Annotated in this window: 41 protein-coding genes and 1 pseudogene (2 of these 42 cut by a window edge); 16 read left to right on the forward strand and 26 right to left on the reverse strand. The window is 57.5% G+C overall.

What is annotated here, in order from left to right; genetic code table 11:
* Both mtnN and MRK42_RS08055 read right to left on the reverse strand, forming a co-directional pair.
* Positions 1-466 carry the 5' portion of a 5'-methylthioadenosine/S-adenosylhomocysteine nucleosidase gene (gene mtnN, locus MRK42_RS08050; RefSeq protein WP_338612139.1) on the reverse strand. 227 nt of this gene lie to the left of the window's left edge, so the window shows 466 of its 693 coding nt (coding positions 1-466); its start codon is at positions 464-466; its stop codon lies off the left edge, out of view.
* Positions 467-626: 160 nt separating this feature from the next.
* Positions 627-1,559 carry a ZIP family metal transporter gene (locus MRK42_RS08055; protein WP_042028824.1) on the reverse strand — a complete coding sequence of 311 codons (933 nt, stop codon included), beginning with the start codon at positions 1,557-1,559 and terminating at the stop codon, positions 627-629.
* A 337-nt stretch (positions 1,560-1,896) separates the two neighbouring features.
* Here MRK42_RS08055 and MRK42_RS08060 point away from each other — a divergent pair, with 337 nt between their 5' ends.
* Complete coding sequence (locus tag MRK42_RS08060; protein WP_338612140.1) at positions 1,897-3,528, forward strand: methyl-accepting chemotaxis protein; 1,632 nt, start codon at positions 1,897-1,899, stop codon at positions 3,526-3,528.
* A 301-nt stretch (positions 3,529-3,829) separates the two neighbouring features.
* On the opposite strand, the gene suhB is transcribed toward MRK42_RS08060, so the two are convergent.
* Complete coding sequence (gene suhB / locus MRK42_RS08065; protein ID WP_026458137.1) at positions 3,830-4,633, reverse strand: inositol-1-monophosphatase; 804 nt, start codon at positions 4,631-4,633, stop codon at positions 3,830-3,832.
* Positions 4,634-4,830: 197 nt separating this feature from the next.
* Here suhB and MRK42_RS08070 point away from each other — a divergent pair, with 197 nt between their 5' ends.
* The 3 genes from MRK42_RS08070 (at position 4,831) to emrD (ending at position 7,558) form a co-directional block, all read left to right on the forward strand.
* Positions 4,831-5,286 (forward strand): hypothetical protein, encoded by a 456-nt coding sequence (locus tag MRK42_RS08070; RefSeq protein ID WP_338612141.1) that lies wholly within the window; start codon positions 4,831-4,833, stop codon positions 5,284-5,286.
* Between the two features lie 147 nt (positions 5,287-5,433).
* On the forward strand, positions 5,434-6,096 hold the full coding sequence (locus MRK42_RS08075) for a glutathione S-transferase N-terminal domain-containing protein (RefSeq protein WP_338612142.1): 663 nt from the start codon (positions 5,434-5,436) through the stop codon (positions 6,094-6,096).
* A 262-nt stretch (positions 6,097-6,358) separates the two neighbouring features.
* The gene (emrD, locus tag MRK42_RS08080; RefSeq protein WP_338612143.1) at positions 6,359-7,558 is read left to right on the forward strand and encodes a multidrug efflux MFS transporter EmrD; all 1,200 of its coding nucleotides are present in this window, start codon (positions 6,359-6,361) and stop codon (positions 7,556-7,558) included.
* A 126-nt stretch (positions 7,559-7,684) separates the two neighbouring features.
* Here the strand turns inward: emrD and MRK42_RS08085 are convergent, their stop codons facing one another.
* From MRK42_RS08085 to MRK42_RS08095, 3 genes are read right to left on the reverse strand one after another with little or no spacing between them, the layout of a single operon-like run.
* Positions 7,685-8,434, reverse strand: coding sequence for a UDP-2,3-diacylglucosamine diphosphatase (locus tag MRK42_RS08085; protein ID WP_338612144.1), 750 nt, complete (start codon positions 8,432-8,434; stop codon positions 7,685-7,687).
* Positions 8,431-9,168, reverse strand: coding sequence for a DUF4269 domain-containing protein (locus MRK42_RS08090; protein WP_338612145.1), 738 nt, complete (start codon positions 9,166-9,168; stop codon positions 8,431-8,433). The genes MRK42_RS08085 and MRK42_RS08090 overlap by 4 nt, the downstream gene beginning before the upstream one ends.
* The gene (locus tag MRK42_RS08095; protein ID WP_026457729.1) at positions 9,158-9,655 is read right to left on the reverse strand and encodes a peptidylprolyl isomerase; all 498 of its coding nucleotides are present in this window, start codon (positions 9,653-9,655) and stop codon (positions 9,158-9,160) included. The genes MRK42_RS08090 and MRK42_RS08095 overlap by 11 nt, the downstream gene beginning before the upstream one ends.
* A 200-nt stretch (positions 9,656-9,855) precedes the next feature.
* Here MRK42_RS08095 and cysS point away from each other — a divergent pair, with 200 nt between their 5' ends.
* A complete protein-coding gene (gene cysS / locus MRK42_RS08100) occupies positions 9,856-11,232 on the forward strand; it encodes a cysteine--tRNA ligase (protein ID WP_042028812.1) in 1,377 nt (458 codons plus the stop codon).
* A gap of 536 nt (positions 11,233-11,768) precedes the next feature.
* On the opposite strand, the gene MRK42_RS08105 is transcribed toward cysS, so the two are convergent.
* The 3 genes from MRK42_RS08105 to MRK42_RS08115 all read right to left on the reverse strand — a co-directional run bounded on the left by MRK42_RS08105 (position 11,769) and on the right by MRK42_RS08115 (position 15,126).
* On the reverse strand, positions 11,769-12,110 hold the full coding sequence (locus tag MRK42_RS08105) for a hypothetical protein (RefSeq protein WP_354689009.1): 342 nt from the start codon (positions 12,108-12,110) through the stop codon (positions 11,769-11,771).
* Positions 12,111-12,114: 4 nt separating this feature from the next.
* Positions 12,115-13,062 (reverse strand): IS30-like element ISAs2 family transposase, encoded by a 948-nt coding sequence (locus tag MRK42_RS08110; protein WP_019706001.1) that lies wholly within the window; start codon positions 13,060-13,062, stop codon positions 12,115-12,117.
* A gap of 366 nt (positions 13,063-13,428) precedes the next feature.
* Positions 13,429-15,126: an AAA family ATPase gene (locus tag MRK42_RS08115; RefSeq protein WP_354689010.1), complete on the reverse strand. Its 1,698-nt coding sequence runs from the start codon at positions 15,124-15,126 to the stop codon at positions 13,429-13,431.
* Positions 15,127-15,256: 130 nt separating this feature from the next.
* Here MRK42_RS08115 and MRK42_RS08120 point away from each other — a divergent pair, with 130 nt between their 5' ends.
* A complete protein-coding gene (locus MRK42_RS08120) occupies positions 15,257-16,393 on the forward strand; it encodes an ISAs1 family transposase (protein ID WP_024943479.1) in 1,137 nt (378 codons plus the stop codon).
* Positions 16,394-16,401: 8 nt separating this feature from the next.
* Here MRK42_RS08120 and MRK42_RS08125 read toward each other — a convergent pair whose 3' ends face one another.
* The 13 genes and pseudogenes from MRK42_RS08125 to MRK42_RS08185 all read right to left on the reverse strand — a co-directional run bounded on the left by MRK42_RS08125 (position 16,402) and on the right by MRK42_RS08185 (position 29,013).
* Positions 16,402-16,629, reverse strand: a complete 228-nt coding sequence (locus MRK42_RS08125) for an AAA family ATPase (RefSeq protein WP_354689048.1) — start codon at positions 16,627-16,629, stop codon at positions 16,402-16,404.
* 198 nt (positions 16,630-16,827) lie between these two features.
* On the reverse strand, positions 16,828-17,478 hold the full coding sequence (locus MRK42_RS08130) for a hypothetical protein (protein WP_338612147.1): 651 nt from the start codon (positions 17,476-17,478) through the stop codon (positions 16,828-16,830).
* Positions 17,479-18,259: 781 nt separating this feature from the next.
* A protein-coding gene (locus MRK42_RS08135; RefSeq protein WP_124813808.1) for an IS3-like element ISAs17 family transposase occupies positions 18,260-19,464 on the reverse strand; the annotation gives its coding sequence in 2 pieces (ribosomal slippage) (positions 18,260-19,146 and positions 19,146-19,464; 1,206 coding nt in all).
* Between the two features lie 591 nt (positions 19,465-20,055).
* The gene (locus tag MRK42_RS08140; protein WP_019706001.1) at positions 20,056-21,003 is read right to left on the reverse strand and encodes an IS30-like element ISAs2 family transposase; all 948 of its coding nucleotides are present in this window, start codon (positions 21,001-21,003) and stop codon (positions 20,056-20,058) included.
* A gap of 90 nt (positions 21,004-21,093) precedes the next feature.
* Positions 21,094-21,702: a hypothetical protein gene (locus MRK42_RS08145; RefSeq protein ID WP_354689011.1), complete on the reverse strand. Its 609-nt coding sequence runs from the start codon at positions 21,700-21,702 to the stop codon at positions 21,094-21,096.
* Positions 21,703-22,608: 906 nt separating this feature from the next.
* Positions 22,609-23,355: a transporter substrate-binding domain-containing protein gene (locus MRK42_RS08150; protein WP_338612149.1), complete on the reverse strand. Its 747-nt coding sequence runs from the start codon at positions 23,353-23,355 to the stop codon at positions 22,609-22,611.
* A 167-nt stretch (positions 23,356-23,522) separates the two neighbouring features.
* Positions 23,523-24,248, reverse strand: a pseudogene (locus MRK42_RS08155) (transporter substrate-binding domain-containing protein).
* A 106-nt stretch (positions 24,249-24,354) separates the two neighbouring features.
* Positions 24,355-25,101: a transporter substrate-binding domain-containing protein gene (locus MRK42_RS08160; RefSeq protein WP_338612150.1), complete on the reverse strand. Its 747-nt coding sequence runs from the start codon at positions 25,099-25,101 to the stop codon at positions 24,355-24,357.
* Positions 25,102-25,171: 70 nt separating this feature from the next.
* The gene (locus MRK42_RS08165; RefSeq protein ID WP_338612151.1) at positions 25,172-25,675 is read right to left on the reverse strand and encodes a GDYXXLXY domain-containing protein; all 504 of its coding nucleotides are present in this window, start codon (positions 25,673-25,675) and stop codon (positions 25,172-25,174) included.
* Complete coding sequence (locus MRK42_RS08170) at positions 25,672-26,676, reverse strand: DUF4401 domain-containing protein (RefSeq protein WP_338612152.1); 1,005 nt, start codon at positions 26,674-26,676, stop codon at positions 25,672-25,674. Before MRK42_RS08170 ends, MRK42_RS08165 begins: the two co-directional genes overlap by 4 nt.
* A gap of 101 nt (positions 26,677-26,777) precedes the next feature.
* Positions 26,778-27,719 carry a DUF2157 domain-containing protein gene (locus tag MRK42_RS08175; protein WP_338612153.1) on the reverse strand — a complete coding sequence of 314 codons (942 nt, stop codon included), beginning with the start codon at positions 27,717-27,719 and terminating at the stop codon, positions 26,778-26,780.
* A gap of 148 nt (positions 27,720-27,867) precedes the next feature.
* Positions 27,868-28,425: a TMEM165/GDT1 family protein gene (locus tag MRK42_RS08180; RefSeq protein WP_338612154.1), complete on the reverse strand. Its 558-nt coding sequence runs from the start codon at positions 28,423-28,425 to the stop codon at positions 27,868-27,870.
* Between the two features lie 258 nt (positions 28,426-28,683).
* Positions 28,684-29,013: a stress response translation initiation inhibitor YciH gene (locus MRK42_RS08185; RefSeq protein WP_338612155.1), complete on the reverse strand. Its 330-nt coding sequence runs from the start codon at positions 29,011-29,013 to the stop codon at positions 28,684-28,686.
* A gap of 120 nt (positions 29,014-29,133) precedes the next feature.
* Between MRK42_RS08185 and MRK42_RS08190 the strand changes: the two genes are divergently transcribed.
* Genes MRK42_RS08190 through MRK42_RS08200 form a run of 3 tightly spaced genes read left to right on the forward strand, consistent with a single transcriptional unit; the run spans position 29,134 to position 31,926 of the window.
* Entirely contained in the window at positions 29,134-29,361 is a 228-nt protein-coding gene (locus MRK42_RS08190; protein ID WP_026458432.1) for a FeoA family protein, read from the forward strand.
* A 55-nt stretch (positions 29,362-29,416) separates the two neighbouring features.
* Positions 29,417-31,690: a Fe(2+) transporter permease subunit FeoB gene (feoB, locus tag MRK42_RS08195; protein ID WP_216992099.1), complete on the forward strand. Its 2,274-nt coding sequence runs from the start codon at positions 29,417-29,419 to the stop codon at positions 31,688-31,690.
* Positions 31,687-31,926 carry a FeoC-like transcriptional regulator gene (locus tag MRK42_RS08200; RefSeq protein WP_026458231.1) on the forward strand — a complete coding sequence of 80 codons (240 nt, stop codon included), beginning with the start codon at positions 31,687-31,689 and terminating at the stop codon, positions 31,924-31,926. Before feoB ends, MRK42_RS08200 begins: the two co-directional genes overlap by 4 nt.
* Positions 31,927-32,002: 76 nt before the next feature.
* Here the strand turns inward: MRK42_RS08200 and MRK42_RS08205 are convergent, their stop codons facing one another.
* The 4 genes from MRK42_RS08205 to gltB form a co-directional block, all read right to left on the reverse strand.
* Positions 32,003-32,671 (reverse strand): DUF2913 family protein, encoded by a 669-nt coding sequence (locus MRK42_RS08205; protein WP_216992100.1) that lies wholly within the window; start codon positions 32,669-32,671, stop codon positions 32,003-32,005.
* A 126-nt stretch (positions 32,672-32,797) separates the two neighbouring features.
* The gene (locus MRK42_RS08210; protein WP_216992101.1) at positions 32,798-34,093 is read right to left on the reverse strand and encodes a DEAD/DEAH box helicase; all 1,296 of its coding nucleotides are present in this window, start codon (positions 34,091-34,093) and stop codon (positions 32,798-32,800) included.
* 272 nt (positions 34,094-34,365) lie between these two features.
* Positions 34,366-35,781 carry an FAD-dependent oxidoreductase gene (locus MRK42_RS08215; protein ID WP_338612156.1) on the reverse strand — a complete coding sequence of 472 codons (1,416 nt, stop codon included), beginning with the start codon at positions 35,779-35,781 and terminating at the stop codon, positions 34,366-34,368.
* A gap of 12 nt (positions 35,782-35,793) precedes the next feature.
* Positions 35,794-40,251, reverse strand: a complete 4,458-nt coding sequence (gene gltB, locus MRK42_RS08220) for a glutamate synthase large subunit (protein ID WP_338612157.1) — start codon at positions 40,249-40,251, stop codon at positions 35,794-35,796.
* 613 nt (positions 40,252-40,864) lie between these two features.
* Between gltB and MRK42_RS08225 the strand changes: the two genes are divergently transcribed.
* The 7 genes from MRK42_RS08225 to MRK42_RS08255 form a co-directional block, all read left to right on the forward strand.
* A complete protein-coding gene (locus MRK42_RS08225) occupies positions 40,865-41,794 on the forward strand; it encodes a TIGR01212 family radical SAM protein (RefSeq protein ID WP_042028790.1) in 930 nt (309 codons plus the stop codon).
* Between the two features lie 387 nt (positions 41,795-42,181).
* Positions 42,182-44,326: a type I secretion system permease/ATPase gene (locus MRK42_RS08230; RefSeq protein ID WP_216992104.1), complete on the forward strand. Its 2,145-nt coding sequence runs from the start codon at positions 42,182-42,184 to the stop codon at positions 44,324-44,326.
* Positions 44,319-45,752 carry an HlyD family type I secretion periplasmic adaptor subunit gene (locus tag MRK42_RS08235; protein WP_197064494.1) on the forward strand — a complete coding sequence of 478 codons (1,434 nt, stop codon included), beginning with the start codon at positions 44,319-44,321 and terminating at the stop codon, positions 45,750-45,752. The genes MRK42_RS08230 and MRK42_RS08235 overlap by 8 nt, the downstream gene beginning before the upstream one ends.
* A gap of 37 nt (positions 45,753-45,789) precedes the next feature.
* Complete coding sequence (locus tag MRK42_RS08240; RefSeq protein WP_042071778.1) at positions 45,790-47,109, forward strand: TolC family outer membrane protein; 1,320 nt, start codon at positions 45,790-45,792, stop codon at positions 47,107-47,109.
* A 122-nt stretch (positions 47,110-47,231) separates the two neighbouring features.
* Positions 47,232-47,990 (forward strand): transglutaminase-like cysteine peptidase, encoded by a 759-nt coding sequence (locus MRK42_RS08245; protein WP_061475693.1) that lies wholly within the window; start codon positions 47,232-47,234, stop codon positions 47,988-47,990.
* A 3-nt stretch (positions 47,991-47,993) separates the two neighbouring features.
* Positions 47,994-49,919 carry a LapD/MoxY N-terminal periplasmic domain-containing protein gene (locus MRK42_RS08250; RefSeq protein WP_061475439.1) on the forward strand — a complete coding sequence of 642 codons (1,926 nt, stop codon included), beginning with the start codon at positions 47,994-47,996 and terminating at the stop codon, positions 49,917-49,919.
* Between the two features lie 273 nt (positions 49,920-50,192).
* Positions 50,193-57,671: the 5' portion of a retention module-containing protein gene (locus MRK42_RS08255; protein ID WP_354689012.1), read on the forward strand. The gene runs 1,785 nt beyond the window's last position; 7,479 of the gene's 9,264 nt are visible here — the first part of the coding sequence; its start codon is at positions 50,193-50,195; its stop codon lies off the right edge, out of view.

Here is a 57,671-nt window from a genome sequence, read left to right on the forward strand (position 1 = left end):
GCTTGCACATGAACTGATCACCGGTGCAGATAAGGCCAACTTTGGTCTGGTGCTTGCCCTGTTCGGCGATACATTCGCGCGCCACAGTGATCAGCTTTTCGTCGCAGGGGAAGGTGGCGGGTTGCTGCGCCATCTGGCCCATCTCGTAGCCGAAGGCGGTCACGTCCACGTCATGGAAGCGCATTTCGCTGGCGATCACTACGTCACCGATATGCAGATCCTGGGCAAAACCGCCCGCAGAGCCGGTATTGATCACGCAATCGGGGGCAAATTTTTCCAGCAGCAGACTGGTGGCCACGCTGGCGGCGACCTTGCCGATGCCGGAGCGGGTCAGGATCACCTCTTTGCCGGCCAGCATCCCCTGATAGAACTCGCAGCCACCCAGTTGCAGGGTGGTGGCGTTGCTCAGCTGGCTGCGCAGCAGGGCCACTTCTTGTTCCATGGCGCCGATAATACCTACTTTCATCACTGACCTCGTCTTGATAGCCGTCAGGCTGTATTTAAGTTGCTGTAGATCATAACAAAAGATGAAGACGGCGCCGAGCGCCAGAAGAGAAATGCCAGGGAGCAACCCAGGCGCCCCAACGCGAGGCGCCACAAGTCACGAGGGAAGGGATGGTGATCGCTTAACCGAGGGCGGTGTCCAGCGTCATCATCAGGGCAAAACCCGCCATCAGGCCGAGGGTAGCGTGAGTTTGATGGCCGTTGCGATGAGTCTCGGGGATCACTTCATGGGAGACCACAAACAGCATGGCGCCGGCCGCCAGGCCCAGACCGATGGGATAGGCGATGGCCAGGCCGCTGGAGAGCCCGACCCCGAGCAGGGCGCCGAGGGGTTCGAGCAGGCCGCTGCCGATGGCGACCAGCACGGCCAGTGGCGGGCGAAAACCGGCGGCGCACATGGCAAGCGCCACCGCTAACCCTTCCGGAATGTCCTGCAGGGCGATGGCGGTGGTGAGCGGCAGCCCCACCGACATGTCCCCCTGGGAGAAGCTGACCCCGATGGCCATCCCCTCCGGCAGGTTGTGCAGGGCGATGGCGAAGACAAACAGCCAGACCCTGGAACACTGCTCATGGCCCGGGCCGCAGGGGCCTGTCTTGTCGTGTTCGTGCGGGGTGAACTGATCCAGCCCCAGCATCAACAGCACCCCGAGGGTCATCCCCGCCACCACCACGGCGGCGGCAGCAAAGCCGTTGCCCGTGATGTCGCTGGCGGCATCGAGCCCCGGCAGCAGCAGGGAGAAGGCGCTGGCCGCCAGCATCATGCCGGCGGCAAAGCCGAGCATGGAATCCTCCACCCGCTGCGGCACGGCGCGCAGAAAGAGGGCGGGCAGGGCACCGAGGGCGGTGGCAGCAAAGCCGGCGGCCCCGCCGATGAGGCCATAACGCATGCCGCTGCTGATCTCCTCCGTCGCCAGCATGACGAGGCTCTGCAACAGCAACAACAATACGGCCGCCAGCGCGATAAAGAGGCCGATGGCCGTTCGGGGGCGGGATTGCATCTGGGCGCGCAGTTGTTGGGACCAGGAGGAAGCGGGCAGGGCTGACATATCGTCCATCGGGTGACCTTATGAGAAAGAGAGAAGGCTCATTACATCCCTGCGCCGACGCCTTGTCTACCCGAGTCAGGCGATTGTCCCCATAGCTAAATAGCATGCAGTTGGGCACTGGCGTAGGGCTCCCGCCTGAAGCCTTGGCGCTGGAGGAATTAACACCATTTAAATTTTTTTAATAAAAATGAAGGCATTGTCGCCTTGTGCTAGAGTGCGCGACTTTGCCAAATGCCCTCTTCCCGCGTTTTGTGCATCTCCCCGTCAGGATGGCCCGGGTATCAGCTCACAGGGATGTGATCGCCACACTCCACACCCAGTCAGCAGTCGAGGACCCACTGCCACCATGTTTTACAAGAATCTCTCCATCGGCAAGAAGATTGCCGTGGTCTTTGCGATCATTGCCGCCGTCAACGTGCTGTTCGGTCTGTTTCTCTCCAGCGAGCTGCGCAGCGTGCGTGATCGGGTGCTGAACTTTACCGACTCGACCCTGCCGAGCGTGCTGTCGGTGGAAAACCTGCTCTATGACGTCTCCTATGTGCGCCGGGCACAGTTTGCCCTGCTGATGGTGGATGACAGTGCCGATCTGCAGGCCCGTCGTGGCCGGATCCAGAACAATATCCAGAAGGTAGAGACCAGCTTCCAGGCCTATGAGGCCACGGTCGGAGCGGCCCATGAGCGTCAGGTATTCAACCGGGCCAAGCAGCACTGGTTGAGCTATCGCCGCTCGGTGAGCGAGTTCGATCAGCTGCTGGCCACAGGCCAACACGCTGAGGCACAGGCTCAACTGTTTGCTTCCAACGCGACTTTCGGCGCCCTGGAGCAGGCGGTCAACGATCTGGTCGGGGTCAACCTCGACTTCGTCAAGGAGAACCGTGGAAGCCTGCTCGGCAGCGTCAGCATGCTTAACACCCTGGCCATGGTCAGCATCGGCAGCCTGTTGCTGTTCATGATGGCGATGACCTGGTTCCTGACCCGCCAGATCTGCCTGCCGCTGCAGGCCGTGGTGGCTCAGGCCAACGCCATTGCCAGCGGGGATCTGACTCACCGTCTGGATCGCCGCAACCTGGGGCGCGATGAACTGGGGGCGCTGGCCAATGCCTCGCTCAAGATGCAGGACAACCTGCGTGGCCTGATCGAAGAGGTGGTGGCCGCCGTGACCCAGCTGGGCACCGCCATCGAGGAGGTGAGCGCCGTCTCCGAGCAGTCTGCCAAGGGGATCCAGAGCCAGCAGCAGGAGATCTCCCTGGTGGCGACGGCCATGACCCAGATGAAGGCCACCGTCGCCGACGTGGCGGGCAATACCGAGATCGCCTCGGAATCCGCCAGCTCGGCCAATGCGCTGGCACGCAGCGGCAACCGGGAGGTACGCAACTCTCTGGTGGCGATCACCCGGGTTGCCGAAGAGATCGAGCAGGCCGGCGTGCTGGTGACCGAGCTCGAGCGCGAGTCTGCCCAGATCAATGTGGTGGTGGACGTGATCCGCGGCATTGCCGATCAGACCAACCTGCTGGCCCTCAACGCCGCCATCGAGGCCGCCCGAGCCGGTGAGCAGGGGCGTGGCTTTGCGGTGGTGGCCGATGAGGTGCGTACCCTGGCGGGTCGTACCCAGGCCTCTACCGGCGAGATCGTGGCCATTATCGAGACCCTGCAGGCCCGTGCCAACAAGGCCAAAGAGGTGACCGGACTTAGCTGCGACATGATCCGCGAGTGCGTGACCCAGAGCGAACAGACAGGGGCGGGTATCCAGCAAATTGAGGAAGCCGTGGCCCAGATCGCCGACATGGCGATCCAGATCGCCAGCGCCTGTGGCGAGCAGGATGCGGTCTCCGACGAGCTGGGGCGCAACGTGGAGCGGATCAACGAGTCGGCCAACGAGGTTGCCTTCGGCGCCGATCATACCGCGCGCGCCTGTCTGGAGCTGAGCCAGCTGGCCGCAGGACTCAAGCAGACTATCGGGCGCTTTCATCTTGCCTGATACCAAGATCAATTCAGGCACGCGAAGAGACGCCTGAATTGCTGATATCAACCCGGCTTAGGCCGGGTTTTTTATTGTCCGCCAATCTCCATATCGAGGGGGGAGGTGGCAATCAGCGCCTGTGTGCGTCAGCGTGAAGGGGAGGAGAGATATGGCCATAGATGGTTTGGTAGAGCCTGGATTGCAAGGACGCAAGCCACGAACGCCTTGCAGGGGTAAACCGAGCGACACATAACCACGAGCGGCAGACAACAAAAAACCGGCTTGCGCCGGTTTTTTGTTGTGTCGAGTACGTGCTGGCTTATTTGGCCAGAGACTCCGGCAGCTCTTCACGGATCTTGCCGAGCATCTCTTTGAGCACGCGCGGGTTGGCAACGACTATGTTGCCGGAGGTTTCGTAGTTGTGGCCACCCACGAAGTCGGTCACGATGGCGCCCGCTTCCTTGGCCAGCAGTTCACCGGCGGCGGTATCCCAGGGTTTCAGACCGATTTCCCAGAAACCGTCGACACGGCCGGCGGCCACGTAGGCCAGATCCAGGGCGGCGGAGCCGGAGCGACGGATGTCGGCACACTCGATGAACATGCTCTGGAACATCTTCAGGTACGGCTCGATATGGTGCTTCTGCTTGAACGGGAAGCCGGTGGCCAGCACGGTACCAGCCAGTTCGCGGGCCTTGCCGACGCGGATGCGGTAGCCGTTCAGCTGGGCGCCGCTACCACGGGTAGCAGTGAACAGTTCGTCGCGGATCGGGTCGTAAATAACGGCTTGTTCGGTCTTGCCTTTCACGCGCAGGGCGATGGAAACGGCGAAGTGCGGAATGCCTTTGACAAGGTTGGTCGTGCCATCCAGTGGGTCAATGATCCATTGGTAATCCGGATTGGTACCGGCAGTCTCACCAGACTCTTCAGCTACGATGCTGTGCTCCGGGTAAGATTTTTTGATGGTATGAATGATGGCCGCTTCGGCTTCACGGTCAACGTTGGTCACGAAGTCATTGCTGCCTTTCTGGATAGCCTCAATGTTCTCGGGCTGGGAGAAGGCTTTTACTACAACTTGACCGGCGTTGCGCGCAGCGCGCACGGCGATATTCAGCATCGGATGCATAGGTTCACCACTGGATGTTAAAGAACGGGGATAAAAGGACGCGGTATGATACCAGTATTTCCACCGATGGCAACTGTTATCCCGATTCAGCCATTCGATTGCCACTGCCAGATATGACGGCTCCAATATAGGCCGGATCTGCGCTAGTCTTATGCCTGCAATCAACCCAGTTTGTCATGAGCATAGGGACATGAATCATGAACTTGTCAGTAGTCAGTCAGCACGTATCCGGCGCCAGTGAAGGTTTACTGGCCATTTTGCGTTCATCCAGAGAGTATGGCGACCACTTTGCCAACATCGGCATCACGCCGCTTGCCGAGTGGCAGCCAGCCAAGGCGGAGGCGGCGATCCTGCTGAACGATGGCAATACCCCCTGGCAGGATGCCGGTTTTTTGGGCGGGGAAGATGACACCATAGGGCTGCCCGTGTTGCCGCTGCTGATCCGCAAGGGGGACAGGGAACTGGCCATCTGTGGGCCGGATGTGCGCGACCCTCGCTTCTATTTCGTCTCCAACGGCATAGTGCTGGAGGAGTCGGATCTCGCCAATCCCGCCAGCAGCAGGGTGCTGCTGCGCAAGCTAGAATCCTACTTCCCGCTGCTCTCTCGCCTCATCATGCTGCGCCAGCGCAAGCCGGCCGCCACCCTCAACTGATCTCGTCATCATCGGCCGACAAACGGCGTACCCAGTGCCATCACTGGCACTGGGTACGCCGTTTGTGTTACTAGAGAGTGGGTCAGGATCTCGCCGCCGGGGGAAAAGAGTGCCCGGTGGCCCCATCTGCGTAACCAAGGAGTGACCATGATCGACTTTTATACTGCAGCGACCCCCAATGGCTTCAAGGTAGCGATAGCCCTCGAGGAGCTGGGGCTGCCTTATCGGGTGATCCCGCTCGAGTTGTCGGCACTGGATCAGAAAAAGCCCGAATTTCTGGCCATCAACCCCAACGGCCGCATTCCGGCCATCGTCGATCGGGACAACGATGACTTCGCCGTGTTCGAATCCGGGGCCATCCTCCTCTATCTGGCCGAGAAGGCGGGCAAGCTCTTGCCGCAGGATCCCAAGCGCCGCTCCCGGGCCATCCAGTGGCTGATGTTCCAGATGGGCGGGGTTGGTCCCATGATGGGGCAGGCCAACGTCTTCTACCGCTACTTCCCCGAGAAGATCCCGGCGGCCATCGAGCGTTACCAGAAGGAGGGGCGCCGCCTGTTCGAGGTGCTCGACAGCCATCTGGCCCACCACGAGTATCTGGCCGATGAGTACAGCATCGCCGACATTGCCACCTGGCCCTGGGTGCGGATCTACGACTGGAGCGGGATCTCCATCGAGGGGCTGCCCCATCTGCAGGCCTGGATGGCGCGCATGGAGTCCCGTCCTGCCTGCCAGAAGGGGATCACCATTCCGCCGCGCAAGGAGCAGCCAGAGGATCTGATCAAGCAGGCACAGCAGATGGTAACGCGTTGATTTTTAACTGCAGACGGGGCGGAATGCCCCGTAATATTAGAAAAACTAAGGCAAGCTGATTATAAAGATTCGTTCGTTTTCTGTGAGCTGAATCACTATCATGCCCCCATACCATCAAGCGTCCTGTGCGATGGTCGGGCGGGCTCCCCGCCTCCTGTTTCCAACACTGATTTGATTGACTCACTGTTTCTGTGAAGAGACTCCCCCGGGCCATTTCTGCGCCGGGGGGCGGCAGCTTTTTGACGATTTTTTTGGGACTGATATGGATCGGCACAGTTTTTATCCGTTGTTTTTCCTGACCATTCTGATGGTCGCTGTGGGCCAGATGACCCAGACCCTCTATGTCCCCTCCATTCCCATGATGGCGGGGGACTTTCAGGTGGCCTCCGGTCAGCTGCAGGCGGTGATGGCCTGTTACCTCATTCCCTATGGCCTCTCCCAGTTTGTCTATGGGCCGCTGTCGGATCGCATCGGTCGTCGCCCCGTGCTCATCATCGGCATGATGGTGTTTCTGTTGGGGACCCTGACCATCCAGCTGATCCCCCACTTCGCGGCCCTGCTGGTGGGCAGCTTCATCCAGGGGCTGGGAACCGGTGCGGGCGGCGCCATGAGTCGCACCGTGATGCGCGACCGTTATAGCGGCGCCGAGCTTAACCGCGCCAACAGCCTGGTGAGCATGGGGGTGATCTTTTCCCCGCTGCTGGCCCCCGTGCTGGGTGGCTGGTTGACCGAGCTGTTCAACTGGCGTGCCGGTTACTGGTTCCTGTTCGGTTTTGGCGCCGTGGCAACCCTGGCCATCATGGCCTGGTTTGGCGAGACCCTGCCGGTGAGCGCTCGCCAGCAACCGCTGCGGGTGGGGGCGGCCTATCGCCATGTGCTGGGCAACCCCAAGTTTCAGGGCAACCTGCTCTGCCTGATGGCCACCTTCTCCGGTCTGGCGGTCTTTGAGGCAGCCGCCGGTGTGTTGCTCGGGGATGTGCTGAAGCTGAGCGCCCGTACCGTGAGCGTGCTGTTCGTCCTGCCGCTGCCGGGTTATCTGTTCGGGGCCTGGCTCTCGGCCAAGCTGAGCTTTCGCCTGAGCCAGGGCAAGCTGATGCGTCTGGGCATCGCATTTTTGGCGCTCGGCTCGCTCATCATTTTGCTGCCGGGCCTGTTCGGGTTAGTGAGTGCTGCGTCACTGATCGGAGGCGCCGCCGTTTACTTTATCGGGAGCGGCATCCTCTACCCGACCGCCACCTCCTGCGCCATCGAGCCCTTCCCGGGTCAGGCGGGTACAGCAGGGGCCATCCTCGGCGGCATGCAGAACCTGGGGGCGGGTGTCGTCACCCTGCTGGCGGCCTGCTTCCCGATGACCGGCCAAGTGACCCTGGGGGTCATCATGACCCTGATGGTGCTGATCGTGGCGCTGAGCTTTGTCTGGCTGCGCCACCACGGCTCCCCCCACGAGCAGATGGCAATCTGATGCCATCGCGGCTGGCGCGTATCGAGCCAGTCCTTGCCCAATAAAAAGAGGCCATGACCCGTCGGGGTCATGGCCTCTTTCGTTATGTGGCGCGCACGCTTTTGGCCTGCGCGGGTAAATGCTCGCTTATCCCTGCGATGCAGTGTCTGCCTGGGGGAGGGGGCGCTGCTCCAGCCGTTGCTCGCCCGGGCGGCAGACCAGCACAGACCCTTGCTCGAACCAGTCCCCCAGCACGATGCGCCGGGCAGGCGTGCCGTCCAGGGTAAAGTCGTGGATGGCGGGTCTGTGGGTGTGGCCATGGATCATCATCCGGCAGTCGTGGCTGCGCAGCATGGTGTCCACCGCTGCGGGCGTCACGTCCATGATGCTCTGGCTCTTGTACGCATTTTCCATCTGGCTTTGGCCGCGCATCTTGTGGGCAATGGCCTGACGGCGGGGGAGCGGCAGGCGCAGAAAGAGCCAGCGCAGCCATTTGAGCTGGGTGATGCGGCGAAACTTCTGATACCCCTCATCCAGGGTGCAGAGCAGATCCCCGTGACTCAGCACCACCCGCTCGCCATAGAGCTCAATGACGCAAGGATCCCCCAGCAATGTCATGCCGGCGCGCTTGGCATACTGCTGACCCAGCAGAAAGTCGCGGTTGCCGTGAATAAAGTAGATGGGCACGTTTTGCTGGCTCAGGGCCAAAAACGCGTCGGCGATGGTCTGGTGGAGCGGGTTGGGATCATCGTCGCCAATCCAGAATTCAAACAGATCCCCCAGCACATAGAGGGCATCGGCGCCGACGGCGTCGTGCTCGAGAAAGTGCACTAACGCCGCCGTCATGTCGGGCCGCTGGGCGCACAGGTGAATGTCACTGATAAAGAGGGTGCTCATGGTGGCGTGTCGGTGCTCAGGGTCGGATCCGGGGAGGGGCAATGAACGGCTGTTTCGGGACTGGCAAGGGCTGATGGCGGTGTCTGGACAACCGCTGGCCGGGCAGGATCAGGCATCCGCTGCCACCTGAGTGTGGCCAGGTTGCATCCCTCCAGGGTCAGCAGCGCCTCGTAAGGGTCGCTGGCCAGCCCCAGCAGGCGGCAGATGGCCGCCTCTCCTTTGAGGCCTTCTTCCAAGCGCAGACGCAGCACCGCCTGATAAAAATCATCCCCAAAGTGCGCCAGCAGGGCGGCCATCAGGGTGAGGTGGCGCCAGCCGTTGAGAGTCTCGACCGCTGCCGGCGTGACATAGAGCTCCACCGGCCAGGAGTGCCCGTCCGGGCCGGCAAAAAGTCGCTCCAGCAGCCAGACGTCTTCCCCCTTGTCGCTCGCCAGCCACCCTTGCTCGCGCAGCTGAGCGGCAAGGTTAGCTGGCAGCGGATGCTGGCAGAGGATATCGAGATCGCTACCCGGCCGCTCCAGTCCGATGGCGAGGGTACTGACCATGGCCACGTCGCTGCACAGCTCTTGCAAGCGCGTCCACAGGCCGTTACTTAACAGGGCGTGGGCGGAGCGCTGGCGCGGGTTGCCATGGGCCAGATAGTCGAGGTGGCGCCAGTTTGGGGCGGCAGATGGAAAAACTGCGGCCGGGGCCGCAGTTTTGTCAGTGCCTGGCCGGCAGAGATCACTCGGCAAGGGTCACCTTGGTGATCACCACGTCTTCAACCGGTACGTCCTGATGGATGCGACCGTAGTTGCCGGTCTTGACGCCCTTGATCTTGTTGACCACGTCCATGCCCGCAGTCACTTCACCGAATACACAGTAGCCGTAGCCCTGGGTGGTGGCGGATTTGAAGTCGAGGAAGTCGTTGTTGTTCACGTTGATGAAGAACTGGGCGCTGGCGGAGTGCGGCTCCATGGTGCGGGCCATGGCGATGGTGCCAATCTTGTTGGACAGGCCGTTGGCCGCTTCGTTCTTGATCGGAGCGCGGGTGTCTTTCTCTTCAAAGCCCGGGGCATAGCCGCCGCCCTGGATCATGAAGCCGTCGATCACGCGGTGGAAGATGGTGTTGTCATAGTGACCGTCACGGCAGTATTGCAGGAAGTTGGCCACGGTTTCCGGGGCTTTTTCAGCATTCAGGGTGAGGGTGATGTCGCCGTGATTGGTATGCAGAGTGACCATGAGTTGTCCCTTCGTTTTGTAGCGAGCCAGGCAGGCCCGCGGGTGTATGGCATAAAGTGGTGGCAATTCTAGCCCATCAGGGGCGGCGGGCATAGTGCATCTGGCGCCAAGACATAGATGGCAGGCGGGATCCGGCTCGTTTTCTCTGGTCGAACGGGGTATTATGACCAACCATTTTACACACAGGCAGTGGTTATAAGATGCTGAAGATATACAACACACTCACTCGTCAAAAAGAAGAATTCAAACCTATCCACCCGGGCAAGGTGGGCATGTATGTGTGTGGTGTCACCATCTACGATCACTGTCATATCGGCCACGGCCGCACCTTTGTCGCCTTCGACGTGGTCGCTCGTTACCTGCGCTACGCCGGTTACGATCTCACTTATGTGCGCAACATCACCGACGTGGATGACAAGATCATCAAACGCGCCGCCGAAACCCGCGTCACCTGTGACGAGCTGACCGAGCGCCTGATTGGCGACATGCATGCCGACTTCGATGCCCTCGGCATGGTACGTCCGGATATCGAGCCGCGTGCCACCCAGCACATCGGTGAGATCATCGAACTGGTGCAATCCCTGCTGGACAAGGGCCACGCCTACGTGGCTGACAACGGCGATGTCATGTTCATCGTCGAGTCCTATGCCGACTATGGCCAGCTCTCCGGCCAGGATCTGGAGCAGCTGCAAGCCGGTGCCCGCGTCGACGTGGTGGATGCCAAGCGCAACCCCTTGGACTTCGTGCTGTGGAAGATGTCCAAGCCCGGCGAGCCGACCTGGGACAGCCCCTGGGGCCCGGGCCGCCCCGGCTGGCACATCGAGTGCTCTGCCATGAACTCCAAGCACCTGGGCAACCACTTCGACATCCATGGCGGTGGCTCCGATCTGCAGTTCCCCCACCACGAGAACGAGATCGCCCAGTCCTGCTGCGCCCACGGTGGCGACTACGTCAACACCTGGATGCACAGCGGCATGGTGATGGTGGATAAAGAGAAGATGTCCAAGTCCCTTGGCAACTTCTTCACCATTCGCGATGTGCTGGCGCACTACGATCCGGAAACCGTCCGCTACTTCCTGATGTCCGGCCACTACCGCAGCCAGCTCAACTACTCGGAAGATAACCTGAAGCAAGCCCGCGCCGCGCTGGAGCGCATGTACACCGCCCTGCGCGATCTGCCTGAAGCCGCCGCTGCCGGTGGCGACGAGCAGGTGGCCCGTTTTGTTGAGGCCATGGATGACGACTTCAACACCCCGGAAGCCTACTCCGCCCTGTTCGACCTGGTGCGCGAGATCAACCGCCAGAAGGCCGAAGACATGGCCGTTGCCGCTGGCCTCGGTGCCCGTCTGCGCGAGCTGGGCGCCGTGCTTGGCATCCTGCAGCAGGATCCGGACGCCTTCTTGAAGGGTGACGAAGCGGACGACGAAGTGGCCGAAATCGAACGTCTGATCGCCGAGCGCAATCAGGCCCGTGCCGACAAGAACTGGGCCGCGGCGGATGCCGCCCGCAACCGTCTCACCGAGATGGGTATCGTGCTGGAAGACAGCGCCGGCAAGACCAGCTGGCGCCGCGCCTAAGGTCGGTGGCCTTGTTGGCGTCTGGTGCCAACAGGTTGAGCCAATAAAAAACCGCAGCCATTGGGCTGCGGTTTTTGTTTGTGGCCTGTCTGAGGGCTGGCACCTTCCCTCTCTCCTGGATGGCATGGCTTTGCCATGCAGGATGCGAGGGCTTTGCCCTCGAAGGGGTTTCGCCCGCCCTCCGGGCTGGGGCGAGTGACTTTGGAAAGACCCAAAGTCACCAAAGGTCTTCTCCCCCGACAAACCGCCCGCTTCGCGGGTTCCCTCCTCTCGGGTTCCCTCCTCTCGTCCAACGGGTCGGACGGAGCGTCGCAGACGGCACATCCCTGTGCCGGCTGCGGCTGCGCCATCATCCCTGATGGCGCTCCTGACCCGTTGAACTCGACTCGGCGGTTTGCAGGGGGAACCAATACCGTGCCCGCCCGTGGCTTTAGCGTTCATGTTAATCGCCTTTTCCACTTAAAGGGGAGAGCAGTGTAAGGGGTTGGGGGAATAGAATAAAAACTGCAGCCTTGAGTTGCGTTTTTTTAGAAGATTTAATTTATGAATGAATTTTGTAATTCATATTTTGATTCCATTCTGGAAGCATAACTTTTCAGCTCTTCAATATAACCTATGATGGTCTTCGATGATTTGTCATTTACTATATGCTCTATGTTTGTTTCATCAATTGTAAGAACGAAATTTGGTTGAAATTCGGACTGGTAAGTAACTTGTGTGGTAATTTTTATATGTGCATTTTTGTTCCATGAAGCATTATCATGTGAAAGTTCTTCCTTTTTCTCATTTTTACGCTCTTCATTCACTTGTTCAAGTGTTTGCGTAAAATCGTCATATACCCTGTTGTATAGCGCGAATTCAACTTCGAAGTGCGACACTCGCCTATGCCGCCTGACGGTACTCTTCGAATACCTTGACAGGCTGCCTGAATCCGAGACATTTCCGAGGTCGTAGGTTGAGCCACTGCTCCGCTCTCCTGACATCCTCGTCCGTGACCTCTCTCAGGTCTGTTCCCTTTGGGATAAACTGCCTCAACAGCCCATTGCTGTTCTCGTTCAGACCGCGCTCCCACGAAGAGTAAGGGTGCGCAAAGTAAGTCTCGGCACCCAGCGCTTCCTCTATCGCCTTGTGTTCGGCAAACTCGCCGCCGTTGTCAAAGGTGATGGTATGCACCTGCTCGATGTAGGGCGTTAACATCTCGATTATCGCATCCCGCACCACCCCAGCCTGTTTGCTCGCGACCCGCTTGACCAGATAGAGCCGGCTCTTGCGCTCCACCAGGGTGACCAGTGCACCTGTGCCTTGCTTGCCCAGCACCGTGTCCGCCTCCCAATCACCGAGCCGCTCCCGGCTATCGACGATAGCCGGCCGTTCATCAATAGAGCGGGCTTCCTTGATGGGAGAACGCAGGCTGCTCGCCCCCTTGCGGTAGCGCTTGTGGCCCTGGCGCAGATGGCGGTACAACTGGCCACCCCGGGCTTTGTCGGCGGCCACATGGCGGTATATCCACTCGTGACTCACCATGAGGCCTATCTGCTTGCCCACCGCGCTTATCTGCTCCGGGCTCCACCACCAGGCGAGTGTCAGCTCGACAAACTGGATGACATCGGCAGATAGCCGAGATTTGGCCGCACTGGCCCGTCGGTGGGTGGCGTGCTGATGCGCATTGTCTGGCTGGTAGCCCTGCGGCCCGGCGTTACGACGCAGCTCCCGGTAGAGGGTGGAGCGATGAACGCCAATGGCGCGTGCGGTGGCAAGGATGGACATCCCCTGTGCGCGAAGCACCGATAACTGGTATCGTTGCCCCTCGGTCAACTGCTGATAGCTCATGGTGATACTGCTTTTACTTTGGCGAGCAGAAGGGTACCACCAATCAGCAGTTGGCCACCTCTCGCCATTCATCCATGAGTGTCGCACTTATTATCTGAATTCCCGCAGGTCTGTAGTTTTTGCATTTATAGAAATTATGGGCTCTTTAGAACCATCCAATGTGACTTCATATGTGGAGGTTACATTTTCTCTATACACCTTTCCCAGTCTAACCTTACCAGATACCAATGGGAGAATGTTCTTTGAGTCGATATAGTTATTTATCTTGTCAATGCTAAAAATTGATGCAGATAGAATAATACTAACGCTTAATATTAATGTTCGGTTCATATAGTTCTCTTTTATTGGTGGCAATATAGGTTTGATTTATAAATCTAGTAGTTTAAAAACATGCTTTAACCATGGTAAGTTATTCGATGGAGTCACACTCTTTATATAATTTGTCGCAAAGTCTACTTTTTTACCTGGAATTGAAAAAAATTCATTCATTGCATTTCTTTGAGTTTGTCTATAGTCAAACGCTAAACCTGATGGTTTACTTTGATCTATGTTTTTCAGGAGATCTGGAATTACATTATAGATCACGTCACTTTCTACTGACTGTTGTATTAAAGTCTCTATGAAAAGCTTTGCATCAAGGCAGTCTTCAATTTCTGTGGGTGGGTTTGTTATGTCAGAATTGATATCTATCAATTCTGTTTCATGACTTGTATTGATGAGCCGTTTTATGTTGATATTTTTAGACCTTGGGGTGTTGACTCTGTCGTTAGAGGTTCTTTCATCTGTATCAACGATAAAAAGAGCTGCTCCTTTTACACTATTTAAATCACTATCGATTGCTAGGTTTAAATATTCGTATATCTTTTTTACTTGGGGGGAACCACCAACGGCTAAAACTCTTACTTCATGCTCTTCAAGATATTTATCAAGATATATTTTGTCCGATGAACCCTCACATATTATCCACTTGTAACTATTCCCATTTGTGATAGATAGTAAGATAGATTGAACTAAATCGTGGATGCCTTTTACTTCAATAGTGTCTGGCATTTTTCCTTGAGTTTTGACTTTAATTGCTCGAATATCTTCTCTAAATCTCTTGAGATCTAATAATGCAGTTTCATTAGAGGATGATATGTATGTTGCAGAACCTTTAGAAACAACAGGCATAAATCCATACCAATGAGTTGTTATAATGGTCTGTATTCCTTGCTCGGCTATATTTTCCAGTTTTTCAAACTGCTCAAAACAAGATGATGCATGTAACGAAATCTCAGGTTCGTCTATAGCTATGATCGTTGTTTTAAATAATGTGTTTATATTCATATTTAGAAATGATTTGATTACATCAATTAAAGCTTTTCTTTTTTCTCCTGAGCTTAAATGGGATACTGGTACTAAATTTACACCATCCTCACAATAGCTAAGTGTTTTGTCTGAAAAATACGTTTCTATGATTTTTTGGCTTAAATGGCTTCGATTGAATTGACTCTGCCGCTTCGAGGGGCGTTTAAACTTATACTTATTAAGTTGTTCTGATAAAGTATTAAGGTAAGCATTCAAGTCTTCATTTATTTTTCTTATGAATGCATCGTCAACAATCTCCTTGATAGTATTTTCAAGTTGTTGACCTAATAAAAACTGTAACGTGTTACTTTCTAATCTAGAATATTCACTAATTTCAATATCAGATGGTATATAAAGATAGTCATAAGAGCTTTTTATCTTTTCATAGACATCTTTAAGAGCACTTTCTTTGCTTTCATAACCTGACTCATCTTTTATTCTCTGTTCGTAGTCGGGAATACTGTCAAAGATTCCCAAGAATAAATCGGATTGTCTTTTTGGTTCTCTTTTTATTAGCCCAATTGGAATTAAGTAATATTCATCTTTGTTTAAGTGTTTAAATAAAATATCTCTATGTTCACAAAATTGTGTTGCGAATTTAATTTGAGATGAATTGAAATCTTCACTTTCAATTTCAATTTGGTTTGTTATATCACTAATTATACTAAAGCATTTTTTAAGCTGAGAATCTCTTGGTAGCTCAGACTTCTTTATCATAAAAAGTAAAGTGATGTATGGCTCTCTACCTGCATCAGGGCAAGATCGCGAACGTTTTTTAAGCAGGGCACGAGGATTTGACCGACCGAACAGGGTGTGATCTTATACTCTCTTTTACGGGAGTTTCGTCATGAACCATCAAGCGGCATTTACCCAATTCTTCTCCGAACTTGAAGACCCTCGTCAGACAACCAAAATCGCGTACCCCTTCTTCGATGTGGTTTTTCTCACCGTCTGTGCTGCTATTGGTGGAGCTCAAGGTTGGGAAGATATCGAGCTTTTCGGCGAGGCACATCTGGAATGGTTTCAGCGTAATGGATTGTTTCATAACGGATTACCTGTTCACGACACCATAGCCAGGATCATCTCCCGTATTCAACCGGAGCAATTCCAGAACGCCTTCGTCCGCTGGATGCAAGCAACATCAGAACGTACCGATGGTGAGCTGATTGCCATTGACGGCAAGACCTTACGCAGCTCTTACGACCGAGACAGTCGTCAGTCTACCATTCATATGGTCAGTGCCTTTGCCGCTGAGAATCGTCTGGTGCTCGGGCAAGTCAAAACAGATGAGAAATCTAACGAAATCACCGCCATTCCTGAATTACTGGCACTCCTCGATATAAAAGGCTGCCTGGTATCCATCGATGCCATGGGCTGCCAGACTGGAATAGCCTCAACCATAGTCAAGGGCGGTGGCGACTACTTGCTGGCGGTAAAAGGTAACCAGCCCACACTGCATAATGCAGTACGCGCAGCTCTGGCCGAGTCGACCAAGAAGCCGCTGAGTGAAGAAACGCTCAGTGTCGAGAAAGAGCACGGTCGCATCGATGGCCGCGAGTACCATGTGTTACCAGCCGGAGCACTATCAGAGCAATTTCCAGAGTGGAAATCGCTGAAGACTGTCGGTGTCGCAATATCCTATCGAATTGAAAATATGGAAAAATTTTCGATGGAGTATCGCTACTACATCAGCTCGGCTGAACTGACACCAGAGCAGTTTGCTTCAGCGGTACGAGGGCACTGGGCAATTGAAAATAGCCTGCACTGGGTTCTGGATGTCGTGATGAATGAGGATGCCTGCCAGATATATCGAGGTGATGCCCCTCAAATATTGGCCTGTGCACGACACATGGCGCAAAACATGCTGCGAGCCGAAACCAGCCGTAAGGCAAGCTTGCGGAAGAAGCAGCAATTTGCGGGCATGAGCAGCCCATATCTGGAAAAGGTATTGGATTCAGGGCTGGCTGAATTGAAGTCAATTTAACAATATGTTCACGCTCTCGCCCTGCTACCTGCATAACCTTTATTTCTTGTTTCGAAGTTTACATCTATATCATCGATATCATGTTTATTTAAAAAGTCGTTAATAGCTGACAGTAGGCTGCTTTTACCAACACCATTTTCACCAATGAGTGCAGAGAAATTATTTTCATTACTAAGGCTGATATAGTTTATATTCTTGAAATTTTTATAGTTTATAATTATTGCGGATGTAATAATAAATTTTCTTCATAATAAATGGTTGGTTCTTGATAGCTGACGATTGGCCTCGTAGGATGTAATGAACGAAGTGAATTACACCTCTATTTCCAAACCGGATCACACAGGATGTAGCTAGTCACTCGTTTTTCACCCCGTATTTGACATTTTACTCGGATTGCGGGCCGGTTATTAACATGGTAGTTTTTAATTGAGAGGCTAGTAATAAATTTCTTTCTCAATTTTTTTTATGTCCAGTTTGTTCGAGCCTGGATAGAACCCATCCATGTCAATAGGCTTAGTAACGGGGACGGAGATCTCTTTCTGTTCAGTTTTGAAATTTGATGCAACCTCTTCATCAATGCAACCATCTTGATATGTTTTATAAATGGCTTTTCCTGTCATTACATTGAAGTCGAAGTTAAAGAAACCTTCGCATGGTGCTCCATAATTTATTGTGGCACCAATTAGATACCATGCTTTATTATTAAAACGATATCTATGAGTGTAACTCCACTTCTGACGGCTACCACCAAAATGATCAATGACGATAGCCCCTCGTTGTATCTCAACGCTGATGAATGGATCCCCCATCATGCCACCATGAGCACTATCTAATATTGGCCCTTGCGAAGAGTGCCATAAGGCCCACTTATCTTGTTTCTTTTTATATATAAGCAGTGTTCTTTGTGTTCCTATTTCACCGTCCAACCCAGTATCCAGAACAATGACTTTTTCATCGATACCATCTTTGTCCAAATCCCCCATAGCCTCACCAATTACCTTTGAAGTGATATGCTCTTGACCCGGTTCCTCTGCAAGTGCTGTATTTAAAAATAATGAAAGAATAAAAGCGAACAGATACTTCATAAAACCTCATTGTTTTTAGATTTAAATATATTTAAGTCGGTGCTGGCCGTGTGGCAAACGGGTGAACCGGTGCTTCCGATGAAGAAAGGCGAGCAAGTGGGGGATAAGACCTTTGGTGTTATTTGCCAAAGAGAGTGGGTCTTTCCAAAATCACTCTCTCAGCCGCGCAGCACCATTTAGGCGTGCAATAGTGCTTCACCTATCTCCTCTACAATTTGTTACCTAAGATAGTGAGACAAGTACATAGGTGAAAAGATCGCTATGACACAAAGTATTGTATTGATGAAAAAATACTTCCAGCGCATGGTAACTAATAAAGCTAATGCTGCAACAATGTTTATCAATGGCCAGAGTAAAAGGAAAAGGTAGTTCATAATATGCATCTGAACCGCGTATGTAGATACATCATATGTGAATATCAAGTAAAATACATATATATGGCCGAGTAAAAAAACAGGAGTGGCTTTTTTGATAAATAGACCGAAATTTGATTCTGGTTTGACTTTAGAACTGCTCATTGATGATTGCCTTGTATAAATAGATCTTTATAGATGCAGATGATAGCTATCGAGCCATTAATATAATGGCATTCCCGATAATGGTAGTATATCGGGTGGGAGATAACTATTCTCCCGATCACAGCCTCGAATAGACATAGACCGACGCTGTTAATTGGCCTCGGGGCTGCGGGTTGGGTGTTTCCCCCTGTTGTTCGCCGAGGTGAGGGCACAAGGTCAGGAGCGCTGGATTTGACCCCATAGATCCAGACACTTTTTCCCGCTTAGGGTTGTGATACCCGACTGCGCAGAAATTCCCGGGGTGAACGGTATCCCAAGGCGCTGTGCGGGTGGTGCTCGTTATAATGCTCAAACGCGATAGCCAAATTGCCTACCGCTGTTCGGCTATCCGGTTTTGGCATCATCTCGATATAGTCTCGCTTCATCGTCTTCACGAAGCTCTCCGCTATACCGTTGCTCTGTGGGCTTCTCACTGCTGTCGTTCTGGGCTCCAACCCGATTTCTCGTGCAAACGCGCGGGTCTCATGGGCTCGATACGCCGAGCCATTATCAGTCAACCATTCCACCGGTGATGCTGGCAACGAATCCCCAAAGCGACGTTCGACAGACCGCAGCATGACATCTTGCACCGTGTCGCTATCGTAACCTCCTGTGCTGGCGGCCCAGTCCAACGCTTCCCTATCGCAGCAATCCATGGCGAACGTGACCCGTAGTTTTTCACCGTTATCGCAGCGAAACTCGAAGCCATCCGAGCACCACCGTCGATTGCTCTCCTTGGCGGCAACACGCCCCTTATGTGCCCGTTGGGTCAATGGTGCCGCCGGTTTTCTTTCCAGCAGCAGGCCATGATCGCGCATGACACGATATACACGCTTGGCGTTTACCACAGGCTGTCGTGTTGCCTCTGACTGACGCCGTAACAGCGCCCAGACTCGGCGATAGCCATAGGAGGGAAGCTCCGCCATCGCCTCCATGATCCGGCCAAGTAAGACTGCATCATCACGCTGGCGATGATGACGACCATCTTGCCAACCCGGTTTTCGATGAACACGAACGGATAGCTGCGCACGCGATACATTAAGGGCCTGGCTCACAGCCCTTAATCGTCGTCCCCCGGCAACAAGGGCGCATGCGCTATCCATTTTTTTGCTCGACCATACTCCACGGCTTCTTTGAGGATCTCGTTCTCCATGGTCTTCTTCCCGAGCAAACGCTGGAGCTCTCGGATCTGCTTGATGGCAGCAGCCAACTCTGAGGCTGGAACAACATCCTCACCGGCGGAGATCGCCGTGAGAGACCCTTCCTGGAATTGCTTACGCCATTTGAAAAGCTGGTTGGCGTTGACGTCGTGCAAGCGAGCGACATGAGAGACGGTCATACCGGGCTCAAAGGTTTGCTGCACGATGGAGATCTTTTCCTGCGGAGTCCGGCGTCGACGGCGCTCAGCCCCTGTTAACACTTCGACCATCTTCTCGTTGCGACTAGTACTGAACATAGTTCCAAGACTACCTCTTAAGTTAAGAGGGGCGAAGTGTCTGGATCTTCAAGGGGCCAATCTAAGCGCCGTCATGGACGATGGCGCAGACGCAGGTGGTACAGGGATGTACCGTCTGCGTCGTTCCGCCAGACCTTTTGCCTGAACTGAGGGAACCCGACGCAGGAGGGCGAACAAGTGGGGGTGGCCTTTCTTTTGGTGACTTTTCTTTGGCCACGCAAAGAAAAGTCACTCGCTAAGCCGCGCAGCGGCGGCGAAACCCCGTTGAGGACGGAGTCCTCGAGTCCTGCACGGCGAAGCCGTGCTATTTAGGCATGGGGCGAGATTTCGCCAAGCAATGATGTTACCTAATCCCTAACCCTCTCCCGCAAGGGAAGAGGGATGGTTGCTGCGGACGATTACGCTTCGCTAATCGACCGTGCGTGCATATTTTCCCTATCTCGCATGAGTGTTTGGTTTGGAGATTAAGAGCGACTTTCAACCTTCCAATGTTTACCATCGTTACATGATTTATCGTCTTCATTGCATCGAGTCGCGAATTCAACTTCGAAGTGCGACACTCGCCTATGCCGCCTGACGGTACTCTTCGAATACCTTGACAGGCTGCCTGAATCCGAGACATTTCCGAGGTCGTAGGTTGAGCCACTGCTCCGCTCTCCTGACATCCTCGTCCGTGACCTCTCTCAGGTCTGTTCCCTTTGGGATAAACTGCCTCAACAGCCCATTGCTGTTCTCGTTCAGACCGCGCTCCCACGAAGAGTAAGGGTGCGCAAAGTAAGTCTCGGCACCCAGCGCTTCCTCTATCGCCTTGTGTTCGGCAAACTCGCCGCCGTTGTCAAAGGTGATGGTATGCACCTGCTCGATGTAGGGCGTTAACATCTCGATTATCGCATCCCGCACCACCCCAGCCTGTTTGCTCGCGACCCGCTTGACCAGATAGAGCCGGCTCTTGCGCTCCACCAGGGTGACCAGTGCACCTGTGCCTTGCTTGCCCAGCACCGTGTCCGCCTCCCAATCACCGAGCCGCTCCCGGCTATCGACGATAGCCGGCCGTTCATCAATAGAGCGGGCTTCCTTGATGGGAGAACGCAGGCTGCTCGCCCCCTTGCGGTAGCGCTTGTGGCCCTGGCGCAGATGGCGGTACAACTGGCCACCCCGGGCTTTGTCGGCGGCCACATGGCGGTATATCCACTCGTGACTCACCATGAGGCCTATCTGCTTGCCCACCGCGCTTATCTGCTCCGGGCTCCACCACCAGGCGAGTGTCAGCTCGACAAACTGGATGACATCGGCAGATAGCCGAGATTTGGCCGCACTGGCCCGTCGGTGGGTGGCGTGCTGATGCGCATTGTCTGGCTGGTAGCCCTGCGGCCCGGCGTTACGACGCAGCTCCCGGTAGAGGGTGGAGCGATGAACGCCAATGGCGCGTGCGGTGGCAAGGATGGACATCCCCTGTGCGCGAAGCACCGATAACTGGTATCGTTGCCCCTCGGTCAACTGCTGATAGCTCATGGTGATACTGCTTTTACTTTGGCGAGCAGAAGGGTACCACCAATCAGCAGTTGGCCACCTCTCGCCATTCATCCATGAGTGTCGCACTTATTATCTGAATTCCCGAGTGACCTTGTTTTTTCCATCGCCCATCTTGAGTGGAAACCAAGTAAGCTCTGATTTTTTGTTAAATATAAAATAAGCTGGTTCCTCAATGCTTATCTTTTGTGGCTCTTTGGGACTACAAATTAAAAAGTGCGGTCTTACATTGAGCCATGTATTTTCGTTACCAAAAATAGCCATAAATCGTTTGTTTTTGCTATCTAGCTGACCATTGCTAAAGTAGCTATCACCTTTAGCCTCAATCATCACAAGGTGGGTTATTTGCTTTTCGTCAACAAAGGCAAGAAGAAAGTCGACATCCTCTTGAGTACCTGATATTTGATAGTCTATTGCAGTTCCATTTTCTTCTGTGAAATTACGTTCTACGCAGCTCGCAGTGTTGTTTTTAGTGAGGTACAAGCTGGCATAGATCCAGTCAAGGTGGTAATCCATTGCAGCAAAGTATTTTCTGGGGATGGTGAAACCGATTAGCTTTGATATCTCATCAAGCTGGTTGTCATCCATGCGAAACTCTGGGTTCCCCAGCATTTGACAAATTAGGTAAAACCGCTCTTTGCGGTTAAATGATTTCAAGTTATCAATTAGGCTGTTGCTCATATAAATCTCGAAAATGTATCTTGTCTGATAGGAAATAATGCAATAGAAATCGGTGTATATCGTAGGGTGTAATGAACGAAGTGAATTACACCTCTATCTCAGATCGGCATGAATCCTGTATCTGATATTTTCCTCGGGGCTATGGGTTGGGTGTTGCCCCCTGTTGTTCGCCGAGGTGAGCCCGTTTGTCCAGGCCGCGAGGCAGGACGCCGAGCGAGCGCCGTTGGGCCATGGATGGCCCATCGGCGCGTGCCGTGGGACAAACGGGTGAACCGAGGGAACCCGACGTAGGAGGGCGAACAAGTGGGGGAGTAGACCTTTGGTGACTTTGGGTCTTTCCAAAGTCACTCGCCAAGCCGCGCAGCGGCGGCGAAACCCCATCGAGGACGGAGTCCTCGTGTCCTGCATGGCGGAGCCGTGCCAATCAGGCTCGTGCCCCCTAACCCTAACCCTAACCCTCTCCCCCAAGGGGAGAGGGGATGGTTACCGCGGTGCAATGCGCTCCGCTTATTGCACCCTACCCGCAGGGGCGGGAATTCGGCCCAATTCCGCCAAAGACGCTGCCGCCCCTGACTGTCGCCGCCACATTGCGCTCTTGCCCTGCCATGAATTGAACGGGGCCAACGGACTCCCGCGCCCATATTACGGAGCCAGAACGGTCTTATCTATTGATTTGATGAGTTAACTATCAGAAAAGATTGGTTTTCTGCGCTGGCGCAAAGTTTGGGGCATGGTGTTTCGCCATTTCGCCATTTCGCCATTTCGGCGGGACGGTTGGCAGGCTGATGTTCTGATCTGGGAGTGGCGATGGCTGCAGGGCCGCGATAGAGAGAGGGTGAGAATTGAGGATAAAGGGACTGGGTAACGATAAAGGAAAGGGCGGCACCCAAGCGGGTGCCACCTCTGTCAGGGGGCGGGGAAGTATTTGCCGTACAACTGCTGGAATTCGCTGCTGGCCAGCACCTGGGTCAGGCCGGTCTGGAATTCTTTGACGGATTCGTCGCTCACCGGATGGCTGAAGGCGAAGCAGAATTGCTCCGAGCTCAATATCCAGCGCACCTTGAAGCGGGCGGGATCGAGTTTTTGTTCCAGGATCAGCAGTTCCATGGTGGTCTTGTTGGTGGAGACCAGATCGACCCGTCCCGAGGTGAGCATCTTGAGAGCCTGGGGCAGCCGGTTGGCGACCATCAGCCTGCCCTCGTCAAAGCCGTTGTTGAGCAGCAGTTGCTCCCCCACATCGGCCCGCACCGCCCCGATATTGAAGACCCTGGCGTCCTCCAGCTTGTTGATGGCGATATTGCGGCTGGTGAGCCCTACCAGCACGATCTCGGCGTAGCCGATGGGGCAGGCCCATTTGAACAGGGGATCGCGAGCCTGGGTGCGGGCGGTGGAGAAGAGCACCGCATTGGGCTTTTGGGTCAGCAGGTAGTAGCCCCGGGCCCAAGGCATGACGGTGATGGATTGCGGCGTGGTGCCCGTCTTCTGCCACACCTGCTGCAGCAGCTCGACGGCAAAGCCGGCCGGTTTGCCTGACTCGTCCGTGTAGTTATAGGGTTTGTACTCTTCGGTCATGTAGTGAAGCTTGGCCAGCTCCGGGCTGGCCTGGGTGAGGGTGGCAAACAGCAGCCCAATCAATCCAATCCATTGTTTCATCAGCGCCATCCTGCTTGAGGGAATCGTCGTTTCAGTGTGGGCAAGCGAGCCGATTTCGCCAAGGCCAAGTCAGATTTCCTGACAACAAGAGAGAGCCTGGGCGCTGATGTCTGGCACCACAGGCCTCTTTTGGCTCACTGCTCTGGCGCTCGCGCTTCGGGCAATCACTACTCTGGCAAATTGCGGCGCCGCAGCGTTGGATAGGTCGGGCTGGCCAGCACCTGCTCAAGGCCCTGCTGGAATTCGGCAACCAGATGGTCGCTCACCGCGAGGCTGAAGGCGTAGCAGAAGGGGTCGGCGCTCAGTGTCCATTGCACCCTGAACTGGTCGGGAGCGAGCCCCAGCTCCCCGATACGCTGGTAGAAGGTGTTCTTGTTGGTCGAGAGCAGATCTGCCCGCCCGGAGGTGAGCATCTTGATGGCATGGTTGAAACGGTTGGAGGTCATCATCCTGTCTGCCTGAAAGCCGTTGCGGATCAGCAACTGCTCCCCCACATCGGCCCGTCCGGCGGCGATGATGTAGTGCTTGGCATCTTCCAGACTGTCGAGATTGATATGGCGATGAGTCAGGCCGATCAGCACTATGTTGGCATGGTCGATGGGGCAAGCCCATTTGAACAGGGGATCTCGCGCCCTGGTGCGCACGGCGGAGAAGAGCACCACATCGGATCTCTTGCTCAGCTGGGAGTAGCCCCTGGCCCAGGGCATCACATCGATGGGTTGTGGCGGGGTTGCGGTTTGTTGCCACACCCGTTGCAGCAGCTCGACGGCAAAACCGGTGGCCATGCCGGATCCATCCCGGTAGTTGTAAGGGCTGTTCTCTTCGGTGATCTAATGCAGCAAGCCAAGCTTGGGGCTGGCCTGTACGAGGGTGGCAAGCAGCAGGCCTGCCAATCCGGTCGCGCCGCCCTCTTAATCACTCTTCTCCTCAAGTGTTGTCGGGGCGACGCATTTCGCCAGCCCGGGCAAGTTCTGGTTGGCGCTGGGGAGGGGGTTGCTGTCAGGGCTCGGGCAGGTATTTGGCCTGCAGGGCCTGAAATTCCCGGGAGGCGAGGACGCGGGTCAGCGCCTGCTGGAACTGGGTGATATCGCTGTCGGGCACCTGGCGGCTGAAGGCGTAGCAGAGTTGCTCGGCACTGAGCAGCAACGCCACGTTGAAGTCATCCACCCGCATACCGAGTTCGCGGATAGCTTCATAGCCGGCCAGCTTGCTGGTGGCGAGCAGATCGGCGCGGCCGGAGACCAGCATCTTCACCGCCTGGCTCAGGCGGTTGGCCGGGATTATCTTGCTGTCATCCATGCCGTTGTTGAGCAGCAGCTGTTCGGCGGCATCGGAGCGCACGGCGCTGATCCTGTAGTCGCTTATCTCGGCAATCGAGTCCAGGGTGAGCGGGCGGGAATTGTGCCCGAGCAGGATGAACTCCGAGTAGCCGATGGGGCACACCCACTTGAACAGGGCTTCCCGCGCCTGGGTGCGGGCGGTGGAGAAGAGCACCACGTTGGGTTTTTGAGTCAGCAGGTAGTAGCCACGGGCCCAGGGGATGATGCGAACAGGTTGTGGCTCGACTCCGCCATGTTGCCACACCATTCGCAGCAGTTCGACGGCAAGTCCGGTGGGCTGCCCCTGTTCATCGTTGTAGTTGTAGGGCGGATACTCTTCGGTGAGGTATTCGAGCTTGCCGAGATCAGCCCGCACGCCACCGACCCACAGGATCAGAAAAAGGTGACAGATCAGCCATATCCTCATGGTGCACATCCCTATGCGGCAATCATGATTCCAGTGTGGGCATGAACCGGGCAAAGTGCCATCGTCTTTCTCACCAGCGGCTGCGGCTTGCTCCCAGAGGGCGAAACGCCTCATCGCGCAGCCCCACCAGCAGGGTCTTGCCATCGGGTTGCAACCGGAACTCGCCGTAGCGGGCCTCCTCAAGGGCCTCTCCCGTGCCTTCCTCAAAGAAATAGGCATCCGGCCCTATCTGCCACTGGCCGGCGTGGCGACTCACCTGCAGCAATCGCTCGTTGGAGGCCAGGGCCCCCGGCTTGCCGCCGACTACCCAGCTTGCCACCTGGTGCTCGTCCAGGCGGATCACCAGGGTATCGCTCCCGCTGGCACTCGCGTTGCTCCTGTGGGTCGCAAGCTCGCGGGCTATCTCGTAATTCAGACGCATATAGTCTCCCTGCATCAGGGAGCGGGGATCGACCGGGGCTAGCCGCAGCAGCACCACCTCGCCGCTAGCCATGGCCTGTTCATAGCGACAGACGGTGAAGTTGATGCCCGCCAGGATGGCGAGGCCGACCAGCAGGATGGCAAGGGGTCTCATGACGGGCTCCTTGGGTTGAGGCGTTGCAGCAAAAAACGAGTCCCCAGCAATAGGGCACCCGAGCCCAGCAGCAGCCAGGACTTGGTCATCAGGGTGAGCCCGAGATCGTAGTAATAGAGGGCGCCGTAGCCTGTCAGCAGCAGGATTGAGAGGGTCATCAGGCCAAGGCTGCCTGCGTAGAAACCGAGGATCAGCACCAGGGCGCCGGCGCCCATGCCGGGAATAAGGGCACTGAGCAGCACCAGCGGCAAGCCGTAGCGCAGCGGCAGGGCCAGCTTCACCATCACGGCCAGCAGCAGGGCGGCGCACAGCAGCGGATTGAGCCAGAGTGGCAGGCGCGAGAGGCCGAGCTCATCGAGCAGGCTGGCGCCCCCTTCCCAGAGCGGATGGTGCAGCCGACCCAGCACCAGCAGGGAGAGGGCCAGCCCCAGAGTCATGGCGTGATAGAGCGGGTGGCGGGCCGGATCGGTTTCGGCCCGCAGCCAGCAGAAGGTGATGGCCGCCATCACCAGCGGCAGCGCCAGCAGTTGCAGGCCGAGGCAGGCGAGCCCCAGGGTGAGCAGCAGGGCGGCGGCCACGCTGTGAAAGAGGCGCACCAGCCAGTGATCGAACAGCACGGCTATCCCCAAAGAGAGCAGGCAGAGGCCGAACCAGAGCAGGGGCTGGTGGAGGTCTATCTGATCGATAAGGCCGTAGAGCAGCCAGGCATCGGCCGCCAGCGCCAGGGCAAGCACAAATTGATCCCAGAGATCCCCGTGCTGGCTGCGGTTGATGGCGTAGGCCGCGGCCAGCAGCAGGGTGCCCATCAGCAGGGCGTGCTCCGGCTCGCGAGTCAGTTGCTCAAAGGTCATGAACAGGAAAAACAGCAGGAAGAGGGCGGCAATCCAGCCCACCAGTCCGAGCAGAAAGCGGCTCGACCAGTGGGGGCTGGTGTCCCGGGGCATCTCCCCCTCGACCAGATTGGCCTGTTGCAGCCGTTGCCAGAGGGTCGGATCACTCATGATGCCTCCTTTGCTGCTGTAGCCAGCGGCTGGCCACGACCGTGCTGAGAGTTCGATGGCGATAAAGGTCAGTCATCGTAGTCTGCCTATGGGTGGTCAGTTCAAACATGATGATGCCTCCTTTGCTGCTGCAGCCAGCGGCTGGCCACGACCGAGAGACCGATGGCGATAAGGCAGAGCAGCAGGAAACCGTCCACATCGGGTTCCATCCACTTGCCAAGGGTGGCCAGGATGATGGCGATGAGGCTCAGACACCCCATGGCGAGGCCGGCGATAAATCTGTGGTGCCAGAGGGCATAGGCGGCGGCAAGCCAGCCGAGCCAGAGCGGCCACACCCAGGGGGAGGCGGCATCGAACAGAGCCAGCAAGGCGAGCAGTGTGATCCCAAGGCCAGCGGCAAGCCCTGCCAGCCAGCTTGGCATCAGCCGCCAGCGGGCCGGTGTCAGTAACAGCAGGCCCCAGAGTGCGGCGTTGAGCAGGGTCAGGCTCCAGCCGAGCGCTTCCTCGTCAAAGGCAAAGAAGAGGTCGAACAGGCCGAGGCGCCAGTAGAGCACCAGGGTCAGCTGCGTCAGCAGCCAGCTCAGGGTCCACAGCAAGGGGCTTTGGCCCAGCGCCGCCAGCGGCAGCAGCATCAAAGTCCAGGTGGCAAACAGTTGCCAGGGATCGGCACCGGTCTGGTAGGTCTGGCCCACCAGTGCCAGCAGGGCACCGATATTGAGCGCCAGGGTCAACAGCAGCGCCTGGCGCGCCGTGTCGCCGAGGGACGTGCGCCACAACACCAGCAAGGTGGCGAGCAGGGGCGCTTCCAGCAGGGCCAGACGTGACAGACGTCCCAGCTCATGCCAGTTGAAGGCGACGAAGAACACCAGTCCGGCGCCGAGGCAGAGGGCGCCGAGCCAGAGCAACAGACGATCGAACAACCACTGCCAGCGCGCGGGAGGAGGGGGCAATTCGGCCAGCGCCAGTGCCGCGTCGAGCCGCTCGGGGGCAAGTCTGCCTTGTCTAACCCATTCGAGCAGCGTCTCTCTTGATACCTTGTGCATGGGGGAACTCCACGGAATTTGCCCCATTATGGCATGAGGGGCGAGGAGGAGGGGAGCCCGTTGGCCCTTTGTCACCGGCGCCATACCGACACAAAAAAGAGCGCCCCGACCAGGGGCGGGGCGCTCGAAGGAGTGGGCAGTCAGCTTGTCAGACGAAGATCAGGGTACTGGCCCCGAGCCCCACAAACAGCAGGGCGCAGGCGATGCGGATCCCCTTGAGTGGCAGCTTGTCGGCCCCCAGCTTGCCAAGCAGCACCACGGGCACGTTGGCCAGCATCATGCCGAGGGTGGTGCCGGTGACTACCTGGAACAGGGAGTCGTACTTGGCTGCCAGCAGTACGGTGGCGATCTGGGTCTTGTCGCCAATTTCGGCGATGAAGAAGAGCACGAAGGTGGCCATGAAGGGGCCGTACTTGTCCAGCGAGCTCTCCTCGTCATCCATCTTGTCCGGTACCAGGATCCAGATCGCCATGGCAACGAAGGCCGCGGCCACCAGATAGGTCATCACCTTGGGATCCAGCCAGCGGCTGATGAAGTCGCCAATCCAGGCGGCGCCCGCATGGTTGAGCAGGGTAGCCGCCAGCATGCCGGCGATGATGGGCCAGGGCTTGCGAAAACGACAGATGAGCAGCAACGCCAGCAGCTGGGTCTTGTCGCCGATTTCGGCGATGGCCACGCTGAGGGTTGAGGTTAACAAGGCTTCCATAAAAGTGAACCGGGGGACGGAATTGTTATAAACCAAAGACAAGCCTGCACCATCCGTCCCCGGTATTGGCACTGGCCCGTCAAAGGTCTTGTCAAATCCAGATGGTGATTGGATCACCCTGACCATGGTGAGTTGGCACCAAGTATGTTGATCAGGGTCGCAGGCCGACGGGATCCGGCGTGCGAGACTACTCCCCCTCGATGGGAGCGGGCATTCTAGGGAAAAAGCCGAAGTGAAGCAAGGTGCGCCGCAGGCGGCTCAGCCCCCCACCAGCTTGACGCTGAAACCGGCCTTCTCCAGCTCGGCCTTGATAAGGTCCCGTTTGTCCCCCTGAATCTCGATCACGCCCTCTTTGATACCCCCGCCCGTGCCGCACTTTTTCTTGAGCTGGGTAGCCAGCGCCTTTTGCTGTTCGGCCGGTACGCCGTGGATGGTGATGACCCCGGCGCCCTTGCGCCCCTTGGTCTCGCGGCGAATGCGCACTGTGCCATCGGTGGGGAAAGGAGAGGTGGATTGGGGGGCACTCTGCTCTTTGATCATGCCGCCATCCGTGCTGTAAACCAGGCGGCTGTTGTTGTCGTGACTCATGGTATTTCTTTATCGATTAGCGAAGCGGAGTTTGATTTTACTCAAATAAAAGTTGAAGACACAGCTTATAATGGCCTAGCTAAAAGAGAATTATTATTGTTTAACTTTCAGGAGTCAGTCATGGTACTCACGCAGTTGTCACCGGGACAGAGTGCTCGCATCAAGAACCTGGACCAGTTGACCCGTCCCCTGCGTCGCAAGCTGATGGTAATGGGATTGTTGCCTCAGACCGAAGTCATCTATCTGCGTTCTGCCCCTCTCGGGGACCCGCTCCAGATCCAGTGCCAGGGGATCTGTCTTTCCATGCAAAAAAGTCTGGCGCAGCAAATCGAGGTCGAACCGGTATGAAACACACCTCACAAAACAATCGTCATGGTCAAAGCACAATCGAGGGTGAACCGGTATGAATTATTCCCTGGTAACGGTTGGCAATCCCAATAGCGGCAAGACCTCCCTGTTCAATGCCCTGACCGGTGCCCGCCAGCAGGTGGGCAACTGGAGCGGGGTCACCGTCGACAAGAAGATGGGCGAGTTTTCTGTCGATGGACACGATTACAAGCTGATGGACCTGCCCGGCATCTATAGCCTGGCCAATCAGGAGGGGAGCTTGGACGAGCAGATCGCCAGCCGCTTCGTCGAGGATCAGCAACCTGATCTGCTGCTCAACGTCATCGATGCCGCCAATCTGGAGCGCTCCCTCTATCTGACGCTGCAACTGCGCGAGCTGGGGCTGCCCATGGTGGTGGTGCTCAACAAGATGGATATCCTGCAAAAGCGGCGAGTGACCATAGATGAAACCCTGCTTGCCAAGTCCCTCGGTTGCCCGGTGGTGGCGCTCTCCGCCCACAACGCCAGGCAGGTTGCCGCCTTCAAGGGCCAGATCCAGCAGTTTATCGGCAAGGCGCAACAGGCGCTGATGCTCGACTATGGCACCGAGCTTGAAAAAGATCTGGCGGAGCTTGAGAGCCTGCTTGCCCCCCATCATCTGACGACCCGTGGCCGCGCCCTGCGCCTGCTCGAAGAAGATGCAGTGATGCAGGAGACCTTGCTGCCCGGCCAGCATGAGGCGGCGGCCAACGTGGTGAGCCGTGCCCAGCAGGGGCAGGACATCGATCTGCAGCTGGCGGATATCCGTTATGGCCACATTCATCTGTGGGCCGCCGAGGCGTGCCAGCAGAAGGGCAAGCTCACCGTGGCCCAGAGCGAGAAGCTCGATCGGGTGCTGCTCAACCGCTGGTTCGGCATCCCCTTCTTCCTGCTGGTGATGTACCTGATGTTCATGTTTGCCATCAATGTGGGCAGCGCCTTCATCGACTTCTTCGACATCATGGGCGGCGCCCTGTTCGTCGATGGCGTGCATTACCTGTTGGGGCTGGTCAATGCCCCCGAGTGGCTCGGTGCCATCCTGGCGGACGGTTTCGGTGTGGGTCTGCAGACCGTCGCCACCTTTATCCCGGTGATCGGTTGTCTCTACCTGTTCCTGGCGGTGCTGGAGAGCTCCGGCTATCTGGCGCGGGCCGCCTTCGTGGTGGACGCCCTGATGCGCCGCCTCGGCCTGCCGGGCAAGGCATTTGTCCCCATGTTGATGGGCTTTGGTTGTACCGTGCCCTCGGTGATGGCGACCCGTACCCTCAACTCCGAGCGCGAGCGGCTGATGACCTCGGCCATGGCCCCCTTCATGTCGTGCGGTGCCCGTCTGCCGGTCTACGCCCTGTTTGCGGTGGCCTTCTTCCCGCACTCCGGTCAGAACCTGGTGTTCGGTCTCTATCTCATCGGCATTCTGGTGGCTGTGCTCACCGGCCTGTTGCTGCGCAGCACCCTGCTACCGGGCAAGAGCGAATCCATGTTGATGGAGATGCCGGACTACGAGTGGCCGCGTCCGGTCAACGTGGGGATCAAGACCTGGCAGAAGCTTAAATCCTTCGTGTTCGGCGCCGGTAAAACCATCGTGCTGGTGGTCGCCGTGCTGAGCGTGCTCAACTCCCTGGGTACCGACGGCAGCTTCGGACACCAGGAGCAGGAAGACTCTGTGCTGAGCAAGGTGAGCCAGGCGGTTACTCCGGTGCTGCACCCCATCGGTGTGCGCGATGACAACTGGCAGGCTACAGTCGGCATCGTCACCGGCATCTTCGCCAAGGAAGCGGTGGTCGGTACGCTCAACAGCCTCTATGCCGGCAGCGGGGAAGGGGATGAAGAGGCGGCCGAGTTCTCCCTCGTGGCCAGCTTCAAGGAGGCCATCAGCGCGGTGGCTGACAATCTCTCTTCCATCGACCCGACAGACCCCATGGGGATCTCGGTAGGGGATCTGGCGGATCAGCAAGCTGCAGCCGAAGAGCAGGAGGTCGACATCTCCACCTACGGCAACATGCAGACCCACTTCGACGGGGCGGCCGGTGCCTTTGCCTACCTGTTGTTCGTGCTGCTCTACATGCCCTGCGCCGCGGCCATGGGGGCTCTGGTGCGGGAAACCGGCCGTCAGTGGGCACTCTTTACCGCCGCCTGGTGCAACTACATGGCCTTTATGTGCGCCACCCTCTTCTATCAGGTGGCAACCTTCGCCGACCATCCCGAGCAGAGCCTGTTCTGGATCGCGAGCTACGGCCTCTCCCTGGTGCTGCTCTGGTGGCTGGGGCGCCGTCACGGTGACATCGTCGCCCGCAAGGTGGTGGTCCTGTGATCCTGCGCGAGCTGGGTGACTATCTCGCCGCGCAGCAGAAGGTGAGCCGGCGGGATCTGGCTCGCCACTTCCACACCTCGGAAGATGCGGTGGAGGCCATGCTCGGTGTCTGGATGCGCAAGGGGCGGGTGATCAAGCGGGAGAACCGGCTCTGCGGCGGCAGCTGCTGCGGCAAGAGTGAAGAGGTGATCTTCGAGTGGTGCGCCCCGGGCCAGATTGGGCTCAAGGTGCGCTAGTCGCCTTTTGCCATCGCTTGGAAATGAAAACGGCAGACCCAGTGGTCTGCCGTTTTTTTATGGCGTGATGCAGCGCTTAAGCGGGCTGACGAGCCTCATCTGGCAGGTGTGTCTCGGCCAGCAGGGCCCGTGCCGGTTGCGCGTTGCCCGGCATCACCCGGTAGGCCTTGTGGTGCTTGACCAGAGAGCCCTTCTTGTTGCCCTGGCTCAGCAAGAGCGCGTGGGTAAAGGCAGCCCGGGCCAGCTGCTGCTCGTCGCCGCGCACATAGAGGGTGAGGGGGCGGGTCAGCTCGCCGTCCTCGATATGCTCGCCATATTCGCTGGCACTGATGATGAGGCTGGGCTGGCCGCCCGATTGCAGGCGCAGCTTGGCGTTGATCTCGCTCTCCGTGATGACGAGCCAGCCAGCGGCGGCGAGCTCGGCCAGCAGTGCGTTGAGTCTGGTCCCGAGCTGGGTCGGGGCGGCCATGGCGCGCTCATACTGGCTGACGATGCGCTCGAGCAGCCCCTTGAGATCGGCGCCAGCCCCCAGGGTGCGGCCCAGCTGAACCCACTCTTTGAGATCCTCCATCACCAGCCGGGAGAAGCGCTTCTCCTTGAGAGATTCCGCCATCCAGGTGCACAGAAAATGGCTCTCCTGGGCGGGTGTGCGCTTGCCCGCCTTCTGGGCGGCAGTGCGCGCCAGTTCGGCCAGGCTCTGGCTGGCCATCTCGAGCAGGGCCAGGTTGTAGGTGGGAAGGGTCATCACGGTTCCTCACAAAGGGAGCCGGACTCACGGCCGGCTAATCAACAGCATAAAGGCGCCAGTGGCGCCTTTGGTATATGAGATGTTTGCCCCTCTCCTCTCACTGGAGAGGAAAAGGGTTGGTCCTTACTTCGGCTGGCGGGGCTTCTTGGCAGCCGCCAGACGCTTGAGGCGCTGGCCCTGCAGCTTGGCTTCGGCCATGGCCTGGGCGGCGGCGTTGTCTTCACGCTGCGGACGCTTGCCGAAACGGCGGCGCTCCTGCAACTGCTTGATCAGATCGTCGCGGCTGCTTACCTCGTAGCCCGGCACCATGATGCGGCGGATCTTCTGACCGATCACCGCTTCTATCTCCAGCAGGGTGCGCTCTTCCTCGCGGCTGACGAAGGAGATGGCCATGCCGCTCTTGCCGGCGCGGCCGGTGCGGCCGATGCGGTGTACATAGTCTTCGGCGAGGAACGGCAGATCATAGTTGACCACGTAGGCCAGATCCGGGATATCCAGCCCGCGCGCGGCCACTTCGGTGGCCACCAGCACCCGCAGCTTGCCCTCACTGAACTCGCGCAGGGCGCGGCGACGGCTGCCCTGAGCCTTGTCGCCGTGCACCACGGCGGACTTGATGCCATCGAGGTTCAGCTCTTCCACCAGCTCGTCGCAGCTCTCACGGGTGCTGGCGAACACCAGTACCTGTTGCCAGTTCTGCTTGCCGATGAGCTCGGAGAGCAGCTCGCGCTTGCGCTTCTGCTCCACCGGGTAGACGGTGTGGCTGACGGTGTCGGCAGTGGAGTTCTGCTTGTTGACGCTGACGATCTGCGGCTTGTCCAACATCAGGTTGGCGAGCTTCTTCACTGCCTCGGAGAAGGTGGCGGAGAACAGCAGGTTCTGGCGGGTCTTGTTGACCGCTTGCAGGATCTTTTGCACATCGGCACTGAAGCCCATGTCGAGGATGCGATCCGCTTCGTCCAGCACCAGGGTCTCGACCCCGGAGAGGCTCAGGTTGCAGGCGGTGAGGTGTTCGAGCAGACGACCCGGGGTCGCCACGATAATGTGAGCGCCCGCTTTCAACCGCTTGGCCTGCACGTCCTGCTTGCCGCCACCAACGATGGTGAGGGTGGTGATCGCCAGATACTTGGCGAAGTCATTGATGTTGCTCGCCACCTGGGCCGCCAGCTCGCGGGTCGGGGTCAGGATCAGTACCCGGGCGTTGGAGGGCTGCACCGGCGCCGGATTGTCCACCAGACGCTGCAGGATGGGCAGGGCGAAGGCGGCGGTCTTGCCGGTGCCGGTTTGGGCGCTGGCCAGCAGGTCGCGGCCACGGCGCACGGCCGGGATGGCTTGGCTCTGCACAGGGGTCATCTCCTGATAACCGCACTCTGAAATGGCGCGCAAAATCTCGGGGGCAAAATCGAACGATTCAAATCTCATAAGGGGTTCCTGTGTTCCAGCGGGACTATGGCTGGCCTGGTTGGCTCGGTATGAGCGAAAAGTCGGTTATGACCACCGACGGCTGTGTCTGACATCACGTCAGAGAGTGGCCGGAAAATGGCGGGCGCGAAGTGTATCAGATAGATGCTACAAATTCTGCCTCAAATAGTTTCAGTTTTTACGGGAAAGGGGCCAATCAGGAGGGCTCATAAAAAGAGAGCCCCGCATCGGCGGGGCTCTGTATTGGCTGACGCAGGGGCTGCGATGGCGGATCAGACGGCCAGATAGTCCATGATCCCTTCGGCGGCCTTGCGCCCTTCGTAGATGGCGGTCACCACCAGGTCGGAACCGCGCACCGCGTCGCCACCGGCGAACACCTTGGGGTTGCTGGTCTGGAAGGGGTATTCGGCCTGCTCGCGCGCCTTGATGCGATCCCGGTTGTCGAGCTCGATGCCGTATTCCGCCATCCAGGGCTGGGGGTTGGGCTGGAAGCCAAAGGCCATCACCACCACATCAGCAGGCAGCACCTGCTCGGAACCGTCAATCACCACCGGATTGCGGCGACCATTGGCATCGGGGGCGCCAAGCTCGGTGCTCACCACCTTGATGCCGACGGTGCGGCCGCTGGTATCCAGCTCGACGCCGATAGGTTGGAGGTTGAACATAAACTCGACCCCTTCCTCGCGTGCATTTTTCACCTCCCGCTTGGAGCCCGGCATGTTCTCCTCGTCCCGGCGATAGGCGCAGATCACCTTGGCGGCCCCCTGACGGATGGCGGTGCGCACACAGTCCATGGCGGTATCGCCGCCGCCCAGCACCACCACCTGCTTGCCGGCAAAGTCGATGTAGTCGCTCTGCGCCTTCTCAAAACCGAGCAGCCGGTTGGCGTTGGAGATGAGGTAGGGCAGGGCGTCGTAGACACCGGGCGCCTCTTCGTTGGCAAAGCCACCCTTCATGTACTTGTAGGTACCGACCCCGAGGAAGACGGCGTCGAATTCACCCAAAAGGTCTGCAAACGTGACGTCACGGCCCACCTCGGTCTCGAGGCGAAACTCCACCCCCATCCCCTGGAAGATCTCGCGACGGCGTTGCATCACCTCTTTTTCCAGCTTGAAGGAGGGGATGCCGAAGGTGAGCAGGCCGCCTATCTCCGGATACTTGTCAAATACCACAGGGGTGACGCCACCCCGCGCCAGCACATCGGCGCAGGCGAGGCCGGCAGGGCCGGCACCGATGACGGCGACCCGCTTGCCGGTCTTGACCACGTTCGAGAGATCGGGCTTCCAGCCCATCTCGAACGCCTTGTCGGTGATGTATTTTTCGATGTTGCCGATGGTGACGGCACCGAAGCGATCGTTGAGGGTGCAGGCACCCTCGCACAATCTGTCTTGCGGGCAGACCCGGCCGCACACCTCCGGCAGGCTGTTGGTCTGGTGAGAGAGCTCCACCGCCTCCAAGATGCGCCCCTCCTTGGCCAGTTTCAGCCAGTTGGGGATGTAGTTGTGCACCGGGCACTTCCATTCGCAATAGGGGTTGCCGCACTCGAGGCAGCGATCCGCCTGCATCTCGACCTGAGGCTTGTTGAAAGACTCGTAGATCTCCACAAACTGGATCTTGCGGATCTTGAGCGGCTTCTTCGGTGGGTCGACCCGCTGGACATCGATAAACTGAAATACGTTCTGGCTCATAGGGTTCCCTCCTTATTGCGCCTGGATTCTGAGTTCTGCACTGGAACGGCTGGTGTGACCCAACAGAGACTTGACGTCGCTGGACTTGGGTTTGATCAGCCTGAACTTGGGCACATAGGAGTCGAAGTTGGCCAGGATCTCCTCGGCACGGTGGCTGCCGGTTTCATTGAGGTGAGCGGTGATGATGCCGCGCAGGTGCTCCTGATGGATGGGCAGATCCGCCACCTCCAGCAGCTCCACCAGCTCGGGGTTGGTGCGCTTGGCAAAGTTGCCGCACTCGTCGAGCACGTAGGCAAAACCGCCGGTCATGCCCGCTGCGAAGTTGACGCCGGTCTGGCCGAGCACGGTGACGATGCCGCCGGTCATATATTCACAACCGTTGTCGCCGATTCCCTCTACTACCGCGAGGGCCCCGGAGTTGCGCACCGCGAAGCGCTCGCCAGCGGTGCCGGCAGCATAGAGTTTGCCGCCGGTGGCGCCGTAGAGGCAGGTGTTGCCGATGATGGCCGCCTCGTGGGACTTGAACGCCACGCCGACGTGGGGTTTGATCACCAGCTTGCCGCCGGTCATCCCCTTGCCCACGTAGTCGTTGGCATCCCCGGTGAGGATCATCTCAAGGCCCCCCGCGTTCCAGACGCCGAAGCTCTGGCCGGCGGTGCCGTTGAAGTGCACTCTGACCGGATCGGCCGCCATCCCCTGATTGCCGTGACGCTTGACGATCTCGCCAGACAAACGGGCTCCCACCGAGCGGTCGGTGTTGCGGATGTCGTAGCGGAACTCACCGCCGGATTTGGTCTCTACCGCACCCAGCAGATCGTCCACCATGGTGAGGTTGAGCGGCCCCTTGTCGAAGGTGGGGTTGTGCTGCTGGCTGAACAGGCTGGATCCTGCCGGCGCCACCGGGCGGGCCAGGATGCCGGAGAGATCCAGTTTGGCCTGGCGGGCGGTGAGGCCGGGCAGAGCCTCCAGCAGATCGGTACGGCCAATCAGATCAGTCAGTTGGGTGACACCCAGCTGGGCCATCAGCTCGCGGGTCTCCTCGGCGATGAACTTGAAGTAGTTCATCACCATCTCCGGCAGGCCGGTGAAGTGCTCGCGGCGCAGCTTCTCATCCTGAGTGGCGACGCCGGTGGCGCAGTTGTTTAGGTGACAGATCCGCAGATATTTGCAGCCGAGTGCCACCATGGGGCCGGTACCGAAGCCAAAGCTCTCGGCGCCGAGGATGGCCGCCTTGATGATGTCGAGGCCCGTCTTGAGACCGCCATCCACCTGGAGGCGCACCTTGTGACGCAATCCGTTGGCCACCAGCGCCTGCTGGGTTTCGGCCAGCCCCAGCTCCCAGGGGGAGCCGGCGTATTTCACCGAGGTGAGCGGGCTTGCGCCTGTGCCGCCGTCATAGCCGGAGACGGTGATGAAGTCCGCATAGGCCTTGGCCACGCCGCAGGCGATGGTGCCGACGCCGGGCTCGGAGACCAGCTTGACCGACACCAGGCAGCTAGGGTTGATCTGCTTGATATCGAAGATGAGCTGGGCCAGATCCTCGATGGAGTAGATGTCGTGGTGTGGCGGCGGCGAGATCAGGGTCACGCCGGGCACGGAATAGCGCAGCTGGGCAATCTGGGCGGTGACCTTGTCACCGGGCAGCTGGCCGCCCTCGCCGGGCTTGGCGCCCTGGGCAACTTTTATCTGCACCACGTCGGCGTTCATCAGGTAGTGGGGGGTCACGCCAAAGCGCCCCGAGGCCACCTGCTTGATGCGCGAGTTCTTCTCGGTGCCAAAGCGCTTAGGGTCTTCGCCACCTTCACCTGAGTTGCTCTGGCCGCCGAGGCGGTTCATGGCGATGGCCAGCGCCTCGTGGGCCTCCGGCCCCAGGGCGCCGATGGACATGGCGGCGGAGTCGAAGCGAGGGAACAGCTTGGCAGCCGGCTCCACCTGCTCCAGCGCCACCGGGTTGTCAACCTTCTTCAAGGTGAGCAGATCACGCAGGGTCGCGACCGGGCGCTCGTTCACCAGACGGGCGTACTCCTTGTAATCGGCGTAGTTGCCGGAGCGCACCGCCGTTTGCAGGGTCTGCACCACGTCCGGGTTGTAGGTGTGGTACTCGCCGCCATGGACGAATTTCAAGAGGCCGCCGTGACCGAGCGGTTTGCGCGCCAGCCAGGCCTGACGGGCCAGCTTGAGCTGATCTTCCTGAATATCGGTAAAGTCGGCCCCCTGGATGCGGCTGGAGACGCCACGGAAGCAGGTATCCACCACGGATTTGGCCAGGCCCACCGCCTCGAACAGCTGGGAGCAGCGGTAGCTCGCCACCGTACTGATCCCCATCTTGGACATCACCTTGTAGAGGCCCTTGTTGATGCCGTTGCGGTAGTTGAGCATGGCCTGGCGCAGAGGCATGGTGAGCACCCCTTCCTCGACCTGCTTGGCCAGGGTCTCGTAGGCCAGATAGGGGTAGATAGCGGTGGCGCCAAAGCCCAGCAGCACGGCGAAGTGGTGCGGGTCGCGCACGCTCGCGGTCTCCACCAGGATGTTGGCGTCACAGCGCAGATTGTTGTCGACCAGGGTGCGCTGCACCGCCCCCACCGCCATGGCGGCCGGGATGGGCAGGGTATCGACGCTGATGGCGCGATCCGAGAGCACCAGCAGCACTGTGCCCGCTTCGGCAGCAGCCTTGGCCTCTTCGCAGATGCGCAGGATGGCCGCCTCCAGCCCCTCTTCGGGCTTGAAGTTGAGGCTGATCACCTGATGGCGATAGTACTCCCCTTCCAGCGCCAGCAGCTGGTGAAAGTCGGAGTAGAGCAGGATCGGCGACTGGAACAGCACCCGGTGGGCGTGGCCGAAGGTCTCGTTGAAGACGTTCTGCTCGCGCCCGATACAGGTGGCCAGCGACATGACGTGGTTTTCCCGCAGCGGATCGATGGGCGGGTTGGTCACCTGGGCGAACATCTGGCGGAAGTAGTCGTACAGGGTGCGCTGGGTGCCGGAGAGCACCGCCATGGGGGTGTCGTCCCCCATGGAACCCACCGCTTCCTGGCCGTTTTCGCCGAGCACGCGGATGATCTGGTCGAGCTCCTCGAAGGAGTAACCGAACAGCTTTTGATAGGTCTTGAGCTGATCGTCGGAGAATTCGCGGCTGCCGGTCTGGCTGTCATCCATCTGTTCGAACGGCACCAGGCGGCGGCAGTGCTTGTCCATCCACTGCTTGTAGGTGTGGCGGCTCTTGAGATCGTCGTCGATCTCGAAGCTGGTCCACACCTTGCCGTTGCTGGTGTCCACCACGAACAGCTCGCCCGGGCCGACGCGGCCCTTCTCCAGCACCTCGTCCGGGGTGTAGTCCCAAGTGCCCACTTCGGAGGCAAGGGTGATGAACTTGTCCTTGGTGATGACGTAGCGGGCCGGGCGCAGGCCGTTGCGATCGAGCGCACAGGTGGCGTAGCGGCCGTCGGTCATGACGATGCCGGCGGGGCCATCCCAGGGCTCCATGTGCATGGAGTTGAAGTCGTAGAAGGCGCGCAGATCGTCATCCATGTTGGGGTGCTTTTGCCACGCAGGCGGGATCAGCAGGCGCATGGCACGGAACAGATCCATGCCACCGGCGAGGAAGAGATCCAGCATGTTGTCGAGGCTGGATGAGTCGGAGCCGGTGGTGTTGACGAAGGGGGCGGCCTCCTGCAGATCCGGAATGAGCGGGGTGGCGAACTTGTAGCTACGCGCCTTGGCCCACTGACGGTTGCCGGCGATGGTGTTGATTTCGCCGTTGTGGGCGAGATAACGGAATGGCTGGGCCAGCGGCCAGCGCGGGCTGGTGTTGGTGGAGAAGCGCTGGTGGAAGACGCAGATGGCCGCCTGCATGCGGATGTCGGCGAGATCCAGATAGAAGCGCGGCAGGTCCACCGGCATGCACAGCCCTTTGTAGACGGTGACCAGGTTGGAGAGGCTGACCACGTAGAAGTAGTCGTCGCTGATGCGCTTTTCGATGCGGCGGCGCACGATATAGAGGCGGCGCTCAAGATCCTTGTCGACCCAGCCGGGTGGGGCGTTGACAAAGACCTGTTCAATACTGGGCAGGGAAGCCTTGGCGATGGTGCCGAGCACATTGGTGTCGACGGGCACCTTGCGCCAGCCGACCAGGCTCAGGGTCTCTTTTTCCAGCTCTTCGTCGATGATGTCGCGCGTCTGCTGGGCCAATACGGGGTCCGGGTTGAGAAACAGCATGCCGACTGCATAATTGCGGCCCAGGTGCCATCCCTTCTCTTCGGCGACAGCTCTAAAGAAGCTGTCCGGTTTTTGCAGCAACAGACCGCAGCCATCGCCGGTCTTACCGTCGGCTGATATGCCGCCGCGGTGCTGCATGCGAGCCAATGCTGACATCGCGAGACGGACAAGCTTGTGGCTGGCTTCACCTTCCATGTGGGCCAACAGGCCGAAGCCACAGTTATCCCTCTCCAGCTTTGGATCATATAGTGACATTGCATTTCTCCCTTGCTCGGCCTTGCATCGCACTGTCATAAACAGACTGCATAAATTGCGATTGGCTCTTGTGGTTCCGTCCGCCTGAGGTGGCGAATCTCCAAACTAATGGGATTTTTCGGCAAGGTCAATTGGACAACCGGGCTGTTTGCAATGTTACATACGCATAACAAAATATGGGTTTGCAGAGTGATATTGTGACTTTATGTTGGTTTGTTTTGTTATTTTTTAATTTTGTAGATGGATAATCCAGATTGTCAGACTTTGATGGTGAACTCCCTCTGTGACGCAAGGTGTAGTAATTTTACCAATCTCGGGCCGGGAGAGGTGCAGACGATCACATTTCGCGCACCTCTCCCTTGCATTTATGAACTATTGCTACTCTTAAAAATTTTTATTGTTCAACAATAGTTTATCGCTGGTTTTGTTGGCCGGATAAAAGCGTCACAGCAGGCCACAGAGGTTTCAAAAGCGTCGGTAAGCGGGTTGTTTCATATATTTATCCGACAAAGAGTGAATATTTATATGTTTTCTTGCTCTTACCTTCCCTTGATCCAGCACAGCGCCGGTTTTGCGCAAACTCGTACAATGGCGCTCCTTTAGCGGAGGAGCCATGCAGTTACACGAACTCGTCAATACATTCGGTCAGGATCTCAAACAGCGCCACGGTCAGAAGATCCACAAGCTCTCCATCCACGGTGCTTTTACCTGTCCCAACCGGGACGGCACTCTGGGGCGTGGCGGTTGCACATTTTGCAATGTCTCCTCGTTTGCCGACGAGTCGGCTCAGCAGCTCTCCGTCGTGCAGCAGCTGCTGGCCCGCCGGGATGAAGTGACCCGAGCCAAGCGCTATCTCGCTTATTTTCAGGCCTATACCAGCACCTACGCTGAGGTGGAGTACCTGCAGCGGATGTATGAAGAGGCCTTGTCGGTCAGCGACATGGTTGGATTGTGCGTCGGTACCCGGCCCGACTGCGTGCCGGATGCAGTGCTGGATCTGCTGGCAGGCTATCAGGCCCGTGGTTACGAGGTGTGGCTGGAGTTGGGACTGCAGAGCGCCAACGACAAGACCTTGCAGCGCATCAATCGGGGGCACGGCTATGCTGCCTATGTCGATGCGGTTACACGGGCCCATCAGCGGGGGATCAAGGTGTGTGCCCACCTTATCGTCGGCTTGCCCGGCGAGGTGCCGATGGACAGTCTGGATACCCTGCATCGCATCGTGGAGACGGGGGTGGAGGGGATCAAGCTGCATCCGCTCCACGTGGTGCAGGGCAGTACCCTTGGCAAGGCATGGCAGGCCGGAAGGCTGGAGGTGCTGACTCTGGAGCAATATGTGGAGGCGGCGGTCGCCATGATCCAGCACACGCCCCCCGAGGTGGTTTATCACCGCATCTCGGCTTCGGCCCGCCGGCCGACCCTGCTGGCGCCGGCCTGGTGCGAGAACCGCTGGACGGCCATGGCGGACATCGCCAAGGCATTGGAGAAGAGTGGCCCGCAAGGGCAGGCGCTGGGACGTCCCTTTACACTTTGCGTCCCATAATTGAGTTCGAAATTAATATTTCTTAGTAAAACAGACGGTTATATAAAAAAGTTTGTATTTTTTAACTATAGTTTTGTCATCGTCAGGCTATTATAGTGATGCGCCGTGAGAACAAACGCTATCAAACAAGTCCGGTTTCATCCCGTCATGATGTGTAGCCAGTCATAGATATCCATCCCCTCTGTCTGCTGTGATGCACCATGAAGGGGGAGGGCTGAGCCGCACCTTATTTAGGAGTGCGGTCATCGGAGGAGGGCCATTGATGTCAGCCTTGGTCTGCTGAGCCGACATCCTGATGGTATCGTGGTGTTCTCTTTGAGTCGCTATGCCGGGGAATACGAACAGATACGTTTCGTACCGACCTCATTTATGCCGTGACAGGATGCTATGCAAGCAGAAACTAGTCGTATCGATGAACTGTTGGAATGTCTGGTCTTTCTGACCCGCTTCTATGGTGTGCCCAATAGTCAGGATGCCCTGACGAACGGACTTCCACTGGTATCCGGTCGTCTGACCACCGCCCTGTTTAGCCGTGCGGCCGAACGGGGTGGCCTCTCTGCTCGCGAGGTCATCCAACCCCTCGAAGAGATCCCCCCCCTGCTGTTGCCCTGCGTGTTGCAGATGCAAAATGGCAGTGCCTGTATCTTGCTGGAGTGGAATGACGACAGAAGTCAGGGGCGCGTCATCTTCCCGCAGGCAGGGGATGCGGCACAGTGGGTATCGACGCCCCAGCTGGGGGATGAATATCTTGGCCGCCTTTTCTATGTGAAAAAGCAGTTCAAGTTTGATGACCGCTCTCCCAAGGTGCTGGAAACCCGCAACGGGCACTGGTTCTGGAGTACCTTGTTCGAATCGCGCGGCATCTATCGCGATGTGCTGGTCGCTTCCATCCTCATCAACCTGTTTGCGGTGGCCAGTCCGCTGTTCACCATGAACGTCTATGACAAGATAGTGCCCAACCTGGCGTTTGATTCGCTCTGGGTGCTGGCTGTCGGGGCCATGGTGGTCTTTACCTTTGACTTTGTGATGCGCCAGCTGCGCAGCTACTTCATCGATATTGCGGGCAAAAAATCAGATGTGCTGCTGTCAGCAAAGATTTTCGCCAAGGTGATGGGGATGCGGATGGAGTCCCGCCCAGCCTCTACCGGGGCATTTGCCAAACATCTGCAGGAGTTCGAGTCGGTGCGGGATTTCTTTACCTCCGCCACGGTATCGACCCTTATCGATCTCCCCTTTGCGATATTCTTCCTCTTCATCATCTGGGTGTTTGCCGGCGTCATGGTGGTGGTCCCCATCGTCGCCATCCTGATCCTGATCGCATACAGCTTCTATATCCAGGGGCCTCTCAAGCAATCCATTGAAGAGGGGTCGCGCCTCGCTTCCCAGAAAAACGCCAATCTGATCGAGAGCATCTCCGGGCTGGAAACCGTCAAGATCTTCGGCGCCGAGAGCATGTTCCAGCATCGTTGGGAGCAGGCAGTGTCCCACATCTCTACCTGGGGCGTGCAGACCCGACGCATCACCAACGCCATGTCGTCCCTTGCCAGCTATATCCAGCAGATGGTGACCGTGGGGCTGGTGATCGTTGGCGTATATCAAATTTCCGAGGGGCTGGTCACCATGGGGGGCATGATTGCCGCCGTGATGCTCTCCAGTCGCGCCATCGCCCCCATGGTGCAGCTCTCCGTGCTCTCTACCCGCTATAACCAGGCAAAATCTGCGCTGGAGATACTCGAAAAGATCATGCAAACCCCCGGTGAGCAGGATGAGGGCAAACAGTATATTCACCATCCTGTCATCTCGGGGCGGATCGAGTTTGACAATGTTTCCTTCAAATATCCCGGGATGGAAACCAGCACCCTGCACAATATCAATTTACGCATTCAGCCTGGTGAGAAGGTCGCCATTATCGGCCGGATCGGGGCAGGCAAGACCACGCTGGAGAAGCTGTTGATGGGGCTCTATCGGCCCACTGATGGCTCGGTTCGTCTCGACGGATTCGAGCTGGATCAACTGCCTCCTTCGGTTATTCGCCGCAATATCGGTTGCGTGCCCCAGGACGTGGTTCTCTTTTTTGGCTCGGTACGGGACAACATCATGCTGGGCAACCCGCTGGTGGACGACGTGCGGGTATTGCGAGCCGCCAAGCGGGCAGGGGTGACCAACTTCACCAATCGGGATCCCAACGGGCTGGATCGCCAGATTGGGGAGGGGGGACGCCAGTTGTCAGGGGGTCAGCGTCAGGCGATCTTGCTGGCTCGTGCGCTGCTCAATGATCCTCCCATTCTGGTGATGGATGAACCTACTTCCAACATGGACAACCAGTCCGAGATGCAGGTCAAACAGGAACTGGCCAGACTGGGGCCGGAAACGACTCTCATCCTGATCACCCACAAGACCTCCATGCTGGATGTGGCCAGTCGGGTGATTGTGATCGAACAGGGGCAGATTGTTGCCGATGGTCCCAAGGAGGTCATCTTGCAGCGGCTTAAAGAAGGCAAGGTCCGTGTGCAGGAGGTCTCCCATGGTTAAGGGATTGATGGACAGGGTGAAAGGCACCAGAAAATCCCCCTCTGGCGAGGTGTTGCCATCCCCCGAACACCTGGAGTTTGTTGACGACGGCGCTGCGGCGGTACTGCTTACAACCCCTACCCGGGCGAGGATCTTGCTGTGGTGTTGTTTCCTGTTCTTCATGAGCGCTATCGTCTGGGCGTCGTGGGCCGAACTGGATGAAGTGACGGTTGGGCAGGGCAAGGTCATCCCTTCCCGTCAATTGCAGGTGATCCAGAACCTGGAAGGGGGGATCGTCAAGGAGATCTTCGTCAAGGAAGGGGACATCGTTGAGAAGGGGCAGCCTCTGCTGCGTATCGACGACACCCGTTTTCGTTCCGATTTTCGGGAGCGGGAAAAAGAGCTGGTCACCCTGAAAGGGGATGTGGCGAGACTGCGTGCCGAGATGGCCAGCGTCGAGGTGAAAAACGATCCCGCACTGGGGTGGCGTGATCAGGTGACGGTGACAGAGGTGCCGATCCAGTTTCCCGAGGGTTATGAGAAGGTCTTCGTCGAATATGCGAACCGAGAGCGATCCGTGCAAAAGGCGCGTCTCAACAACCTGAAAAATCAGCTCTACATTCTTGGTCAACAAATCGAGCAGAAAGAGCAGGAGCTGATCGAGCTCAATGCCAAGATCCGCACCGTGAACCGTAGTGTGGATCTGGCCAGGCAGGAGCTGAACATCAGTCGCCCTCTGGCAAAAGAGGGGATAGTACCGCAGGTGGAACTCATCAAATTGGAGCGGCAAGTGAATGATATGCAAGGGGAGCTGGAGAGTAACCGACTGCTGATCCCCAAGCTTAATTCGGTGCTGCGTGAGACCATTTTCAAACGCAATGATATCGCGCTCAAATTCAGGGCCGACTCGCAAACCGAGCTTAACGAGAAACAGGGCCAGTTGGGTCAGTTGTCAGAGGGGCAGGTCGGCCTGCGCGACAGGGTGGACAGAACCAGCGTGATTGCCCCTCTTAAAGGCACTATTAAAAAGCTCAAGATCAATACACTGGGTGGTGTGGTCCAGCCAGGGATGGATCTGATGGAAATCGTCCCCTTGGAAGATACCCTGCTGGTCGAGGCCAAGATTTCCCCGAAAGACATTGCATTTCTACGTCCGGGGCTGGATGCCGTGGTCAAGATCACCGCGTATGATTTCACCATCTACGGGGGATTGCATGGTAAGGTTGAACAAATAAGTGCGGACTCAATCCAGGATGAGGAGGGGAATTCCTTCTACCTGGTTCGCGTGCGAACTGAAAAAAGTTACTTGGGCGATGAGCTAAACGCACTTCCCATCATCCCCGGTATGTTAGCCAGTGCGGATATCATTACTGGCAAGAAAAGTGTTCTAGACTATCTACTTAAGCCTATATTGCGGGCCAAACAGTCTGCACTTCGAGAACGATAAGCCAACAATCAGAAAACAAAACATGACTGGAGATAACATGAAAAAAACGATTGTTGCCATGCTGGTTAGTGGCGCCACTCTGCTGCCTGCGTTGGGACAAGCCCAAACGCTGGAGGAGTCGGTAGGACTGGCACTTTCCACTCACCCCAAGATTAAAGAAGCGTTTGATCTTTATCAGGCGCGTCTCTATCAACACGATGGTGCCAAGGGAGGCTATTATCCGACAATCGATTTGCGTGGTGGCGTAGGCTATGAAAAAACGGATAGCCCCTCGACCAGGCTCAATCCGAATAGCGATGACTCCATGACGCGTAAAGAAGCAGGGATCAGCTTGCGTCAGATGCTGTTTGACGGGTTTGATGTCAGCAACAACGTCTCCAGAACCGAGGCAGAAGCCAATGCCCAACGTCTGGCAATGATCTCCGAAGCCGAGAATACCGCCCTGCGGGTAGCTGAGGTATACCTCAACATGCTGCGCCAGCAGGAGATCCTGGAGCTCTCCAGACAAAACCTCGAGACTCACGAACAGATCCGCAGCGATATCCAGAAACGGACGGACTCGGGCTTGGGCTCAACCGCTGACCAGACCCAGATCGATGGCCGTGTTGCTCGTGCATACGCCAATCAGGCCGCTGCCGAGAATAACTACCGTGATGCGGAAAGTGAATTCATCCGCGTCGTCAACGAGGTGCCAAAAGATTTGGTGCAGCCAGTGCCCAATGCTGAATTGCTGCCAGCCAGTCTGGACAATGCCCTTAAGGTTGCGACCGAAGTGCATCCAACCCTGCTCTCTTCCCTGCAGGATATCGAAGCGGCCAAATACCAGCATGAAGGTGCCAAATCCGGCTTCTATCCCAATGTCACCTTTGAGGTTGATCAAAACTGGAACGAAGACATCGACGGGGTGAAAGGTCGCAACGATGATCTTACTGCCATGGTTCGGATGCGTTACAACCTGTTCCGTGGTGGCTCTGATGTCGCTGAAAGCAATGCGACCTCGGCACTCTATTCCCAGGCGAAAGATATTCACCTGAATGCTTTTCGCCAGGTAGAAGAGGGCACCCGTCTGGCATGGAACGCCAAGGATTCATTGACCAAGCAGAAGACCTTTTTGAAAGAGCATGTGGACGCGAGCTACGACACCGTTCAGGCATACAAAAAGCAATTTGGTCTGGGTCAACGTACCTTGCTGGATGTGCTGAACACCGAGAACGAACTGTTTGAAGCTCGCCGCAGCTATATCACGGCAGAATATGATGCATTGCTGGCAGATTATCGCATCCTGAATGCGACTGGCAGCCTGCTTAATGCATTCAATTTCAAACAGCCGACTGAATGGCAAGCCAAGCAACAATAAGCTAGCGCTCTTTTCTCTGCGCAGAAAAATAGCGTCGGCGGGGTGGCTGTATCTATGCGGCTACCCTGCCCAAACCAAAACTGGCCGTGTTGTTCAGGAGTTCTCCACCCACGATGCAGCAGATGAACGATGAGACCTTCAGGTGTCTATCTGGCGATCACACTGGAGCCCTGCCCCTTGTCAGCCGAAATGTGAGTCGTGCTCTGCGCTATGTCTTGTGGCTATGGCTTCTTCCCATTTCCCTTCTGTTATCTGCCAGCCAACCGTTGAGCCAGGAAGACATCCAACTGGTCAAACGGGCTGAGCAAACCTATGGGGGACGGGCCGGGAAAAGGGTGACGACTTGGCGTACTCTGGTCGAGCAGAACCGCACTGCCGGATTATCCGAGCGGCAGAAGCTGGAAAAGGTGAATCAGTTTTTTAACCAGATGCGTTTTATCGACGATAGCAAGTTGTGGCGCAAAAAGGATTACTGGGCAACACCACTGGAGTTTCTGGGGGCATCAGGAGGCGATTGCGAAGATTTCAGCATCGCAAAATATTCGACCTTGCTTGAATTGGGTATTCCAGATGAGAAAATGCGGATGGTGTATGTCAAGGCACTCGATTATAACCAGTTCCATATGGTCGTTGCTTATTATGAAACCCCTGCATCAGTACCGGTCATATTGGACAACCTGATTGGTTCCATTCGTCCGGCAACGCAACGACGGGATCTGGTCCCTATTTACAGTTTTAACGGTAGTCACTTGTGGTTGATGAAAGCGCGTGGTCAGGGTGAATTGGCCGGGCAATCATCTCGCTTGGGATTATGGAATGATCTACGCAATCGCATGACATCGGGGCGATTGGCTCGGCCTGTGATGAATTTGGATGACTAACCTATGACGCTCTATCGACAGTTATTGGCAACCATGCTGCTGTTGTTTGGATTGCTATTCGCGGCTACCTACTGGGTACAGTTCAATTCAACGCGTTCATATCTTGCACAGCAGCAGGAAACTACGGTGATCAACACCGCGACTTCATTGGGACTGGCATTGACCCCTTATCTGGAAAACGGGGACAAGGTGGGCGCTGAGTCAGTGATCCGGGCCATTTTTGATGGTGGTTATTATCGCCAGGTTCGCTTGGATTTGCTTGCGTCCAAAGATGTGATTGAAGAGGAGAACACCAGCCGGATCCAGGGGGTTCCTGACTGGTTTATCGAATTGGGGCTGTTTCCGGAAGTATCCAATGAGTCTATTCTGACGTCTGGCTGGCTGCAACTGGGCAAACTCAAGGTGGTAGGCCACCCAGGACAGGCTTATCACGAGCTTTGGGTCGGGATGAGCGAGCTGGCGACCTGGTTTGTGGTTGGCTTCTTGATCACGACCATCCTGCTGATGCGAGCCCTCAATTTCCTGCTGAAGCCGCTTAAGCAGATTTGTGAGCAGGCAGTTGAAATTGAGCTGCACCATTTTGGTCATGCCATCCCCGAGCCAAAAACCTATGAATTGAAACAGGTGGTGCAAGCGATCAATATTTTGTCCGGCAAGCTGGCTGTGCAATTTAAAGAGCAAGCCGATGAAGCTGAGAAATTGCGTGAGCGTGTTTATGTCGATGCCGTTTCGGGTCTGGGTAATCGGGCCTATTTTGTCGGGCAGGTAAATGCCTGGATTGCCGAAGCGGGGCAGGGTGGTGTGATGCTGGTTGCAGTCGACATTCTTGAAGATATTTATCGGGAAGAGGGTTTTGCCGCCCGAGACAATATGGTCAAGTCGATTGCCCAGGTGCTGCAGGAGCAACTGCAAGGGTGGAGTGGGGCTGCAGTGGCCCGCATTTCTGCGACAGAATACGCCTTGCTTTGTCCAACCAACGATCTTGCTCAACTTAAAGAGCTGGCCCAGCTGATTAATACCCGTATTGCGGATCTGGTCGTCAATCCCATGGATGAAGGCAAGCCTCTCTCCGTGATTGGTATTGCTGGCCGGGATGGTAATGATGATCTCTCCGCCTTGCTGACCAAAGCTGACAATGCTTTGGGCAAGGCACGCAATGAGCGGCGCGGAGCAGTCGTGATGGAAGGAGGAAACAGTCAGGGCATGATGGGACGCTTGGCATGGCGAGATCTGGTGCAAGATGCCATTGCCAATCAACTTTGGCGTTTCAAGGCACAACCCGCTTGTCGTTTTGATGATGGTGCTCGTTTGCATGCCGAGTTGTTTGCTTCCATTTCCCGCGATGGCAATGACTATTTCGCCGGACAGTTCATGCCGGCCATTGAACAGTTCCAGATGGGGAGTGAGTTTGACAAGGCCATTCTTGATGCCAGCACGGCATTGTTGCAGCGTGAACCCGAGCTGACGTTGGCCATCAATATCACCGCAGGCGCTCTGTGTTCAGAGGTATTTTTAGGGTGGTTGCCTACCTTCCTGGCAAGCCATGATGATTTTCAGGAGCGTCTGCTATTTGAAATTCCGGAAGCGGCGATCGTGAAACACAAAGAACAAGTCACCGCTTTTGTGAATGTCTTGCGTGAACATGGCTTCGGGTGGGGGGTGGATCACTATGGTCGCCACTTCCAGTCTCTGGGCTATCTTGAAGAGCTGGCACCAGCTTATGTCAAGGTGGATCACGGTTATACCAGTCAAGTGATGGAGCCCGGGGCGGATACATCCTTCCTGGCGGCTGTATGCCGTGCCGCTCATAACGCCGGGGTGCTCACCATTGCGACTCGGGTCGAAGATCAGGAGCAGGTTGAGGTGTTGTCCCAATTGCATATCGATGGATATCAGGGATTCGTCCACCCAGCCTTTCCCTTGTCCTGAAAAATGACAAATGAGTCAATTGAAAGGCCCCATTGGGGCCTTTTTTATTGAAATGGATGAAGGAACAAGCCTGTTTATAGCAGCATTCGGAAGTCGGTGTCTCGTATGGGTATTGATTAATTATTTGAAATATATAGAGAAAAATAATTCGTTCGATTTAATGCAATCGCCTTCAGCTTGACGCGCTGTCCATATAAATTTTTGCAACGGTAAGGGGTACAGATAGCTTCTATTGTTGTATGCATCAGGATCTATCACCTTGGAGCAATGGATATGCGTACCCAAATCATCGACAAGACCGTTGTGGTCTCGGCCATTGAAGGCAAAGTGGAAATTGTATTGGCGGATGGCAGTAGTCGGCTGCTACAAAAAGGTGAAATTCTGCAACCTGGGGCCAAGCTTAACATTGCTGACGACGCCAAATTGGTTTTGATGCCCTACGATGACACCCCCTCTCCAGCATCGCCCGATGCAACAGCTCCCGATGTTCCAGCATCAGGGCCGCAACAAACAGCCGCAGCTGGCACGGGATTACCTTCAGATATCGCGGCTTTGCAACAATCAATCTTGCAAGGGGTAGACCCGACGCAAAACTTTGAGGCGTCAGCTGCCGGTGGAGCACCTGCTGCGGGTGGTGGCGGGATCGGTGGTGTTGCGGGAACCAGTGGTAATGGTGGTTTTGTCACTATCGATCGGATTGGAGATGCCACGATTGCTGCAGCCGGCTTCGACACAACCTATCAGGCTGAACCCGTTGTCGACACCCAACAATTCGTAGAACCATTGCTGGTCAATGAACTGGCCGATGAAGGAGAGCAACTGACCGTTCCCGAAGATGGCGTGTTGAATGGAAATTTACTGACTAATACAACCAATCCAGATGGTCCGAATGCTGCAACAGTAGTCAATTTCAGCTGGGGGGACAACCTCAGTGTCACGGCAGGCACCAGCATCACGATTGATGGTATCGGCACCCTGGTGGTCAATGCGGACGGTAGTTTTACCTTTACCCCCGCGCCCAATTATGACGGTGCGGTTCCTCCAGTGATTTACAGCGTGACTGATGGTACAGATACGGTTCAGTCAACCCTCGTCATTTCAATTACACCTGTTGATGAACCCGTTGAACTGGGTGGTTTGGCGCTGGCAGGAGGAGAACTCACCCTTAATGAGGCAGCGTTGGCTGGCGGGAGTGCGCCTAATCCCTCAGTGCTGACACAAAGTAATGTCTTTACCTTCAATGCCCCAGACGGGGTGCAAAGCTTGACATTGGGTGGTGTCGCGCTGATTGCAAATGGACTGCCGGCCACAACCTTCCCTCTGACGATTGTTAGTCCGCTAGGCAATCAACTGGTCGTGACGGGAATTAATTTCAACTCGGTCACTGGGGCTGGTAGCGTGAGCTACAGCTACACCCTGCTCGACAATGAAAATCATGCCCAGCCAGCCAATGACACCTCGCTTGCCGAGAGTTTTAACGTTGTACTGACTGATACCGATGGTGATACCACCAATGGCTCCCTTGATGTCACGATCTTGGATGATGTTCCGACCCAGACCGTGACGGCCAACGCAGGCGGCACGGCGGCAGTGACGGCCTCGCTGGACGAAACCACCGGTGCCACGGACCACTATGCGGCGGGCGAGAGTTCCGACAGCTACGTCAACGACGATGTGAGCGGCGCGCTGGCGCGTGCGACCACGACGGTGAGCGGCGGCCTGCTGAGCCTGTTTACCACCAGCGGCAGCTACGGCTCGGACGGTGCGGGCTCGCTCAGCACGGCGGTGAGCTTCACCGGTGTTCCGGTTAATGGATTGGCCACCAACCTGGTGGCCACCAATGGCGGGGCGATCACCCTGTTCGCCACGGGTGCCGGCGTGCTGGAGGGCAAGGACACCACCAACCAAACAGTCTTCAAGATCGAGATCGTCGATGTTGGTGGCTCGCTGCAACTGCAGACCACGCTGTACGAGGCGCTGGACAACGGCACCGACGGTCTGTACGACGAAGCGGTGCAACTGCTGCTGGCGCCGGGCAGCACGCTGTTGCTGCAAGCTCAGGTTACCCGTGTCGACGGCGATGGTGACCAGATCGTGGCCTCCGATACGGTGGTGCTGGCCAACAACACGACCTCGGCGTTCAGCTTCGACGATGACGGTCCGACCCAGACCGTGACGGCCAACGCAGGCGGCACGGCGGCAGTGACGGTCTCGCTGGACGAAACCACCGGTGCCACGGACCACTATGCGGCGGGCGAGAGTTCCGACAGCTACGTCAACGACGATGTGAGCGGCGCGCTGGCGCGTGCGACCACGACGGTGAGCGGCGGCCTGCTGAGCCTGTTTACCACCAGCGGCAGCTACGGCTCGGACGGTGCGGGCTCGCTCAGCACGGCGGTGAGCTTCACCGGTGTTCCGGTTAATGGATTGGCCACCAACCTGGTGGCCACCAATGGCGGGGCGATCACCCTGTTCGCCACGGGTGCCGGCGTGCTGGAGGGCAAGGACACCACCAACCAAACAGTCTTCAAGATCGAGATCGTCGATGTTGGTGGCTCGCTGCAACTGCAGACCACGCTGTACGAGGCGCTGGACAACGGCACCGACGGTCTGTACGACGAAGCGGTGCAACTGCTGCTGGCGCCGGGCAGCACGCTGTTGCTGCAAGCTCAGGTTACCCGTGTCGACGGCGATGGTGACCAGATCGTGGCCTCCGATACGGTGGTGCTGGCCAACAACACGACCTCGGCGTTCAGCTTCGACGATGACGGTCCGACCCAGACCGTGACGGCCAACGCAGGCGGCACGGCGGCAGTGACGGTCTCGCTGGACGAAACCACCGGTGCCACGGACCACTATGCGGCGGGCGAGAGTTCCGACAGCTACGTCAACGACGATGTGAGCGGCGCGCTGGCGCGTGCGACCACGACGGTGAGCGGCGGCCTGCTGAGCCTGTTTACCACCAGCGGCAGCTACGGCTCGGACGGTGCGGGCTCGCTCAGCACGGCGGTGAGCTTCACCGGTGTTCCGGTTAATGGATTGGCCACCAACCTGGTGGCCACCAATGGCGGGGCGATCACCCTGTTCGCCACGGGTGCCGGCGTGCTGGAGGGCAAGGACACCACCAACCAAACAGTCTTCAAGATCGAGATCGTCGATGTTGGTGGCTCGCTGCAACTGCAGACCACGCTGTACGAGGCGCTGGACAACGGCACCGACGGTCTGTACGACGAAGCGGTGCAACTGCTGCTGGCGCCGGGCAGCACGCTGTTGCTGCAAGCTCAGGTTACCCGTGTCGACGGCGATGGTGACCAGATCGTGGCCTCCGATACGGTGGTGCTGGCCAACAACACGACCTCGGCGTTCAGCTTCGACGATGACGGTCCGACCCAGACCGTGACGGCCAACGCAGGCGGCACGGCGGCAGTGACGGTCTCGCTGGACGAAACCACCGGTGCCACGGACCACTATGCGGCGGGCGAGAGTTCCGACAGCTATGTCAACGACGATGTGAGCGGCGCGCTGGCGCGTGCGACCACGACGGTGAGCGGCGGCCTGCTGAGCCTGTTTACCACCAGCGGCAGCTACGGCTCGGACGGTGCGGGCTCGCTCAGCACGGCGGTGAGCTTCACCGGTGTTCCGGTTAATGGATTGGCCACCAACCTGGTGGCCACCAATGGCGGGGCGATCACCCTGTTCGCCACGGGTGCCGGCGTGCTGGAGGGCAAGGACACCACCAACCAAACAGTCTTCAAGATCGAGATCGTCGATGTTGGTGGCTCGCTGCAACTGCAGACCACGCTGTACGAGGCGCTGGACAACGGCACCGACGGTCTGTACGACGAAGCGGTGCAACTGCTGCTGGCGCCGGGCAGCACGCTGTTGCTGCAAGCTCAGGTTACCCGTGTCGACGGCGATGGTGACCAGATCGTGGCCTCCGATACGGTGGTGCTGGCCAACAACACGACCTCGGCGTTCAGCTTCGACGATGACGGTCCGACCCAGACCGTGACGGCCAACGCAGGCGGCACGGCGGCAGTGACGGTCTCGCTGGACGAAACCACCGGTGCCACGGACCACTATGCGGCGGGCGAGAGTTCCGACAGCTACGTCAACGACGATGTGAGCGGCGCGCTGGCGCGTGCGACCACGACGGTGAGCGGCGGCCTGCTGAGCCTGTTTACCACCAGCGGCAGCTACGGCTCGGACGGTGCGGGCTCGCTCAGCACGGCGGTGAGCTTCACCGGTGTTCCGGTTAATGGATTGGCCACCAACCTGGTGGCCACCAATGGCGGGGCGATCACCCTGTTCGCCACGGGTGCCGGCGTGCTGGAGGGCAAGGACACCACCAACCAAACAGTCTTCAAGATCGAGATCGTCGATGTTGGTGGCTCGCTGCAACTGCAGACCACGCTGTACGAGGCGCTGGACAACGGCACCGACGGTCTGTACGACGAAGCGGTGCAACTGCTGCTGGCGCCGGGCAGCACGCTGTTGCTGCAAGCTCAGGTTACCCGTGTCGACGGCGATGGTGACCAGATCGTGGCCTCCGATACGGTGGTGCTGGCCAACAACACGACCTCGGCGTTCAGCTTCGACGATGACGGTCCGACCCAGACCGTGACGGCCAACGCAGGCGGCACGGCGGCAGTGACGGTCTCGCTGGACGAAACCACCGGTGCCACGGACCACTATGCGGCGGGCGAGAGTTCCGACAGCTACGTCAACGACGATGTGAGCGGCGCGCTGGCGCGTGCGACCACGACGGTGAGCGGCGGCCTGCTGAGCCTGTTTACCACCAGCGGCAGCTACGGCTCGGACGGTGCGGGCTCGCTCAGCACGGCGGTGAGCTTCACCGGTGTTCCGGTTAATGGATTGGCCACCAACCTGGTGGCCACCAATGGCGGGGCGATCACCCTGTTCGCCACGGGTGCCGGCGTGCTGGAGGGCAAGGACACCACCAACCAAACAGTCTTCAAGATCGAGGTCGTCGATGTTGGTGGCTCGCTGCAACTGCAGACCACGCTGTACGAGGCGCTGGACAACGGCACCGACGGTCTGTACGACGAAGCGGTGCAACTGCTGCTGGCGCCGGGCAGCACGCTGTTGCTGCAAGCTCAGGTTACCCGTGTCGACGGCGATGGTGACCAGATCGTGGCCTCCGATACGGTGGTGCTGGCCAACAACACGACCTCGGCGTTCAGCTTCGACGATGACGGTCCGACCCAGACCGTGACGGCCAACGCAGGCGGCACGGCGGCAGTGACGGTCTCGCTGGACGAAACCACCGGTGCCACGGACCACTATGCGGCGGGCGAGAGTTCCGACAGCTATGTCAACGACGATGTGAGCGGCGCGCTGGCGCGTGCGACCACGACGGTGAGCGGCGGCCTGCTGAGCCTGTTTACCACCAGCGGCAGCTACGGCTCGGACGGTGCGGGCTCGCTCAGCACGGCGGTGAGCTTCACCGGTGTTCCGGTTAATGGATTGGCCACCAACCTGGTGGCCACCAATGGCGGGGCGATCACCCTGTTCGCCACGGGTGCCGGCGTGCTGGAGGGCAAGGACACCACCAACCAAACAGTCTTCAAGATCGAGATCGTCGATGTTGGTGGCTCGCTGCAACTGCAGACCACGCTGTACGAGGCGCTGGACAACGGCACCGACGGTCTGTACGACGAAGCGGTGCAACTGCTGCTGGCGCCGGGCAGCACGCTGTTGCTGCAAGCTCAGGTTACCCGTGTCGACGGCGATGGTGACCAGATCGTGGCCTCCGATACGGTGGTGCTGGCCAACAACACGACCTCGGCGTTCAGCTTCGACGATGACGGTCCGACCCAGACCGTGACGGCCAACGCAGGCGGCACGGCGGCAGTGACGGTCTCGCTGGACGAAACCACCGGTGCCACGGACCACTATGCGGCGGGCGAGAGTTCCGACAGCTACGTCAACGACGATGTGAGCGGCGCGCTGGCGCGTGCGACCACGACGGTGAGCGGCGGCCTGCTGAGCCTGTTTACCACCAGCGGCAGCTACGGCTCGGACGGTGCGGGCTCGCTCAGCACGGCGGTGAGCTTCACCGGTGTTCCGGTTAATGGATTGGCCACCAACCTGGTGGCCACCAATGGCGGGGCGATCACCCTGTTCGCCACGGGTGCCGGCGTGCTGGAGGGCAAGGACACCACCAACCAAACAGTCTTCAAGATCGAGATCGTCGATGTTGGTGGCTCGCTGCAACTGCAGACCACGCTGTACGAGGCGCTGGACAACGGCACCGACGGTCTGTACGACGAAGCGGTGCAACTGCTGCTGGCGCCGGGCAGCACGCTGTTGCTGCAAGCTCAGGTTACCCGTGTCGACGGCGATGGTGACCAGATCGTGGCCTCCGATACGGTGGTGCTGGCCAACAACACGACCTCGGCGTTCAGCTTCGACGATGACGGTCCGACCCAGACCGTGACGGCCAACGCAGGCGGCACGGCGGCAGTGACGGTCTCGCTGGACGAAACCACCGGTGCCACGGACCACTATGCGGCGGGCGAGAGTTCCGACAGCTACGTCAACGACGATGTGAGCGGCGCGCTGGCGCGTGCGACCACGACGGTGAGCGGCGGCCTGCTGAGCCTGTTTACCACCAGCGGCAGCTACGGCTCGGACGGTGCGGGCTCGCTCAGCACGGCGGTGAGCTTCACCGGTGTTCCGGTTAATGGATTGGCCACCAACCTGGTGGCCACCAATGGCGGGGCGATCACCCTGTTCGCCACGGGTGCCGGCGTGCTGGAGGGCAAGGACACCACCAACCAAACAGTCTTCAAGATCGAGATCGTCGATGTTGGTGGCTCGCTGCAACTGCAGACCACGCTGTACGAGGCGCTGGACAACGGCACCGACGGTCTGTACGACGAAGCGGTGCAACTGCTGCTGGCGCCGGGCAGCACGCTGTTGCTGCAAGCTCAGGTTACCCGTGTCGACGGCGATGGTGACCAGATCGTGGCCTCCGATACGGTGGTGCTGGCCAACAACACGACCTCGGCGTTCAGCTTCGACGATGACGGTCCGGATATTGTTGAAACCTCAAAATCTACTTCACTGGCAAACTCTAGCTCAGGATATGTTGAGGGTATTTATACCGTTGATTTGGGGAGTGATGGTGCAGGTCATGGTGACCTGACAGGGAATATCTCTGGCTGGAATGGAACCACCACTACTTATGCGGCTAGTGTGTTGACCTCAGATGGATACACTATCTATTACTACGTGAATCCGGCTTCGCCGGGTACCTTGTTTGCTTATACCAGCACAGTACCAAGTGCATACACCGGTGGTAGCGGACAGAATCTGATCTTTACTCTGACCATGGATGTTACTGGTCACTATATCATTGACATGGACGGTAAGGTTGATGGGGCAATCGAAGAGTTCTCTACAACGTTTAACAAGAGTGTCGGTGGCTATCAGGATTATTTGGTTATTACCGATACAGGTGGCATTTATAAGCCTGGAGATGTTATCCCCAATGGGCAGAATGTCATCATGACGGTAGATTCGCTGGAGGGTACTGTTAACTCGAGTACGCAAGGTCTAGCGACAGACAATCAGTGGATCGAAGGGTCTAATAAAATTTATTTTGATTTCTCGGCCCCCGCACTAGAAGTCGCTTTCTCCGTTGAAAATAAATCGAATGCAGCCACAAATTTAGTTAGCTGGACTATTTATGGCACTAATTCGAACGGTGATCAGGTCGTTCAAAGC

The sequence above is a fragment of the Aeromonas sp. 19NY04SH05-1 genome (genome assembly GCF_040581895.1).
Classification (GTDB): domain Bacteria; phylum Pseudomonadota; class Gammaproteobacteria; order Enterobacterales; family Aeromonadaceae; genus Aeromonas; species Aeromonas enteropelogenes.

What these genes read in the sequence shown, in the direction of transcription:
- MRK42_RS08230 (WP_216992104.1), top strand. Translation starts at nt 42,182, where the DNA reads ATGCAAGCAGAAACTAGTCGTATCGATGAACTGTTGGAATGTCTGGTC.
- MRK42_RS08120 (WP_024943479.1), top strand. Translation starts at nt 15,257, where the DNA reads ATGAACCATCAAGCGGCATTTACCCAATTCTTCTCCGAACTTGAAGAC.
- MRK42_RS08055 (WP_042028824.1), bottom strand. Translation starts at nt 1,559, where the DNA reads ATGGACGATATGTCAGCCCTGCCCGCTTCCTCCTGGTCCCAACAACTG.
- MRK42_RS08115 (WP_354689010.1), bottom strand. Translation starts at nt 15,126, where the DNA reads ATGATAAAGAAGTCTGAGCTACCAAGAGATTCTCAGCTTAAAAAATGC.
- MRK42_RS08185 (WP_338612155.1), bottom strand. Translation starts at nt 29,013, where the DNA reads ATGAGTCACGACAACAACAGCCGCCTGGTTTACAGCACGGATGGCGGC.
- MRK42_RS08110 (WP_019706001.1), bottom strand. Translation starts at nt 13,062, where the DNA reads ATGAGCTATCAGCAGTTGACCGAGGGGCAACGATACCAGTTATCGGTG.
- MRK42_RS08205 (WP_216992100.1), bottom strand. Translation starts at nt 32,671, where the DNA reads ATGACCCTTCCCACCTACAACCTGGCCCTGCTCGAGATGGCCAGCCAG.
- MRK42_RS08250 (WP_061475439.1), top strand. Translation starts at nt 47,994, where the DNA reads ATGACGCTCTATCGACAGTTATTGGCAACCATGCTGCTGTTGTTTGGA.
- feoB (WP_216992099.1), top strand. Translation starts at nt 29,417, where the DNA reads ATGAATTATTCCCTGGTAACGGTTGGCAATCCCAATAGCGGCAAGACC.
- MRK42_RS08075 (WP_338612142.1), top strand. Translation starts at nt 5,434, where the DNA reads ATGATCGACTTTTATACTGCAGCGACCCCCAATGGCTTCAAGGTAGCG.
- MRK42_RS08175 (WP_338612153.1), bottom strand. Translation starts at nt 27,719, where the DNA reads ATGCACAAGGTATCAAGAGAGACGCTGCTCGAATGGGTTAGACAAGGC.
- MRK42_RS08170 (WP_338612152.1), bottom strand. Translation starts at nt 26,676, where the DNA reads ATGAGTGATCCGACCCTCTGGCAACGGCTGCAACAGGCCAATCTGGTC.
- MRK42_RS08160 (WP_338612150.1), bottom strand. Translation starts at nt 25,101, where the DNA reads ATGAGGATATGGCTGATCTGTCACCTTTTTCTGATCCTGTGGGTCGGT.
- MRK42_RS08095 (WP_026457729.1), bottom strand. Translation starts at nt 9,655, where the DNA reads ATGGTCACTCTGCATACCAATCACGGCGACATCACCCTCACCCTGAAT.
- MRK42_RS08240 (WP_042071778.1), top strand. Translation starts at nt 45,790, where the DNA reads ATGAAAAAAACGATTGTTGCCATGCTGGTTAGTGGCGCCACTCTGCTG.
- MRK42_RS08070 (WP_338612141.1), top strand. Translation starts at nt 4,831, where the DNA reads ATGAACTTGTCAGTAGTCAGTCAGCACGTATCCGGCGCCAGTGAAGGT.
- MRK42_RS08140 (WP_019706001.1), bottom strand. Translation starts at nt 21,003, where the DNA reads ATGAGCTATCAGCAGTTGACCGAGGGGCAACGATACCAGTTATCGGTG.
- MRK42_RS08215 (WP_338612156.1), bottom strand. Translation starts at nt 35,781, where the DNA reads ATGAGCCAGAACGTATTTCAGTTTATCGATGTCCAGCGGGTCGACCCA.
- MRK42_RS08235 (WP_197064494.1), top strand. Translation starts at nt 44,319, where the DNA reads ATGGTTAAGGGATTGATGGACAGGGTGAAAGGCACCAGAAAATCCCCC.
- MRK42_RS08130 (WP_338612147.1), bottom strand. Translation starts at nt 17,478, where the DNA reads ATGAAGTATCTGTTCGCTTTTATTCTTTCATTATTTTTAAATACAGCA.
- MRK42_RS08150 (WP_338612149.1), bottom strand. Translation starts at nt 23,355, where the DNA reads ATGAAACAATGGATTGGATTGATTGGGCTGCTGTTTGCCACCCTCACC.
- suhB (WP_026458137.1), bottom strand. Translation starts at nt 4,633, where the DNA reads ATGCATCCGATGCTGAATATCGCCGTGCGCGCTGCGCGCAACGCCGGT.
- MRK42_RS08145 (WP_354689011.1), bottom strand. Translation starts at nt 21,702, where the DNA reads ATGAGCAACAGCCTAATTGATAACTTGAAATCATTTAACCGCAAAGAG.
- MRK42_RS08060 (WP_338612140.1), top strand. Translation starts at nt 1,897, where the DNA reads ATGTTTTACAAGAATCTCTCCATCGGCAAGAAGATTGCCGTGGTCTTT.
- MRK42_RS08085 (WP_338612144.1), bottom strand. Translation starts at nt 8,434, where the DNA reads ATGAGCACCCTCTTTATCAGTGACATTCACCTGTGCGCCCAGCGGCCC.
- MRK42_RS08180 (WP_338612154.1), bottom strand. Translation starts at nt 28,425, where the DNA reads ATGGAAGCCTTGTTAACCTCAACCCTCAGCGTGGCCATCGCCGAAATC.
- emrD (WP_338612143.1), top strand. Translation starts at nt 6,359, where the DNA reads ATGGATCGGCACAGTTTTTATCCGTTGTTTTTCCTGACCATTCTGATG.
- MRK42_RS08225 (WP_042028790.1), top strand. Translation starts at nt 40,865, where the DNA reads ATGCAGTTACACGAACTCGTCAATACATTCGGTCAGGATCTCAAACAG.
- MRK42_RS08165 (WP_338612151.1), bottom strand. Translation starts at nt 25,675, where the DNA reads ATGAGACCCCTTGCCATCCTGCTGGTCGGCCTCGCCATCCTGGCGGGC.
- MRK42_RS08210 (WP_216992101.1), bottom strand. Translation starts at nt 34,093, where the DNA reads ATGAGATTTGAATCGTTCGATTTTGCCCCCGAGATTTTGCGCGCCATT.
- gltB (WP_338612157.1), bottom strand. Translation starts at nt 40,251, where the DNA reads ATGTCACTATATGATCCAAAGCTGGAGAGGGATAACTGTGGCTTCGGC.
- MRK42_RS08190 (WP_026458432.1), top strand. Translation starts at nt 29,134, where the DNA reads ATGGTACTCACGCAGTTGTCACCGGGACAGAGTGCTCGCATCAAGAAC.
- cysS (WP_042028812.1), top strand. Translation starts at nt 9,856, where the DNA reads ATGCTGAAGATATACAACACACTCACTCGTCAAAAAGAAGAATTCAAA.
- MRK42_RS08245 (WP_061475693.1), top strand. Translation starts at nt 47,232, where the DNA reads ATGAACGATGAGACCTTCAGGTGTCTATCTGGCGATCACACTGGAGCC.